52 protein-coding genes and 2 pseudogenes (1 of these 54 running past the window's edge) are annotated in these 56,885 nt (G+C 69.6%); 33 read left to right on the top strand and 21 right to left on the bottom strand.

All coding sequences use genetic code 11. The annotated features are described in order from the left end of the window. The 3 genes and pseudogenes from guaB to C463_RS15555 all read left to right on the top strand — a co-directional run. Positions 1-908, top strand: partial view of an IMP dehydrogenase gene (gene guaB / locus C463_RS15565; protein ID WP_008445652.1) — the 3' portion only. It extends 580 nt beyond the left edge of the window; only the last 908 of its 1,488 coding nucleotides appear in the window; its start codon lies off the left edge, out of view; the stop codon is at positions 906-908. Positions 909-1,078: 170 nt separating this feature from the next. Then, complete coding sequence (locus tag C463_RS15560) at positions 1,079-1,666, top strand: HalX domain-containing protein (protein ID WP_008445650.1); 588 nt, start codon at positions 1,079-1,081, stop codon at positions 1,664-1,666. A 70-nt stretch (positions 1,667-1,736) separates the two neighbouring features. Beyond that, positions 1,737-3,726 (top strand): annotated as a pseudogene (locus C463_RS15555) (DEAD/DEAH box helicase). Between the two features lie 37 nt (positions 3,727-3,763). Here the strand turns inward: C463_RS15555 and C463_RS15550 are convergent. After that, entirely contained in the window at positions 3,764-4,825 is a 1,062-nt protein-coding gene (locus C463_RS15550) for a phytoene/squalene synthase family protein (RefSeq protein ID WP_008445646.1), read from the bottom strand. Between the two features lie 177 nt (positions 4,826-5,002). Here C463_RS15550 and C463_RS15545 point away from each other — a divergent pair, with 177 nt between their 5' ends. Continuing rightward, positions 5,003-6,148 carry an acyl-CoA dehydrogenase gene (locus C463_RS15545; protein WP_008445644.1) on the top strand — a complete coding sequence of 382 codons (1,146 nt, stop codon included), beginning with the start codon at positions 5,003-5,005 and terminating at the stop codon, positions 6,146-6,148. 17 nt (positions 6,149-6,165) lie between these two features. Here the strand turns inward: C463_RS15545 and C463_RS15540 are convergent, their stop codons facing one another. Beyond that, positions 6,166-8,055, bottom strand: coding sequence for a PH domain-containing protein (locus C463_RS15540; RefSeq protein WP_008445641.1), 1,890 nt, complete (start codon positions 8,053-8,055; stop codon positions 6,166-6,168). After that, a complete protein-coding gene (locus C463_RS15535) occupies positions 8,052-8,516 on the bottom strand; it encodes a PH domain-containing protein (RefSeq protein ID WP_008445639.1) in 465 nt (154 codons plus the stop codon). The genes C463_RS15540 and C463_RS15535 overlap by 4 nt, the downstream gene beginning before the upstream one ends. Positions 8,517-8,685: 169 nt before the next feature. On the opposite strand from C463_RS15535, the gene C463_RS15530 reads away from it, so the two are divergent. Continuing rightward, on the top strand, positions 8,686-9,981 hold the full coding sequence (locus tag C463_RS15530; RefSeq protein ID WP_008445637.1) for a Glu/Leu/Phe/Val family dehydrogenase: 1,296 nt from the start codon (positions 8,686-8,688) through the stop codon (positions 9,979-9,981). 66 nt (positions 9,982-10,047) lie between these two features. Here the strand turns inward: C463_RS15530 and C463_RS15525 are convergent, their stop codons facing one another. Next, complete coding sequence (locus C463_RS15525; RefSeq protein ID WP_008445635.1) at positions 10,048-10,800, bottom strand: YqjF family protein; 753 nt, start codon at positions 10,798-10,800, stop codon at positions 10,048-10,050. Positions 10,801-10,869: 69 nt separating this feature from the next. Then, positions 10,870-11,793: a cation diffusion facilitator family transporter gene (locus C463_RS15520; RefSeq protein ID WP_008445632.1), complete on the bottom strand. Its 924-nt coding sequence runs from the start codon at positions 11,791-11,793 to the stop codon at positions 10,870-10,872. 171 nt (positions 11,794-11,964) lie between these two features. Here C463_RS15520 and C463_RS15515 point away from each other — a divergent pair, with 171 nt between their 5' ends. Continuing rightward, positions 11,965-12,666, top strand: a complete 702-nt coding sequence (locus C463_RS15515; RefSeq protein WP_008445630.1) for an HD domain-containing protein — start codon at positions 11,965-11,967, stop codon at positions 12,664-12,666. A 53-nt stretch (positions 12,667-12,719) separates the two neighbouring features. Here C463_RS15515 and C463_RS15510 read toward each other — a convergent pair whose 3' ends face one another. Then, on the bottom strand, positions 12,720-13,436 hold the full coding sequence (locus C463_RS15510; protein ID WP_008445628.1) for a TetR/AcrR family transcriptional regulator: 717 nt from the start codon (positions 13,434-13,436) through the stop codon (positions 12,720-12,722). A gap of 166 nt (positions 13,437-13,602) precedes the next feature. Between C463_RS15510 and C463_RS15505 the strand changes: the two genes are divergently transcribed. Next, positions 13,603-15,306, top strand: coding sequence for a COG1361 S-layer family protein (locus tag C463_RS15505; RefSeq protein WP_008445626.1), 1,704 nt, complete (start codon positions 13,603-13,605; stop codon positions 15,304-15,306). A gap of 123 nt (positions 15,307-15,429) precedes the next feature. After that, positions 15,430-17,928, top strand: coding sequence for an efflux RND transporter permease subunit (locus tag C463_RS15500; RefSeq protein WP_008445624.1), 2,499 nt, complete (start codon positions 15,430-15,432; stop codon positions 17,926-17,928). Positions 17,929-17,977: 49 nt separating this feature from the next. On the opposite strand, the gene C463_RS15495 is transcribed toward C463_RS15500, so the two are convergent. Beyond that, complete coding sequence (locus C463_RS15495) at positions 17,978-18,400, bottom strand: hypothetical protein (RefSeq protein WP_008445622.1); 423 nt, start codon at positions 18,398-18,400, stop codon at positions 17,978-17,980. 298 nt (positions 18,401-18,698) lie between these two features. Between C463_RS15495 and coxB the strand changes: the two genes are divergently transcribed. Together coxB and C463_RS15485 are read left to right on the top strand one after the other, a co-directional pair. Continuing rightward, positions 18,699-19,475 (top strand): cytochrome c oxidase subunit II, encoded by a 777-nt coding sequence (coxB, locus tag C463_RS15490; protein ID WP_008445620.1) that lies wholly within the window; start codon positions 18,699-18,701, stop codon positions 19,473-19,475. Next, positions 19,472-21,970 (top strand): cbb3-type cytochrome c oxidase subunit I, encoded by a 2,499-nt coding sequence (locus tag C463_RS15485; RefSeq protein ID WP_008445618.1) that lies wholly within the window; start codon positions 19,472-19,474, stop codon positions 21,968-21,970. The genes coxB and C463_RS15485 overlap by 4 nt, the downstream gene beginning before the upstream one ends. A 43-nt stretch (positions 21,971-22,013) precedes the next feature. Here the strand turns inward: C463_RS15485 and C463_RS15480 are convergent, their stop codons facing one another. Beyond that, on the bottom strand, positions 22,014-22,469 hold the full coding sequence (locus tag C463_RS15480) for a zinc ribbon domain-containing protein (protein ID WP_008445616.1): 456 nt from the start codon (positions 22,467-22,469) through the stop codon (positions 22,014-22,016). Between the two features lie 77 nt (positions 22,470-22,546). Here C463_RS15480 and C463_RS19315 point away from each other — a divergent pair, with 77 nt between their 5' ends. Together C463_RS19315 and C463_RS15475 are read left to right on the top strand one after the other, a co-directional pair. Continuing rightward, positions 22,547-22,687 carry a hypothetical protein gene (locus C463_RS19315; protein ID WP_167539454.1) on the top strand — a complete coding sequence of 47 codons (141 nt, stop codon included), beginning with the start codon at positions 22,547-22,549 and terminating at the stop codon, positions 22,685-22,687. A gap of 73 nt (positions 22,688-22,760) precedes the next feature. Further along, the gene (locus tag C463_RS15475; RefSeq protein ID WP_008445614.1) at positions 22,761-23,753 is read left to right on the top strand and encodes an NAD-dependent epimerase/dehydratase family protein; all 993 of its coding nucleotides are present in this window, start codon (positions 22,761-22,763) and stop codon (positions 23,751-23,753) included. 36 nt (positions 23,754-23,789) lie between these two features. On the opposite strand, the gene C463_RS15470 is transcribed toward C463_RS15475, so the two are convergent. Beyond that, positions 23,790-24,539, bottom strand: coding sequence for a GNAT family N-acetyltransferase (locus C463_RS15470; RefSeq protein WP_008445613.1), 750 nt, complete (start codon positions 24,537-24,539; stop codon positions 23,790-23,792). A gap of 89 nt (positions 24,540-24,628) precedes the next feature. Next, complete coding sequence (locus tag C463_RS15465) at positions 24,629-25,396, bottom strand: pirin family protein (protein ID WP_008445612.1); 768 nt, start codon at positions 25,394-25,396, stop codon at positions 24,629-24,631. A gap of 201 nt (positions 25,397-25,597) precedes the next feature. Here C463_RS15465 and sod point away from each other — a divergent pair, with 201 nt between their 5' ends. Continuing rightward, complete coding sequence (gene sod, locus C463_RS15460) at positions 25,598-26,197, top strand: superoxide dismutase (protein WP_008445611.1); 600 nt, start codon at positions 25,598-25,600, stop codon at positions 26,195-26,197. A 493-nt stretch (positions 26,198-26,690) separates the two neighbouring features. Here sod and C463_RS15455 read toward each other — a convergent pair whose 3' ends face one another. Further along, on the bottom strand, positions 26,691-27,653 hold the full coding sequence (locus C463_RS15455) for an ArsR/SmtB family transcription factor (RefSeq protein WP_008445610.1): 963 nt from the start codon (positions 27,651-27,653) through the stop codon (positions 26,691-26,693). A 144-nt stretch (positions 27,654-27,797) separates the two neighbouring features. On the opposite strand from C463_RS15455, the gene C463_RS15450 reads away from it, so the two are divergent. Continuing rightward, the gene (locus C463_RS15450) at positions 27,798-29,270 is read left to right on the top strand and encodes an aldehyde dehydrogenase family protein (RefSeq protein WP_008445609.1); all 1,473 of its coding nucleotides are present in this window, start codon (positions 27,798-27,800) and stop codon (positions 29,268-29,270) included. A 42-nt stretch (positions 29,271-29,312) separates the two neighbouring features. Here the strand turns inward: C463_RS15450 and tenA are convergent, their stop codons facing one another. After that, entirely contained in the window at positions 29,313-29,972 is a 660-nt protein-coding gene (gene tenA, locus C463_RS15445) for a thiaminase II (RefSeq protein ID WP_008445607.1), read from the bottom strand. 217 nt (positions 29,973-30,189) lie between these two features. After that, positions 30,190-30,465: a cytochrome C oxidase subunit IV family protein gene (locus C463_RS15440; protein ID WP_006113316.1), complete on the bottom strand. Its 276-nt coding sequence runs from the start codon at positions 30,463-30,465 to the stop codon at positions 30,190-30,192. Between the two features lie 158 nt (positions 30,466-30,623). On the opposite strand from C463_RS15440, the gene C463_RS15435 reads away from it, so the two are divergent. After that, positions 30,624-31,142, top strand: a complete 519-nt coding sequence (locus C463_RS15435; protein WP_008445606.1) for a hypothetical protein — start codon at positions 30,624-30,626, stop codon at positions 31,140-31,142. Positions 31,143-31,196: 54 nt separating this feature from the next. On the opposite strand, the gene C463_RS15430 is transcribed toward C463_RS15435, so the two are convergent. Next, positions 31,197-31,730: a halocyanin domain-containing protein gene (locus tag C463_RS15430; RefSeq protein ID WP_008445603.1), complete on the bottom strand. Its 534-nt coding sequence runs from the start codon at positions 31,728-31,730 to the stop codon at positions 31,197-31,199. 147 nt (positions 31,731-31,877) lie between these two features. Here C463_RS15430 and C463_RS15425 point away from each other — a divergent pair, with 147 nt between their 5' ends. Further along, entirely contained in the window at positions 31,878-32,468 is a 591-nt protein-coding gene (locus tag C463_RS15425) for a hypothetical protein (RefSeq protein ID WP_008445595.1), read from the top strand. Between the two features lie 42 nt (positions 32,469-32,510). Here C463_RS15425 and C463_RS15420 read toward each other — a convergent pair whose 3' ends face one another. Beyond that, positions 32,511-33,659 carry an acyl-CoA dehydrogenase family protein gene (locus C463_RS15420; protein WP_008445593.1) on the bottom strand — a complete coding sequence of 383 codons (1,149 nt, stop codon included), beginning with the start codon at positions 33,657-33,659 and terminating at the stop codon, positions 32,511-32,513. 113 nt (positions 33,660-33,772) lie between these two features. On the opposite strand from C463_RS15420, the gene C463_RS15415 reads away from it, so the two are divergent. After that, positions 33,773-34,570 carry an RIO1 family regulatory kinase/ATPase domain-containing protein gene (locus tag C463_RS15415; protein WP_008445587.1) on the top strand — a complete coding sequence of 266 codons (798 nt, stop codon included), beginning with the start codon at positions 33,773-33,775 and terminating at the stop codon, positions 34,568-34,570. 154 nt (positions 34,571-34,724) lie between these two features. On the opposite strand, the pseudogene C463_RS15410 reads toward C463_RS15415, so the two are convergent. Continuing rightward, positions 34,725-34,949, bottom strand: a pseudogene (locus C463_RS15410) (helix-turn-helix domain-containing protein); the annotation flags it as partial. Between the two features lie 89 nt (positions 34,950-35,038). Between C463_RS15410 and C463_RS15405 the strand changes: the two are divergent. Further along, complete coding sequence (locus tag C463_RS15405; RefSeq protein ID WP_008445583.1) at positions 35,039-36,559, top strand: aldehyde dehydrogenase family protein; 1,521 nt, start codon at positions 35,039-35,041, stop codon at positions 36,557-36,559. 111 nt (positions 36,560-36,670) lie between these two features. Here the strand turns inward: C463_RS15405 and C463_RS15400 are convergent, their stop codons facing one another. After that, a complete protein-coding gene (locus C463_RS15400; protein WP_008445582.1) occupies positions 36,671-37,630 on the bottom strand; it encodes a transcriptional regulator TbsP domain-containing protein in 960 nt (319 codons plus the stop codon). A gap of 120 nt (positions 37,631-37,750) precedes the next feature. On the opposite strand from C463_RS15400, the gene C463_RS15395 reads away from it, so the two are divergent. Then, a complete protein-coding gene (locus C463_RS15395) occupies positions 37,751-38,548 on the top strand; it encodes an aldo/keto reductase (RefSeq protein ID WP_008445580.1) in 798 nt (265 codons plus the stop codon). A 61-nt stretch (positions 38,549-38,609) separates the two neighbouring features. Here the strand turns inward: C463_RS15395 and C463_RS15390 are convergent, their stop codons facing one another. Continuing rightward, the gene (locus C463_RS15390; RefSeq protein ID WP_008445578.1) at positions 38,610-39,686 is read right to left on the bottom strand and encodes a phosphotransferase family protein; all 1,077 of its coding nucleotides are present in this window, start codon (positions 39,684-39,686) and stop codon (positions 38,610-38,612) included. Positions 39,687-39,832: 146 nt separating this feature from the next. Between C463_RS15390 and C463_RS15385 the strand changes: the two genes are divergently transcribed. Next, positions 39,833-42,016 (top strand): hypothetical protein, encoded by a 2,184-nt coding sequence (locus C463_RS15385; protein ID WP_008445575.1) that lies wholly within the window; start codon positions 39,833-39,835, stop codon positions 42,014-42,016. A gap of 66 nt (positions 42,017-42,082) precedes the next feature. After that, entirely contained in the window at positions 42,083-42,232 is a 150-nt protein-coding gene (locus C463_RS19310; protein WP_008445574.1) for a DUF7557 family protein, read from the top strand. Between the two features lie 43 nt (positions 42,233-42,275). Here the strand turns inward: C463_RS19310 and C463_RS15380 are convergent, their stop codons facing one another. After that, positions 42,276-42,728 carry a DUF5799 family protein gene (locus C463_RS15380; protein WP_008445573.1) on the bottom strand — a complete coding sequence of 151 codons (453 nt, stop codon included), beginning with the start codon at positions 42,726-42,728 and terminating at the stop codon, positions 42,276-42,278. A 124-nt stretch (positions 42,729-42,852) separates the two neighbouring features. Here C463_RS15380 and C463_RS15375 point away from each other — a divergent pair, with 124 nt between their 5' ends. Then, the gene (locus C463_RS15375) at positions 42,853-43,281 is read left to right on the top strand and encodes a halocyanin domain-containing protein (RefSeq protein WP_008445572.1); all 429 of its coding nucleotides are present in this window, start codon (positions 42,853-42,855) and stop codon (positions 43,279-43,281) included. An 18-nt stretch (positions 43,282-43,299) separates the two neighbouring features. Here the strand turns inward: C463_RS15375 and C463_RS15370 are convergent, their stop codons facing one another. Both C463_RS15370 and C463_RS15365 read right to left on the bottom strand, forming a co-directional pair. Then, positions 43,300-44,430 carry a mandelate racemase/muconate lactonizing enzyme family protein gene (locus tag C463_RS15370; RefSeq protein WP_008445571.1) on the bottom strand — a complete coding sequence of 377 codons (1,131 nt, stop codon included), beginning with the start codon at positions 44,428-44,430 and terminating at the stop codon, positions 43,300-43,302. Continuing rightward, a complete protein-coding gene (locus C463_RS15365) occupies positions 44,427-45,356 on the bottom strand; it encodes a 1,4-dihydroxy-2-naphthoate polyprenyltransferase (protein ID WP_008445570.1) in 930 nt (309 codons plus the stop codon). The genes C463_RS15370 and C463_RS15365 overlap by 4 nt, the downstream gene beginning before the upstream one ends. A 184-nt stretch (positions 45,357-45,540) precedes the next feature. On the opposite strand from C463_RS15365, the gene C463_RS15360 reads away from it, so the two are divergent. The 11 genes from C463_RS15360 to C463_RS15310 all read left to right on the top strand — a co-directional run. Further along, the gene (locus C463_RS15360) at positions 45,541-46,083 is read left to right on the top strand and encodes a carboxymuconolactone decarboxylase family protein (protein ID WP_008445569.1); all 543 of its coding nucleotides are present in this window, start codon (positions 45,541-45,543) and stop codon (positions 46,081-46,083) included. Positions 46,084-46,199: 116 nt separating this feature from the next. Beyond that, positions 46,200-46,478 (top strand): DUF7111 family protein, encoded by a 279-nt coding sequence (locus C463_RS15355; RefSeq protein WP_008445568.1) that lies wholly within the window; start codon positions 46,200-46,202, stop codon positions 46,476-46,478. 333 nt (positions 46,479-46,811) lie between these two features. Beyond that, positions 46,812-47,789, top strand: coding sequence for an aliphatic sulfonate ABC transporter substrate-binding protein (locus C463_RS15350; RefSeq protein ID WP_008445567.1), 978 nt, complete (start codon positions 46,812-46,814; stop codon positions 47,787-47,789). Between the two features lies 1 nt (position 47,790). Then, a complete protein-coding gene (locus C463_RS15345) occupies positions 47,791-48,660 on the top strand; it encodes an ABC transporter permease (RefSeq protein WP_008445566.1) in 870 nt (289 codons plus the stop codon). Next, a complete protein-coding gene (locus C463_RS15340) occupies positions 48,644-49,396 on the top strand; it encodes an ABC transporter ATP-binding protein (RefSeq protein ID WP_008445563.1) in 753 nt (250 codons plus the stop codon). Before C463_RS15345 ends, C463_RS15340 begins: the two co-directional genes overlap by 17 nt. Before the next feature lie 404 nt (positions 49,397-49,800). Beyond that, positions 49,801-50,982, top strand: a complete 1,182-nt coding sequence (locus C463_RS15335; RefSeq protein ID WP_449271970.1) for a LeuA family protein — start codon at positions 49,801-49,803, stop codon at positions 50,980-50,982. Between the two features lie 382 nt (positions 50,983-51,364). After that, positions 51,365-53,176, top strand: coding sequence for a biosynthetic-type acetolactate synthase large subunit (ilvB, locus tag C463_RS15330; RefSeq protein WP_008445557.1), 1,812 nt, complete (start codon positions 51,365-51,367; stop codon positions 53,174-53,176). Continuing rightward, positions 53,173-53,865, top strand: a complete 693-nt coding sequence (gene ilvN, locus C463_RS15325) for an acetolactate synthase small subunit (RefSeq protein WP_008445555.1) — start codon at positions 53,173-53,175, stop codon at positions 53,863-53,865. Before ilvB ends, ilvN begins: the two co-directional genes overlap by 4 nt. Positions 53,866-53,908: 43 nt before the next feature. After that, a complete protein-coding gene (ilvC, locus tag C463_RS15320) occupies positions 53,909-54,970 on the top strand; it encodes a ketol-acid reductoisomerase (RefSeq protein WP_008445554.1) in 1,062 nt (353 codons plus the stop codon). A gap of 58 nt (positions 54,971-55,028) precedes the next feature. Continuing rightward, positions 55,029-56,489 (top strand): 3-isopropylmalate dehydratase large subunit, encoded by a 1,461-nt coding sequence (gene leuC / locus C463_RS15315; RefSeq protein WP_008445552.1) that lies wholly within the window; start codon positions 55,029-55,031, stop codon positions 56,487-56,489. Further along, positions 56,489-56,885, top strand: a 397-nt coding sequence (locus C463_RS15310) for a 3-isopropylmalate dehydratase small subunit (protein ID WP_008445551.1), incomplete at its 3' end; no start/stop codon positions are given. The genes leuC and C463_RS15310, both read left to right, overlap by 1 nt.

Below are 56,885 nucleotides of genomic sequence, written 5' to 3'. Positions count from 1 at the left end.
TCCCGGTCGTCGACGGCGACGACCGGCTCGTCGGGCTCGTCACGATGCAGGGCATCCTCCAGCGCCGCGAACACGAGGAGGCGGCCCGCGACGGGCGAGGGCGCCTGCTGGCCGGCGTCGCCGTCGGCCCCTTCGAGGAGGAGCGCGCGGTCGCGGCCGACGAGGCCGGCGTCGACATCATTTTCATCGACTGCGCGCACGCGCACAACCTCAACGTGCTCGACTCGGCGGAGGCGATCAAAGGGACCGTCGACGCCGACGTCGTCGTCGGCAACGTCGGCACGCGCGAGGCCGCCGAGGCCGCCGTCGACTTCGCCGACGGGCTGAAGGTCGGTATCGGTCCGGGCTCGATCTGTACCACGCGCGTCGTCAGCGGCGCCGGCATGCCCCAGATGACCGCGGTCGCTGAGGTCGCGGACGTCGCCGCCGAACACGGTGTCCCCGTCATTGCCGACGGCGGCATCCGCTACTCCGGCGACGCGATCAAGGCGCTCGCGGCAGGCGCCGACGCGGTGATGCTCGGCTCCTACTTCGCCGGGACCGACGAGGCCCCCGGCCGCGTCATCACGATGCAGGGCAAGAAGTACAAGCAGTACCGCGGGATGGGCTCGGTCGGCGCGATGAAGTCCGGCGGCGGCGACCGCTACCTCAAGGAGGAGGACGAGGACGAGGAGTTCGTCCCCGAGGGCGTCGAGGCGGCGACCCCGTACAAGGGGAGCCTCGCCTCCGAACTCCACCAGCTCACGGGCGGGATTCGCTCCGGGATGGGGTACGTCGGCGCGGAGACCGTCCCCGACCTCCACGAGCGCGCGGAGTTCGTCCGCGTCTCCACCGCGGGCCAGAGTGAGAGCCACCCGCACGACGTGATGATCACGGACGAGGCGCCCAACTACAGCCCGGACGAGTAACCCGGACGGTCGGCTCGGGCGGACGGGTCCGCGAACGGCCCCTCGGCCGGACACGCTCACGGCCGACCGCCGACCGATCGGCCGCTCGGGCCGCGCGTCGAAGAGGTATTTTAATATAGCCAGCGGCGAGAAGAAACGTGTGAGCGAACACCCCCTCGCTCCCGTCATCCATGAGTGAGCAACCGCCGCTGGTCCTCGTGGTCGAGGACGAACCCGACTTGGCCGACCTGTACGCCGCTTGGCTCGGCGACGAGTATCGCGTCCGAACCGCGTACGGTGGCCGAGAGGCCCTCGATCAGATCGACGAGGCCGACGACGAGGTCGACGCGATCCTGCTCGACCGTCGGATGCCGGGCCTCTCCGGCGACGAGGTCCTCACGGCCGTCCGCGACCGCGGCATCGACTGCCGGGTCGCGATGGTCACCGCCGTCGAGCCCGACTTCGACATCTTGGAGATGGGGTTCGACGACTACCTCGTCAAGCCGGTCACGAGCGAGACGCTCCGCGAGACCGTGGAGGGACTGTTGCGCCGCGGCGAGTACGACTCGGAGGTCCAAGAGCTGTTCTCGCTGACCTCGAAGAAGGCGATGCTGGAGTCCGAAAAGAGCGCCAACGACCTCGCCGACAACGAGGAGTACCAGCGGCTCACCGAGCGCATCGAGGACCTCCGCGACCGTGCCGACGAGTCGCGCGACGCGGTCGCGACCGACGACGAGGACTACGAGAAGCTCTTCCAAGACTTCGACACCGACGGATAGCCGGCGAACGAACGAGACCGAGGGGGCGCCGCGGACTCTTTATCAGCGATCCGGCCGAAGACGTGTTCGTATGCGCGTCCGGGACCTGCCACTGTCTCAGCCCGTCGTCGACCACTTCGCCGAACGCGGCGTGTGCGAGCTGTATCCGCCACAGTGCGCGGCGGTCGACGCGGGCGTCTGCGAGGGCGCCGACGTCGTCGCGGCGGTGCCGACCGCGTCGGGGAAGACGTTCGTCGCCCAGCTCGCGCTGCTGACCGCCGACGGGCCCGGCCTCTACGTCTGCCCGCTCCGTGCGCTCGCCCGCGAGAAGTACGAGACGTTCGCCGCGCTGCCCGGCGTCGACGTCGGCATCTCCACCGGCGACTTCGACGCGACGGGCGAGGCGCTCGCGGGCAACGACGTCGTCGTCGCCACGAGCGAGAAGGTCGACTCGGCGATCCGCAACGGCGCCTCGTGGGTCGACGAGCTGGCCTGCGTCGTCGTCGACGAGGTCCACCTGCTCGGCGCGAAGCGGCGCGGGCCGACCCTCGAAGTGACGCTGGCGACGCTGCGGCGCCGGAACCCCGACCTCCAGACGGTGGCGCTGTCGGCGACCGTCGACAACCCCGACGCGATCGCCGACTGGCTCGACGCCGCGCTCGTCGAGTCCGACTGGCGTCCCGTCGAGCTACGGACCGGCGTCGCCGTCGGCGGCGAGGTCGCGTTCGACGACGGGACGGGCCTATCGGTCGACGTCGACCTTGAAGTGAGTGATGACGACGGAGACGGCGACGAAGACGACGAGGTGGAGGCCGCCGAGGGCGAGGATCTCGACCCGACCGAGGTGACGGCCGCCCTCGTCGCCGACGCGGTCGCGGACGGCGGCCAGTGCCTCGCGTTCGTCCGTTCCCGCCGCGAGGCGGTCGACCTCGCGGAGCGGCTCGCGGACGACGGCCTCGCCGCGGAGCTGGGGGTCGAAGACGCGGCCGCCGCGGCGGCCGAGGAGGCCACCGACGTGGACGGCACGCTCACCGGCCGACAGCTCGCGGACTGCCTGCGTTCGGGCGTCGCGTTCCACCACGCCGGGCTCCGGTCCGGCCACCGCGCGGTCGTCGAGTCCGCGTTCCGCGAGCGCGACGTGGCCTGTATCTGCGCCACCCCCACGCTGGCGGCCGGCGTCAACGTCCCCGCCCGGCGGGTGGTCGTCCGCGACCAGCGCCGGTACGGGGAGGGCGGCATGGCGTGGATCCCGACCCTCGAAGTCCACCAGATGTGCGGCCGCGCCGGCAGACCCGGCCTCGACCCCCACGGGGAGGCGGTGCTCGTCGCCGATGCTGACACCAGAGCCGAGGTTCACGAGCGGTACGTCGAGGGCGAGCCGGAGGCGGTCGAGTCGCAGCTCGCCGACCCGGCCGCGCTCCGCACCCACGTCCTCGCGGCGATAGCGACGGATTTCGCGGCGACCGAGTCTGAGATCCTCGACGTGTTCGAGGGGACCTTCTACGCGCGGGAGACGGGCGCGGGCGGCCTCGCGGACGCGGTCGCCGTCGCGGTCGACGACCTCGTCGCGGCCGGGATGGTCGCGCGGGAGACGGGGGGCGTCGAGGACTACCGGCTCGTCGCGACGGCCGTCGGCGAGACCACCTCGAAGCAGTACGTCCGCCCCGAGACCGGCGAGCGGATCGTCGCGGGCCTGCGAGCGGCGGCCGGCCTCACGGAGGCGACGACGCTCACCGCCTTCGAGGTGATCTGCGACACGCCGGACATGCAGGACACGTACCTCGGCAACGCCGAGCGCGCCGAGATCTACCGGTTCGCACGGAGCAACGCCNCGCCATCAGAGATGTGTATAAGAGACAGACTTCGGGGGGTGGCTGGAGTCGGTGAAGACGGCGCGCATCCTCGACGAGTGGATCGGCGGCGCGACCGTCGAGGAGCTCGTCGAGCGCTACCGGATCGGCCCCGGCGACCTCGACTCGCGCGTCGAGCGCGCGGAGTGGCTGCTGAGCGCGGCCGAGGCGCTCGGAGAGACGATCGGCGTGTCCGTTCCGGCGGTGTCACGGGCGCGGTCGCGGCTGTGAGTAGGAGAGGACAAAATCGGCGGCGGCGCGCGTCGGCTCAGTCCGCCGAGCCGACCGCGCGGTGGAACGGGGTCCGGGCGATCGTCTGTCGCAGCTCCGCGAGCGAGTCGCGGCCCACGTCGCTCGCGGCGGACATCACCGCGAACACCTCTTCTCTGGACACCTTCACCCCGGTCTCGGTGAGCGCGTCCTCCGGACGGGTCCCGAGTTCGCGGAGGGTGCCGACCGCGAGCAGGTACGGGACGGTCCACGCCTCCATCGTGTTGCCGTTCGACAGCGGCATCGTCTCCAGGTACGCCTGCGCGTCGTCGAGGAACGAGCGGGCGTAGTCGGCGGTCCGGTCGACGACGCGCGCGGACGACTCGCGGTTCTCGGGATGGACGACGCGCTCCTGTTCGACCCCCTCGGCCTCCAGCCACTCGGCGGGGAGGTAGACGTTGTTCTCCTCGGTGTAGTCGTCGTACACGTCCTTCGAGACGTTCACGAGCTGGAGGAGGAGCCCGAACTCCTCGGCGGTCTCCCGCAGGCGCTCCGCGCGCTCCTCGCCGACGTCGCCGCGGGTGAGGAGGTTCGTGATGAGGTTGCCGACGGTGCCGGCCGCGTAGTAGCAGTACTGCTCCAGCTCGTCGCGGTCGTCGATGCGGAGCCCGCCCTCCGTGGCGTGGCGGTCGACGAACATCGCCATCCCGTCGACCATCTCCAACACGGGCGGGACGATGGCCTTCTGGGCCTCGGGGTCGAGGTCCTCGAACGTCGCGGCGATGGTGGGCGCCTCGGCGACGACGGTCCAGTCGTCGTCGCGCTCGTCGGGCAGCCACTCGTCGACGGCCTCGCGGAACTCGCCGATGTCGGTCTCGTGGTCCGGGTCGATCGCTCGCCGGTAGGTCCGCAACACGTCGCTCTGGGCGTCCGGCGGGATGTGCCCGGCGTCCTCGACCGTGTCGGCGACGCGACAGAGGAGGTAGCCGACGCAGATCTGCGAGGCCATCGGTTCCTCCAACACGTCGACCGTCAGCGCGAAGGTCCGCGAGACCCCTTGGACCGCCTCGTGGCACCACGCGAGGTCGGCCTCGGCGGGGGCGTGTTTTCGTCCGCTCATTCAGTTAGCAGTGTTTACGGCACAACGCATAAAAAGTCTCGTGGAACGGCGGCCGGCCGGCGTTCGCCATGCGGGGGCGCGAAACCGCACGACACGGGCCCCGCCCGGTCCGACGAACCGCTGACCCGTGTACAACCGTGTGAAAACGGCTAAGTCCGCCCGGCCGAACCCACCGACATGGAATTCACGCTCACCGAAGAGCAGCGTCAGATCCGCGACACGGTCGCGGAGTTCGTCGACGAGGAGGTCGTCCCGCGCGCGGCCGAGATCGACGAGACCGACGAGTTCCCCGCGGACCTCGTCCAGGAGATGGCCGACCTCGGCCTCATGGGCATGCCGTTCCCGGTCGAGTACGAGGGCGCCGGCCTCGACTACCACAGCTACGCGATCGGGCTCGAAGAGATCTCACGCGGCTCCGGCGGACTCGGGACGGTCGTCGCGGCCCACACGTCGCTGGCCGGCAACATGCTCTACGAGTTCGGCGACGAGGCCCAGAAGGAGGAGTACCTCACCGCCCTGAACACCGCCGAGGACATCGGCGCGTTCGCGCTCTCGGAGGCCGAGGCGGGCTCGGACGTGCCCGCGATGTCGACCACCGCGGAGCGCGACGGCGACGGCTACGTCGTCAACGGCGGGAAGCTCTGGATCTCGAACGGCTCCGTCGCGGACACGGTCACGCTGTTCGCCAAGACGGACCCGGACGCGGGCCGGAAGGGCATCTCGTCGTTCGTCGTGCGCCCCGAGGCGGACGACGGGTTCATCGTGGAGGGGACGGAGGACAAGCTCGGCGACAAGGGGTGTCCCACCGCGGAACTCCGGTTCGACGACATGTGGATCCCCGAGGACCGGCGGCTCGGCGAGGAGGGTGACGGGTTCGTCCACGCGCTGAAGACGCTCAACGGCGGGCGCATCACCATCGCCGCCCGCTCGGTCGGGATCGCCCGCGCGGCGCTCGACGAGGCGAAGTCCTACGCTCAACAGCGCGAGCAGTTCGACCGCCCCATTTCCGACTTCCAGGCGATCCAGCACAAGCTCGCTGACATGGACACGAAGGCGCGCGCCGCGGAGCTGCTGATGCACGAGGCGGCCGACCTGAAGATGCGCGACGAGGACTACATCAAGGAGGCCGCGCAGGCGAAGCTGTACGCCTCTGAGATCGCCCGCGAGGTCGCCAACGAGGGGATCCAGATCCACGGCGGCTACGGCTACACCAAGGACTTCCCCGCGGAGCGCTTCTACCGCGACGCCAAGCTCTCGGAGATCTACGAGGGGACCAGCGAAGTGTTGCGCAACACGATCGCCCAGCAGTTACTCGACGAGTAGCGCCGCCCGCCGCGCGCTCAGGTCCGCGGATCGGTGTCGTCGTCGGACGCGTCGCCGCCGTCGCTCTCGGAACCCGCGTCCGCCGCCGTCTCCGCTTCCTCGCTGTCGCCGTCGGAACCCGGACCGTGAGCGATGTCGGCGTCCGACGGGTTCTGGTCGACCGCGTACCCGCCCGTGTCGATCCGCTCCGAGGGCTCGGAGTAGTCGCGGTCGCTCGGCGAGAAGTCCGGACGGACGACGCCGTCGTCGGGGATCTCCGTCTCGTCGTCGGGAGGCACCTCGGTCGTCGCGTCGTCCGCTTCCGCGTCGGCGACCACGTCCTCGGGTTCGTCGCCGCCGTCATCGTTCCCCGTGGTCGCCTCGTCGTCGTCATCTCTGCTCCCTGTTGCCTCGTCGTCGATCCACTCGAAGGAGTCGGAACCGGCGTTCCGCCGCTCCGCAACGGCGGTTGCGAGGCGCTCGGTGAGCGTCTCCTTCAGCGCCTCGGCCTCGTCGACCTCGAAGTCGACGGCCGCGGCGTCGCTGCCGGTCAGCGAACTGGTGCCCGCCGTGTCGGCGACGATCGTCGCGACGCCCCAGCGGCGCTGAAACACGGTCCGGCTGTCGATCACGTTCTGGATCCGATAGTACGGGACGACGGCGACGGTCCGGCTCCAGAACCCGTTGCGCGTGAGCAGGTGGTCCTCCCCGACCCAGTAGCCGCGGTGTTTCCACTTCAGGTGCGCCGCGGGCGGGACGACGGCGAGGAGCGCGGCGACGCCGTACCACGGGAGCGACGGCGAGACGTACCAGTTCACGCCGTACGCGATGCCGGTAAGGACGCCGACGATCAGCGCGTACCGGATGGCGTACCGCCACCGGATCCGCTTCGGCGGCCGACTGAACTCCGGCGTGCCGAACGACTCGATCTCGTGTGCGAGCCGGTAGACGCGTTCGGTCGCGGCGATCGGCACCGCGGACTGGTTGCCTGAATCGGAGTCTTGACCCGGGGCGTACCCCGCGGTCTCGATGGAGAGGCTCGCGTAGCCGAGCGCGCGCTTGGCGGGGTTGTCGGTGATCCGGAGCGTCTGGACCTTCTCGGTCGGGATCGACCCGCTGTATCGGCGGAACAGCCCGCGCTCGTAGCGCAGTTCGTCGCCGGCCCGCGAGAGCCGGAAGCCGTAGTAGTTCGAGAAGGCGACGCCCGCCCCGATGAGCCACGACGCGATGAACAGCGCCGCGACGCCGACGAACGCCGTCGCGGTGAGCGCGGCGGCCGACGTCTCCGGCAAGAAGCTCGACAGCACCGGGAACGACCCGGAGCTCAGGAACGCCAAGAGGCCGATCAGGCGCCCGTCGAACGACAGCGCTCCCACCAGCGCGAGTTCGCCGGGCGAGATGGCGAACAGCTCCTCCTCGGCGGGCGCGAACGCGTCGTCGCGGCCGCCCTCGATCGCGTCGGCGTCGGTCGCCGTCCCCTCGCCGGCGTCGTCCGACCTGGAGGCCCCCGACTTCCGGCGCTGGACCTCGCGCTGGAGCCGCGTCGCCTCCTCGGGCGTGACGTATCGGATCGATCCCTCCGTGCTGGAGCCGCCGGCGGTCTCCAGATCGACCGCCGCGACGCCGATGGCGCGCTGGAGCACGCCGCGGCTCACGTCGACGTTCTGGATCCGCCGGTACGGGATCTCCCGCTCGCGGCGGGAGATGACGCCGGAGGAGATATCGAGCGTGTCCTCCGTGAGGACGTACTCGAACCGACGGTAGTACGCGACCTCGTAGGCGAAGGTGACAAGGAGGATGGCGGCCCCGCCGCCGACCGCGAGCGGGAGGCCGAACCCGCCGCTGTTCACGATCACGAACAGCGCGACGGCGGTCCCGGCCGCCTTCTGGAGCGCGCGGTACGGGACCGACTGCGGCGCGAGTTTCACACCGCGTCCTCCCCGTCGGCGCGGATCGCCAGCCGCTTCAGTTCCTCGCGGAGGTCGCTCGCGCCGCCCGGCGTCAGCCCCGGGATCCGCACGTCGGCGCCGCGCGACCCGGCGGTGTACACCACGCAGGAGGCGAGCCCGACGGTCCGCTCGATCGGGCCGCGGCGGGAGTCGACGTGTTGGATCCGCACCAGCGGCACCGTCGTCCGCACCTGCGTGATCACGCCGCGGTCGAGGTAAATCGCGTCCTCGCGGATCTCGTAGCTCCAGCGGCGATAGCGGAGCAGCGCGTGTGCGACCGTGAGCGTCAGGGCGACGGTCCCGACGGCGACCGGCGCCCACCGCGGGAGGTACTCGAGGTACGCGGCGCCGGCGAACGGGGCGGTGACGAGCGCCGAGAGCAGCACTGCGCGGAGGACCCACACGATCTGGACTCGGGGGTGAAGCGTCTGTGCCGTCATCGACGGACCCCCGCAGCGTGTCCGTGTGTCATGGCCGGCGATTGACGGCCCCGACGTATAAGTCCGGTCGGAAACGGACGAGAAAAAGTAAAAAGATCGTGATACACATTCTCTCTCGAAGGAGATACTTGCCGAAACCGATATGACGGGTGATCGAGTCGTGCCACCCATGGCCGACGACCCGTTCGAGAACATGCTCGCCCAGATGGACCGCGCCGAAGAGTACGCAGACGTGGACCACGGGGTATTCGAGCGGCTGAAACATCCGGAGCGCACGCTGAAGGTGACGCTCCCCGTCGAACTGGAGTCCGGCGAGGTCGAGGTGTTCGAAGGGTACCGCTGTCAGTTCGACAGCGCCCGCGGCCCGTTCAAGGGCGGCGTCCGCTTCCACCCCTCGGTCACCCAGCGCGAGGTCGAGGCCCTCGCCGGGTGGATGACCTGGAAGACCGCGTTGGTCGACCTCCCCTACGGCGGCGCGAAGGGCGGCGTGATCTGCGAGCCGAAGGACCTCACCGATCGTGACCTCGAACGGCTCACTCGCCGGTACACCGAAGGGATCCGCCGGATGATCGGCCCGGAGATCGACGTCCCCGCGCCCGACATGAACACGAACCCGCAGACGATGGCGTGGATGATGGATACCTACTCGATGTACGAGGGGTACTCCGTCCCGCAGGTCGTCACGGGCAAGCCGCTGGAGATCGGCGGGACGCCCGGGCGCGTCGAGGCGACGGGCCGCGGCGTCTCGCTCGTCACCGAGCGGCTGTTCGAGTACTTGGACCGCGACCTCTCCGACGCCTCCGTCGCGATTCAGGGGTTCGGGAACGTCGGGTCGAACGCGGCCCGGCTCCTCGACGAGTCCGGGGCCAACGTCGTCGCCACCTCCGACGTGACGGGCGCGGCGTACGACCCGGACGGCCTCGACGTGGCGGCGCTCGGCGCCCACGTCGACGCCGGCGGACTGATCGAGGAGTACGTCGCGGGGGAGATCCGCGGCGGCGCGAGCACGGCCGACTCCCGCTGGGACGACCCGGACCAGATCACCAACGCGGAGCTGCTTACTCTCGACGTCGACGTGCTCATCCCCGCCGCCGTCGAGGGCGTGATCACCGCCGACAACGTCGACGACCTCCGCGCGTCGGCGGTCGTCGAGGCCGCGAACGGTCCGACGACGGTCGCCGCCGACGAGGCGCTCACCGAACGGGACATCCAGGTCGTGCCCGACATTCTCGCGAACGCGGGCGGCGTCATCGTCTCCTACTTGGAGTGGGTCCAGAACGCGCAAGAGTTCTCGTGGCCGCTGGAGACGGTCAACGCCGAACTGGAGCGCCGCATCGGGAGCGCGTTCGACAAGACCATCGAGCAGTACGACACCAAGGAACTGCCCGACCTGCGGACCGCCGCGTACACGCTCGCCTTGGAACGCACCGCGAAGGCCCACGAGTATCGCGGCCTGTTCCCGTAGCGCGTCGCTCGCGGGCGTACTCCTCGCCGGCATTCCCCTCGCCGACGCTTTTCAGAACGGTGGGGCTCAGGCCCGGCGGATCCGGTCCGCGGTGACCGCGATCGGCTCGGCGTAGTGGAGTATCGGCTCGCCGTCGGGCGCCTCGAACCCGTTCGCCGCGAACAGCGTGTTCGCCCGGATCTCCGCCTCGGCCGGGCGCAGCGTCCACGGCTCGTGGTCTATCTCGCCGACGTACAGCCGCCCGCCCGAGCCGGCGGTGTAGAAGCGGTAGTTCTCCAGCAGGAAGGCCGGCAGCGACCCCGACTCGGGCGTGAACGCCTCGCCGGTCGGCGCGTAGGTCGCGTCGAACCGAGCGTGCGGGGCGCCCCTGTGGACGCGACGGCTCGCGAATCGGACCGCGTCGCTCGCGTCCGCGTCGCCGCTCTTCTCTCCCGCCTCGACGCCGCCATCGGGGTCGCCGCTCGCCGCGGTGCCCCGAACGTCGGTCTCGGCGCGGTAGTAGGGGAGCCGGAACAGCCCGCGGGCGACCGCGACGCCGATCCGATCGTCGGCGTCGAGGCTGTGGAAGTAGACGCCGGGGCCGTTCGGCCCCTCGACGTAGGTCCGGAGGTTGAGTTCGGGGAACGACAGCCCCGTCGGCACCCCGCGCGGCCGGATGTCGTCCATCACGAACGGGACGACGCCGAGGTACGCGTCGCCGTCGTAGGTGGCGACCGAGAGGCCGTCGGGCAGCGCCGCGGCGACGGTCGCCGGGTCGACTGGCCAGTGGGCGAACAGTCCGTCCCGCCACGTCATCTCCAGCCAGCGGCGACCGAGCATGACGAACGCTAGGGGACGGACGGACAAAACCCGCACGCCGCCGGCGGTTTCGGACCGGTGTGTGCGGTCTCACCTCGCAGTGTCCGATCCCTCGGGCGCGTCCTTCCACTCCCCGAGTCCGGAGGGGTCGAGGTGGACGTGGACGTCGCCCACGTCCTCCAGCGCGCGGAGGGATGTGACGAGGTGCGTCTCCACGCTGTGCGCCTGACGGAGCGTCATCTCGCCGTCGACCTCGACGTGGACCTCGACCTCCAGATCAGTCCCGTCGTAGAACACGGTGAGGTCGTGGACCCCCTCGACGGCGGGGTGATCGCGGAGCGCGGCGACCACGCGCTCGCGGTCGCCCGGTGGCGGGGCGCCCCCGACGAGGTACGTGACGTTCTCGCGGCCGATCTCGACTCCCTGGTAGACGACGAGGACACTGACGAGCGCGCCGGCGACCGGGTCGAGGATCGGGACGTCGAGGAACACGCCGATCACGCCGATCATAGCGGCGACCGTGGTGTAGATGTCGTTGAGGCAGTCGACCGCGAGCGCGGTGAGCGCGGTCGATCCGAGGTCGGCGTTCACCGCCTCAGTGTACCGGTACAGCAGGTACATGTCCACCATCGCGAACAGCAGCGCGCCGACGAGGAAGGGGCTCGCCCGCACCTCGACCGGACCGACGAACCCGAGCACCGACTCGCGCAACAGGAGCAGGCCGAGGACCGCCACCGTCGCGCCGACGAAGAGCGCCGTCAGGGGCTCGATCCGCTGGTGGCCGTGCGGGTGCGTCTCGTCGGCGCTCTCGTACCGCGATCCTCCCCAGACGAACACGACCGCGCTGGCGACGAGATCGGCGACGGAGTGGGCGGCGTCGGCCAGCAGCGCGACGCTGTTGAACGCGAGCCCCGTCGCCCCCACGACTGCGATCTTCACGGCGTTGCCGGCGACGTTGACCGCCGCGGCCCGCTGGAACCGAGCGCGGTCGTCGTCCCCGAAGGGGCTCAGCATGGATACCGGTGCGCCCGCGACCCTGTTAAGCGTCCCGCGTCGCGTCGCCGCTGCCGCGTCGCGGGAAGGCGACCGCTACCCCGGTCGTCTCGCGCCCGAAGGCTCCGTCGTAACGCCTAAGACCGAAACGCTCCTCGGTGACGGTAATGAATCACGATCTTTTCGCCCGAGGTGGTCCCGGTGGGCGTCGAAATTAAGGAAACGGAGGTGAGCGACGAGGATTTCGAGGAGATGAAGGGGTTCGTGCGCGACTACCTCGCGGCCAGCGTCGAGAGCGAGGACGACGGCGGACGGATGCGCTGGTACCCCTGGCACTCGGCGTCGTACCGGTTCAACCACATCCTCAACGTCGTCGACCTCGCGACGGACATCGCCGAGGCCGAGGGGGCCGACGTGGACGTCGTCCGCGTCGCGGCCGCCTTCCACGACGTCGCAAAGCTGGAGGCCGAACAGGACGTCCACGCGGAGGCCGGCGCGCGCGTCACCCGCGAGTACCTCCAGAGCCGCGGCAACTACCCCGAGTCGTTCATCGAGGAGGTGTGCGGGGCGGTCGTCGACCACTCCTACACCGGCGACCTCGACGACGTGCCCCTGGAGAGCCGGTGTCTGATCGAGGCCGACGTGCTCGACAAGGTCGGCGCCAACGGCGCCGTCCTCATGCTGTTGCGGATGGGGTACGAGTCGCGCACGCACATGGACGCCGCGAAGATGGTCGACCGCGTGCTCCAGCGCGCCCACGACCACACCGAACGCGTCGTCTCTGACACCGCCGAGAGCATCGCCCACCAGCGCATCAAACGCGTGAAGTGGATCCGCGAGTGGCTCGAAGAGGAGGTCTCCCGGATGGACGCCGAAGGCGTCACCGACCGCTGAGGGCGCCTCCGTTCTCTGCGGGCGTCTCCGTTCTCTGAGGGCGCCTCCGACCCCTACTCCTCCGAATCGGTCGTCTCGACGAGCGGCAGCATCGCCTCCAAGTAGCGGTCGATCCCGGCCCGGGACTCCTCAACCCACGCCCCGTCGTTCGTCGTCGCCCAGCGGAACATCCCGCCGGTCGCGAACGTCTGGAGCGTCGCGGCCACCGCCGACGCGGCGACGGTCCGCTCGTCGCCCGCCGGGTCGGCGCCGTCGCCGGAGACGTCGGCCGCCGCCTCGCGGACGAGCCGTTCGAGGTACTCGCCGAAGACGCGGTCGCTGCGGTCGAAGTGGTCGCGGTAGGCTTCCTCGCTCGCGGCCTGCGAGCGCAGCTCGGTCATCACCGTGACGAACCGCGCGTCGGGCGCGTACTCGTCGTCCAGCGACGCGGGAGCGACGGCGGCCGTGAGGTAGCCGTCGAGCTGCTCCCGCGCCGAGCGGTCGAAGGCCTCCTCCGGCGCCACCTCCGGCACGTCGTCTCCGGCCGGCGGCCCCGTGACGGGGCCGTCGGCGATGGACGCCTCGAACTCGTCGAGCAGGAACCCGAGGAGGTCGATCAGCAGGTCGTCTTTCCCGTCGTAGTGGTGGTACACCAGCGACGGGCTCTTGTCGAACTCGTCACCGATCCGCTGGATCGTGACGTTCGCGTACCCGTGTTCACAGAGCGCGCGGAACGCCGCGCCGAGGATCGCCTGTCGGGTGTCCGACGGCTCCGCGAACGGGTCGTTCATACGCCGCGTAGACGAGTGCGGTACTTATCGCCCCTGATTGAACGTTCATTCAACACGCTTATGTTACGGGCCCCTGACAGGAACGTATGACTCGACCCGACGCGTCACGGTACGGCCGGTCGCCGCGCGCGACCAGACCCTCCCACCGGCCCGACGGAGGGGATCGATGAGTCGGTCGGCGCGGCTCGCGACCGCCGCGCTCGCCACCGTCGCGGTGACCGCGCTCCTCGTCGGCGTCTCGCTCGCCGGCGCCGCGGCCCCGAGCGCGGGAACGGCGGACGGCGGTGGCGCTCAGGCGCTGTCCGGGATCGGCGGTCCGATCGCCGACGGCGCCGTCGCGCAGTCGGACGACCCGACGCCCCGTCAGGTTCGCGGGTCGCCGGTTCTGGAACTCTTCGCAACCCAGCGGACGGTGCCGAGCGGCGCCGAGTCGACCGTCACGATCGACATCGTCAACACCGGCGAGATGGAGATCGGCAACCAGCTCGACTCCCGGGTCACGACCGCGCGCGGGCTCACGCTCGAAATCGACGACGGCGACGTCCCGATCGACGTCGAGGACGGCGAGATCCCGGTCGGCGACGTCCCGACGGCCGCGAGCCCGGTTGCCGTGCCGCTGGACGTGACCGTGCCCGACGACGTGCCCGACGGCAGGTACGAGGTGGAGGCGACCGCCCGCTACCGCTACACCTTCGAGATCATCCCCGAGTTCAACGAGCACAAGGACCGGCGCGGCATCGACGACTTCGACCTGACCATCGTGGTCGACGACGGCGCGCGGTTCGCGGTGGTGGAGACGGACACTGACGCCCAGGTCGGCGGGGGCGGCGACGTGACGGTCACGCTGTCGAACGTCGGCGACGAGACCGCCCGCGACGCGGTCGTCTCCGGGAGCACGACCGCGCCCGGCGTCCGCCTCGGCGAGGGTGGCGGGCAGTCGTTCGTCGGCGACTGGGCCCCCGGCGAGAACCGGACCGTCACCTTCGACTCGACGGTCGGCGAGGCGTTCGCCGGCGGCGCGTACGCGCTCTCCTCGACCGTCGACTACCGCGACCCGAACGGCGTCAACCAGACCGCGGCGCCCGCCCGCGCCGGCGTCGTCCCGATCCGCGAGCAGTCGTTCTCGCTGGAGGACGTCTCCGGCACGCTCGAAGTCGGCTACTCCGGGACGGTGTCCGGCACGCTGACGAACGAGGGGCCGCTCCCCGTCGAGGACGCGGTCCTCGTCGCCGACTCCGGGAGCAACCGCGTGAGCCTCGGCGAGAGCCGGTACGCGCTCCCGTCGATCCCAGCGGGTGAGTCGGCGGAGTTCAGCTTCGACGCCGACGTGAGCGGGAGCGCCGACCCCGGCCCGCGGCAGTTCCGCTTCACGACCGAGTACGAGAGCGGCGACGCGACGCTCGCGGTCGAGGAGACCCGCCGCGTCGAGGTGGCCCCCCGGCAGTCCGAGTTCGAACTCGACGTCGAGAACGCCACCGTCTCGGCTGGCGAGACCCGGCGGATCAACGCGACGATCACCAACCGGCGTCCAGAGACCCTCTCCTCTATCAACGCCGGGCTCTACGCCGACAGCCCGCTGACGGCGGTGAACGACGAGGCGTTCGTCGACGAGCTCGAACCCGGCGAGTCCGCGAGGATCTGGTTCGAGGTGGCTGCCGCCTCGAGCGCGAGCGTCGAGGAGCACCCGATCGAGTTCGACTTCCGGTACGACGACGAGCGGGGCAACGACCGCATCTCGGACGTCACGCAGGTGCCGGTCACCGTGACCGCACCCGTCGACGACGACGGCACGCCGACCGGGCTGATCGCCGTCGTCGTCCTCCTCGTCGCCGCCGCGGTCGGCGGCGCCGTCTGGTACCGACGGCGGTGATCGGATGAGGGGACGCTTCACCGCTCCGAGCCGGCCGTCAGGCGGCCCCCCGGCGACGGGACGCCGGACGGCGGGCTTCCGGACGGCACGACAGACGGCGGACCGCCGGACAGCGGGGCGCCGGTGACCGCGGCTGACCGGCTGATCGAGGAGATCGACCGCGTCGTCACGGAGCGACCGCTGGCGGTCATCGCGGTCTTCCTCCTCGTCACCGTCGTGTTCGCGGGCGGGCTGACCGGCATCGAGACGAGCGCGGGCGCGGACCAGTTCACGCAGGACATCCCCGCCCAGCAGGCGCTCGACAACATCGACGAGGAGTTCGAGACGTCGATCGGCGGCTCCCCGACCTCGGCGCAGGTGATCGTCTCCGACGACAACGTCCTCTCCCGCGACGCCTTGGTCCGGACCTTGGAGACCCAACACCGACTGGAGTCGCGCTCGACGCTCCGGGTCGCGTCGACGTCGAGTCACGCGGACGCGATCGCGCGTCAGTTGGACCCGGACGCGGCGAACGCGGCGGAGCGGCGCGACGCCGTGGCCGAGGCGACGCCCGCGGAACTGCGGACCGCCATCGCCGACGCCGACGCGACGGGCGCGATCGCGGCGCAGGTGTCCGTCGACTACAACCCCACCGCGCAGGCTGCCGACACCGCGATCGTGGGGATCACCTACGACCTGCCGGACGCGGCGACGACGACGCGGGTGACGGAGCTTCAGACCCGCAGCGTCGACGTCGTCGACTCCGTCCCGGGCAACGTCGCCGGCGAGAACGCGATCCTCTTCGGCGACGGCGTCCTCCAGTCGGAGATCACCGCGCTGCTGACGGACACCGCGATCATCGTCTTCCCGGCGGCGCTCATCCTGATCGTCGGGTTCCTGATCTTCTCGTACCGGGACCCGTTCGACATGGCGATCGGGATCGGCGCCCTCCTCTTGTCGCTCCTGTGGACCTTCGGCTTCATGGGCTACGCCGGCATCCCGTTCTCGGACTCGCTCGTGACGGTGTTCCCGCTCCTGCTCGCGGTCGGGATCGACTTCGGGATCCACATCGTCAACCGCTACCGCGAGGAACGGGCGACCGGGACCGGAATCGAGGAGTCGATGCGAACCACGACGGACCAGCTGCTCATCGCGTTCCTGCTCGTGACGATCACCACGGTGTTCAGCCTCGTCTCCAACGTGGTGAGCCCGTTCGACCCGAACCGCGACTTCGGGATTGTCGCGGCCGTCGGGATCACGTTCACGCTGGTCATCTTCGGCGTCTTCCTCCCGGCCGCGAAGGTGCTCTCGGATCGGTGGCGCAAGCGCCTCCCAATCCCGGAATTCGGCACGAGCGCGCTCGGCGCCGGCGGGTCGCGGATCGCACGCGTCCTCCACGTCGGCGTCGACCTCTCGCGGATCGCCCCCGTCGCGGTCGTCGCCCTCCTCCTCGTCGGCGGCGCCGTCGGCGGCGCCTACGGCACCGGCGTGAACACGGAGTTCTCGGAGGAGGCGTTCTTCCCGGACCAGGACCGGCTGGAGACGTACGCCAACCTCCCGGAGCCGTTCGCGCCGACGGAGTACACGTTCCTCGACGTGTTGAACATCTTCGAGGACGAGTTCGAACAGAGCTTCGTGGGGTCGGTGACGCTGTACGTCGACCAGTCGGTCAGAGACGACGACGCCTTGGAGCTGATCGACCGGACCACGCGGAACCCGCCCGCCACATTCGCGACGACCGACAAGCGTCGCGCGCAGGCGACGAGCGTCGTCACCGTGATCGAGGACCGCGCGGAGCGGGACCCCGAGTTCGCGGCGCTCGTCGAACGCAACGACCGCCTCGGCAACGGCGTGCCCGACCGGAACGTCGACGAGGTGTACGACGCGCTCTTGGACTCCTCCGCGGAGGGGCAGGCGCGCGGCTACGTGGCCGCCGACCGCGGCAGCGCGCGGATCGACTACACGATCCGACCGGGCGTCGACAACTCCGAGGCGGTCGCGGACGTGCGCGACCTCGCCGAACGCACCCCGCTCGAAGCCGTGCCGACCGGCTCGCTCGTCGTCAACGAGGCCGTGATCGACTTACTGACCGAGTCGGCGATCCGGAGCCTGTTCGCCGCGTTCGGGCTCACGGCGCTGTTCTTGGCGCTGTCGTACGCGTACCTCGAAGGGAAGGCCGTCTACGGCCTCCTCAACCTCGTCCCCGTCCTCGTGACTGTCGGCCTGCTCGTCGGCTCCATGCGACTGTTCGAGATTCCGCTGACGCCGATCAACGCGCCGATCCTCTCCGTGTCGATCGGGCTCGGGGTCGATTACACCGTCCACTTCGTCCACCGGTTCGTCGACGAGTACCAAGAGGGGCTCCCGATCGACGAGGCGCTCGACGTCACCATCGCCGGGACGGGCGGCGCGCTCACCGGCAGCATGCTCACCACGGTCTCCGGGCTCGGTGTCCTGTGGCTCGCGGTGATCCCCCTGCTCCGCGACTTCGGCGTCCTGCTCGCGCTTGGCGTGTTCTACGCGTACCTCTGTTCGATCCTGCTCGTCCCGTCGCTCGTCGTCGTGTGGGACCGATACGCCGGGCTGGTCGGTCTCGGTCTCGACGACGGGCTCCGCGAGTCCGGCGCCGAGAGCGGGCGCTGACCAGCGGGGCGCTCGTTTTACTGTCCGCGGAAAGAGAGAGAGGGTCGAGTCAGCCGATGACGCCGACGACCAGCTGGACGGTGACGAGGACGAGGAACGCGGCGCCGGTCGCCAGCGTTCCGGCGGCGACGCCGTGGGCGTTGCCGAGTCCGCGGCTTCGCGTCGCGAAGTAGGCGCCCAGGAAGACGAAGCCGACGAGGAGCAGCCCGACGGCGAGGTACGCGACGGTCACCAGCGTCCCGGCGAGCCCCTCGGGGATCCCGAAGCTCCCGACGCCGAGGAGGATGCTCCCGCCGACGAGGACGGTGATGCCGACGAACGAGATCGCCCACACGGCCGGCGTCCGGGCGATGTCGCCGAGCGTCCCGACGACCGCTTCGTAGCGTCCGCCCGACTCGTCGCTGCCGGGAGCGACTCGCTTCGCCCCGATTTCGGCGACCGCGACGAACGTGGCGACGACGAGGAGGCCCATCAGCCCCGTACTCAAGAGGGTGAGTGATGTCATGGATATCCGTTGTTAGGGGCTCCGTTCGCGCGTACAAATACCCTTCGACGCGCGGTCTTCGCCCCGTTCGACGCGAGGACTCCGCCCTGTTCGACGCGAGGACTCCGCACCGAACGGCGGTCCCGCGCTCGACGCCTCGATCGACCGGTCGTTGGGGTCGCGTCCGGCGCGGGAGATCCGCGCTTCGACCCCCCGATCGCGCGCCCCGCTACACAAGAGATAAGTGTACCATCGCTAAGGGTGATACAAGAGCAGACAGACGAACATGATAGATCCAGTTATCCTACAACAAGGGAGCGACTGGCGCGCACAGGCGGAGGTCTTCGACGAGATCTTCTTCGTCTTCCTCGCGCTCGGCACCCTCGTCGGCACCATCGTCGTGGCGTACACGCTGTGGAACGTGTACAAGTACCGCGACGACGGAAACCGGTCGGACGAGGAGTTCGACGCACCGGTCGTCGGCGAGCTCCCCACGGGACAGGGCGGTCCGAAAGCCAAGAAGCTCTTCCTCTCGTTCGGGTTGAGCGCGATCGTCGTCATCAGCCTCGTCGTGTACGCGTACGGACTCCTCCTCTACGTCGAGCAGGGGCCCGACACTGGCGCCGAGGGAGACATCGAAATCATGGTCGAAGGCTACCAGTACGGCTGGGCCTACGAGTACCCGAACGGTCACACCGAACGGGGTGAACTGATCGTGCCGGCCGACCAGCGGGTCGACCTCAACATCACGTCGAGGGACGTGTGGCACAACTTCGGCTCGTCGGACTTACGGATAAAGTCCGACGCCATCCCCGGAGACTACAGCGAGACGTGGTTCGCTGTGAGCTCCGAGGACGTCGAGGCACAAGGCGGGGAGGCGACCTACCGCGTCGAGTGCTTCGAGCTGTGCGGTCCGGGTCACTCACAAATGAAGGGACAGATCACGGTCCTCCCGCAAGACGAGTGGGAACAGTGGTACAATAGCACCGGCAACAGCTCCGAGAGCGCCAGTATTCAGGCCCCCGGCGCCGGACTCGCCGCGCCCAGCGGGGTGAGCGCATGAGCGGACTCCCGCCGACGACCTCCGTCAAGCGATGGTTCGTGACGACCAACCACAAGGACATCGGGATCTTATACACGATCACCGCGCTGTTCTTCCTGCTGTTCGGCGGCGTGATGGCGCTGCTCATCCGCCTCCAGCTGTGGGACCCGACGAGCCAGATCCTCTCCGGGCTGGCGTACAACGAGGCCGTCACCGCCCACGGGCTGATAATGGTGTTCTGGTTCCTCTCGCCGTTCGCGTTCGGCTTCGCGAACTACTTCGTGCCGCTTCAGATCGGCGCGGACGACCTGGCGTTCCCGCGGCTCAACGCCCTGTCCTACTGGCTGTACCTGGGTTCGGGCCTCCTGCTCGCGGTGAGCTTCTTCCAGGGCGGCACGCTGTCTGCGGGGTGGACGATATACGCCCCGCTCAACGTGCCGATGTACACGCCGAGCATCGGCTCGACCGGTGCGGTGCTCGCGCTCGCGATGTTCGTCACCGGCACCACGGCGTCGACGGTGAACTTCCTCACGTCCATCCATCACTCCCGCGCTGAGGGAATGGGTATCATGGATATGCCGATGTTCACCTGGTCGATGCTCGCGACCGTGTGGATGATGCTGTTCGCGTTCGCCGCGCTGCTCGCGGTCGGCCTCATCCTCGCCGCCGACCGCGTCCTCGGCAGCGTCTACTTCTCGGCGACCGAAGGCGGCTCCCTGCTTTGGGGCCACCTGTTCTGGTTCTTCGGTCACCCGGAGGTGTACATCGTCTTCTTCCCGGCGCTCGGCGTGATGTTGGAACTGTTCCAGACGTTCTCCGGGCGTCGCCTCGTCGGTCGGAAGTGGGTGATCATCTCCATCTGTCTGATCTCCGTCCAGTCGTTCCTCGTGTGGATGCACCACATGTTCCTGACGACGATCAACCTAGAGATAAAGACGCTGATGATGGCGACGACCATCGGGATCTCACTCCCGTTCGACCTGGTCGTCTTCGCGCTGATCTACACGCTGATCAAGGGGCGGATCCAGTTCACGACGCCGTTCCTGTTCGCGTTCGGCGCGCTCCTGCTGTTCATCCTCGGCGGCATCACGGGGGTGTTCCTCGGCGCCATCGTGCTCGACTACGAGTTCCGCGGCACCTACTGGGTGGTCGCGCACTTCCACTACGTGATGTTCGGCGGGGCGACGGCGCTGTTCGGCGGGGCCTACTACTGGTTCCCGAAGATCACGGGGAAGATGTACGACGAGTTCCTCGGGAAGCTCCACTTCGTGATCTTCTTCATCGGCTTCAACGCCGTCTACTTCTCGATGTTCCTCGGCTGGGAGACCCCCCGTCGGGTGTTCGAGTATAACCCCGAGTTCCAGATCTACCACCAGTTCGGGACGATCGGAGCCTTCGTGCTCGGGTTCTCCTTCTTCATCATGTTCTACAACTTCGCGAAGTCCTACGTCTCCGGCGACCCCGCCGGCGACAACCCGTGGGACTACTCGCGGACCGCGGAGTGGGCGGTCTCCTCGCCCCCGCCGCTTGAGAACTGGCCCGACCGGCCGTCGTACGCCTCCGGCAAACTGGAGTTCGTGAAAGACTACGTGCCGGACGGCGGCCCCGCGATGAAGACCGACGACAACGGCGACGTCGCCACCGACGGCGGCGACAGCCACTCGGCGCACATCTCCGAGTACCCGTACTGGGACAAACCCCCGAGCCACGCCAGCATCTGGCCGTTCGCGCTCTCCCTCGCGCTCGGCGTCACGCTGTTCGGCTTCTCCGGCTTCGCGGACGCGGTCACCGTCGAGCTGGGCGAGACGGCCATGCAGAGCAACGTCGTCGTCTCCAACGCGATGTACCCGATCGCGATCGTGGCCGGGCTCGTCGGGCTTCTCTACACCGGCGTGAAGTGGGGACTTGAGGACTTCTACGCGCCACCGTCCGAGTTCGCCGAACGCTGGCCGTTCAACGGCGTCGAGAAGGTGAAGCTGGGGATGTGGTTCTTCCTGGCCTCCGACGTGATCGTCTTCGGCGCGTTCCTCTCGGCGGCCATCTTCGTCCGCTACAACGCGGGCTGGATGACGTGGTCGCCGCTGACGGAGTCGCTGCCGGGGCTGATCAACACTTTCGTGCTGATCACCTCCTCGTTCACCGTCATCCTCGCGCTGGTCGCGGCCCGCCGGAAGAGCCGGCAGGGCCTCCTGGCGACGCTCGGGACGACTATCCTGCTCGGGTTCACCTTCATGGCGATCAAGCTGTGGGAGTGGAACCACGAGATATTCGACCGCGGCGTGACCATCTCCGCGAACGCCCACGGCGACCCGATCCAGGCGTCGATCTACTACGTCACGACCGGGCTCCACGGGATCCACGTGCTGCTCGGGCTCGTGATCGCCATCTTCCTGTTCGTCCGGGCGTACCAGGGTCACTACCTGGACGACGAGCGGCCGATCGAGTACTTCGGCCTCTACTGGCACTTCGTCGACATCGTCTGGGTGTTCATCTTCCCGCTGTTCTACCTCTTCTGAGGTAGTTCGCGGCTCGGTTTTTCTTTCTCACGCGCGTTCGTCCTCACGCGCCGTCTTCGCTCACCGGCTCCGCGCACCACTGACAGAAGTCGAACGTCGGATCCGTCTCCTTCCCGCACGCCGGACAGCGGACGGTCTCCGCCGACGGGTCCGCGCCCGCCCCGTCGGCATCGCCTCCCGGGCCCTCCGAGGCGGTCGCGCGCGCCGCCTCACGCTCCCGCTCGTACGCCCGGTTGTTGCGACGTGCCACGACGTACGCGTCGATCACGCTGGCGCCGACGACCGCGGCGGCGGGCGCGACCTCGCCGATCGCCGGCGGGTTCCCGGCGAACGCGCCCGAAATCGCCGACTCGGGGACGAACACGAACACCGCCGCGGCGACCGCGACGTACCAGCCGAGCGCGCGGGCCCACCGGCGGAGGTATGCGTGGCCGAGCCCGGAGACGACGAGCGCGAGCAGGGCGGCGAGCCAGGGTCGCCGACGAGTGTGGTCTGTCATGAGCGCCCGTACGGGTTCCCGCCCCGAGAAGCTACCTCTCTCGGAGCGTTTATGTGCCGGACGCGCCGAACTCGGGTATGTTCGGCGTTCCGCTCGGCGAGTTCCTCTACGGCGTCGCGTTCGCGGTGTTCGGCGTCGGAACGTGGTTCATCGGCCTCGGCGTCGCGTATCTCCTCTACCGGCGGTGGCGCGGCGACGGCCCGCGCGGTGACGACTGAGTCGACCGCCCGCGCCGGTCGACGCTGCTTCCGATTCGGCCACGCTTTTTACCTCGCTCGTCCGATCCCCGGTATGACAGACACGGCGCTCGTCGTCGGCGGGACCCGCTTCATCGGCCGACACACGGTCGAGGAACTGCTGGCGCACGACTACGAGGTCGCGATGTTCAACCGCGGGAACCACGAGAACCCCTTCGCGGGCGACGACCGCGTGACGCACGTCGAGGGCGACCGGAAGGACGAGACGGCGTTACGCGCCGCGAAGCTGTCGGTCGAGCCCGATATCGTCATCGACTGCGTCGCCTATCAGCCGGCCGACGTTGAGACCGCGACCGAGATATTCGCCGACGTCGACGGCTACGTGTACATCTCGTCGGGCTCCAGCTACGCGGCCGAGGAGATCCCCAAGCGAGAGGGCGAGACGCCGCTTGAGCCGTGTACCGACGCGCAGGCGACCGACGACACCCACGAGACGTACGGCAACCGGAAGGCCGAGGGCGACCGCGCGGTGTTCGCGGCCGCCGAGGCGGGCGTCTCTGCGATGGCCGTCCGCCCGTGTATCGTCTACGGCCCCTACGACTACACGGAGCGGCTCGACTACTGGATCGACCGCGTGCTCACGCAGGACCGCGTGGTCGTCCCCGGCGACGGGCAGAACCTCTGGCACCGGGCGTACGTCGAGGACGTCGCGAGCGCGCTGCGGGCCGTCGCCGAGCGCGGCGAACCGGGCGCGGCGTACAACGTCGGCGACCGGCGCGCGCTCACCCTGCGGGAGACGCTGGAGACGATCGCCGACGTCGCGGACGTCGACTGCGAGGTCGTCCCGGCGAGCGAGGACGCGCTCGCGGCCGGCGGGCTCGACCCCGACGATTTCGTCCTCTACCGCGAGTACCCGCACCTGCTCGACACCTGCGCGCTCGCCGACCTCGGCTGGGAGTCGACGCCGGTCGCCGAGGCGATGGCGCGGACCGTCGAGGAACACCGCGAGTCGGACCGCGACGGGAGCGAGTGGGACCCCGGCCGCGAGGCCGAGGAGCGCGTCATCGGCGTGAAGGAGACGCTCTGAGGACGGCGGTCGCGACGAGAACGCCGGCGACCCGCGTCAGTAGGCCGCGTCCCACCGCGTCGGCTTCCGGCGGTTCCCGCAGTCGCGACATTCCATCCGGTCCATCGTGTCGATTGCGACGTCGGTCCCCTCGCAGTTGCCACAGAGGTAGCCGTACCGGCGCTCGTGGTCCGGGTCGGCGTACGCGACGTAGAACGGGGCCTGCGAGCCGCGGTCGCTCTCGTCGAAGGCGACGTGAACGGTCTCGCCCTCCTCGGTCTCGTAGGTCGCCTCGGAGATGCCCGTGAGCCGGCCGACCTGCTTCCGGTACTCCCGCTCCGCGAACGTCTGGCCGCCGATGTCGACGTCGCGCTCGCCGGCGAGCTCGTACCCCTCGCGCTCGTAGAACGCCGTGCCGGCCTCGTTGTCGACGAGGACGCGCGCCTCGATCCGGTCGACGTCGGCCGAGCGGAGCGCGGACTCGACCCGTTCGAGGAGGGCGGAGCCGATCCCCGACTCCCGGTGGTCCGGGTGGACGTGGAGCCAGTCGATCTCGCCGACGCGCTCGCGGCGCCCGACGACGTAGCTCTCCGCGAACCCGACGACGACCCCGTCTACGGCGGCGACCGGGAACACCGCGTCGTCGTTCTCGACGTCGTCGCCGAGGTCGCCGGCGTCGTACCACTCCTCGACGGCCTCGTCCAACAGCTCCTCGTCGACCGCGTGTCCGTACGACGCCACGAGCGACTCGCGGGCGACCGACCGGACCGCGTCGACGTCGGCGGCGGTTGCTTCGCGTAGGTCCATGCGGATAGGTACCACTCCGTCTACAAAAAACTCGGTCGGAATTCCCGTCGCGCCCGGCCGGGTCGTCCCGCACCGCGGTGTGGCGGCACTCAGAGAACGAACGGACCCTGCTGGCGGATCGGCTCCCCGTGCGGGCGCCCCGAGACCGCCACCGAGCGGAGCGATTCGTCGGTGGTGACATCGACCGTCCCCGCGTCCGTCACCGGGAGGACCTCGCCCTCGGCGAACGCGTCGGAGCTCTCCGCCCCGTCGACGGTCACCGTCCCCGCACCGTCCACGGCGTAGAGGAAGCCCGTCCGCTCCTCCGGGAGCTCCCACCGCCAGGAGTCGGTGACCTCGGCGTTGAGGTACTCCAGCGGCGTGTGCGTCGACAGGGGCGAGCCGTCGCCGACGACCGTGGTGACCGTCGCCCCGTCGAGTTCCTCGGTCGGGAGTTCCTCGGCTTCGGCGTCCGAGTAGTCCGGCTCCATCTCCTTGTCCTCGCGCGGGAGGTTCACCCAGAGCTGGAGCCCGTTACAGTCGGCGCCGTCGGCGGGGAACTCGGAGTGTCGGATCCCGCCGCCGGTGGTGATGTGCATCGCCTCGTTCTCGCGGGCGGTGTTCGCCACCCCGAGGCTGTCCTCGTGGTCCATGCCGCCCTCGATCATGTAGGAGACGATCTCGAACCCGCGGTGCGGGTGCATCGGGAATCCCTGATCCGGCTCGATGTAGAACCGCTCGAAGAGGGCGAACGGATCGAGATGCTGCGGGTGCGCCTCGGTCGGGAAGGCCCGGTTCGAGTTCACCCCGGTGCCGTGGCGGACGGTCTGGCCCGAGAGGGGCTTCGTCCGGGTCGCGCTCGACTCGTTTTCAGTCACGTTCGAAGGGTGCCGCCCACAGCCGATAAGCATCCCGATTACGGAACCGTGAAATAGACAGTTTACGTATCTAATTTGTTCAAAGTTGTTTTAGAAGGCCTAATAGCCTTATTCGAACGGATACAGGAATAACGGATATTTTACTGGAACGCGCTACAGGGAATCTTCTTACCCGTGGCGCGAGTAGGCAGGGACGCAACAATGAGCTACGAACTCGATCCGCTGCCGTACGAGTACGACGCGCTTGAGCCGCATATCTCCGAGCAGGTGCTCGAATGGCACCACGACACCCACCACCAAGGGTACGTCAACGGCTGGAACGCCGCCGAAGAGACGCTCGAAGCGAACCGCGACGCGGGCGACTTCTCCTCGTCCGGCGGCGCAATCCGCAACGTGACCCACAACTCTTCGGGCCACATCCTCCACGACCTGTTCTGGCAGAACATGTCCCCCGAGGGCGGCGACGAGCCGGAAGGAGCCCTCGCGGACCGCATCGAGGAGGACTTCGGCTCGTACGACGCCTGGAAGGGCGAGTTCGAGGCCGCGGCCTCCGCGGCCAGCGGGTGGGCGCTCCTGGTGTACGACACGTTCTCGAACCAGCTTCGCAACGTCGTGGTCGACAAGCACGACCAGGGCGCGGTCTGGGGCGGTCACCCGATTCTGGCGCTCGACGTTTGGGAGCACTCCTACTACCACGACTACGGCCCGGCTCGCGGCGAGTTCGTCGACAACTTCTTCGAGGTCGTCGACTGGGACGAGCCGTCCGACCGCTACGAGCAGGCCGTCGAACTGTTCGAGTAAGCGCCGCGTCGTCGACTGAACGTCCGGTCCGACCTCCGCGCGCCCGCCGCCGGCGACGGAGCGATGCTGTGGGCAGTCTCGGCGGCTTCTTTCTCTCTTCGGCTCCGGAAGGTGGCTTCTTTGGCGATTCTCTCGCCCGAAAACAGCGTTTGCTTTTGAATCGTAGACTGGAGATCGGCGGCGAACACCTCCAAAGCCCCAGTCGCGAGGCGGGCGCACGCTCGCTGCGCGCTTCAGTCGCTCACTCCGTTCGCTCCTTCCAGTGCTTGCGTCGCCTGCGCCCGCCTCGCGACTGCCCCTTTGTGTCCCGCCCCGCACAGCACCTCACACCTCCCCAGCCTCGTCAGTCGCCGTCGCTTCGCTCCGGCGACTGACTCCCTCGCGCGTGCTACTCGCGCCCTTCGGGCGCTCGCAGGCACGCGCCACCGCGTCTGTTTATAAATAATCCTCGCGACCCCCGTTCGTCGAGCGGCGATCGTTCAGGGTTGGGTGGTTACCGAGCGTCGAGTTCGGGCGCGTCGGTCTCGACGACCGTTCCGGTCTCGTCGACGCCCACGCGCATCTCGTCGCCGGCGCAGGCAATCGTCAGCCGAACGCGGAGCGGGTCCTCGGAGACGACCGTCGTCGCGGCGTCGCTCACGCACCAGTCGAACGTCCAGAACGGCACCGAACTCAGGTCGACGCCGCGGTCCGCGTGGAACCGGATGACGTCCGCGTCGTCGAGCAGCAGGAGGCCGACTGTCGAGCGTAGGTCGTAGCGACAGCGCCGACAGGCGTGTTCGACCGCGACCTCCTGATCGGGTTCGTCGGGGGTGCGCACGAGGCTGGTTTCGACGGTCCCGGTACACTCGGGACAGACGCCGTCCGCGGCCAGACAGTAGTGGTGGCGGACGTAGTGGCCGAACGCGTCCAGCAGGTCGTCGGTCGAGCGGCCGTCGAGCGCGCCCGCCGGGAACGGGTAGCTCACTTGGATCGCCCCGCAGTCGGCGCAGCCGACGGAGAGCGTGTCGTCGACGTACCAGGCGTGGAGGTCGCCGTCGCAGGCGTGACACGATCCCTCCGCGGGGAAGAAGCCCAGCTGCGCCCGCTCCGTCAGCGTGCCGGTGAAGATGGAGCTGACCACCTTCCGCCCCGGCGGGCGGAACTCGTAGCCGTCGTCGCCCCGGCGGACGAAGTGGCCGGCGAGCCGGTCGAGGTGGTAGCTGAAGTTCGCGCTGTCCGTCGCGTCGACCCGCTCGAACAGGTCGGTGAAGCTCACGGGCGACTCGTCGCCGCCGAGGTCGAGCAGCGCGCGGAGCGCCTCGACCCGCGTCTCGTTGCCGAGGACCGAGAACACCTCGGCGGGCGGGATCCGCGATTCGGTCCGCGGGGTCGCGGCAGACGCGTCGGCGCCGTCGACGCGGTCCGTCCGCTCCCCGTCGGAGGCGACGCCGCCGGTCCGATCGAACTGGCTCATACGTCATCCGTTGTTGACCACTCGGTAAAGTCTGTTGGAGCGGGCGCCGCGCCGGCGCTTTTCGAGAGCGCCCGTCGCTCCCGATCCGGTGGGCATCTCCGCTATCTAACGCCTTTCCCTGTTTCTACCATTTGGCAAAACGCAATGAGTGACCTATCGATCGACGCGGCGTGGGACGAACTCTACGTCGACGGCGAGTGGCGCGCGAGCGAGAGCGGCGAGACCATCGCCGTCGAGGACCCCTCGACCCGCGAGACGGTGACCGAGGTGGCGGCCGCGACGGAGGGCGACGTGGACGCGGCCTACGAGGCCGCCGCCGAGGCGCAGGAGGCGTGGGGCGAACAGCCCCCCGCACACCGGCAGGAGGTCGTCCGGCAGTTCCTCGGCGCGCTCGACGCGCACAGCGAGGAGATAATCGAGCTGCTGGAGTACGAGGTCGGCGGCTCCGCCATCATGGGCGAGACGTCGATCCAGATCGCGGCCGACCACGCGAGCGAGGCCGCGACCCTCCCGCGCCGGATGAAGGGCAAACACGCCGCCTCCAACATCCCTGGCAAGGAGAACCAGCTTCAGGTCGGCCTGAAGGGCGTCGTCACGGTGATCTCGCCGTGGAACTTCCCGCTGAACCTCTCGATACGGGCGGTCGCGCCCGCCATCGCGGCGGGGAACGCCGTCGTGCTCAAGCCCGCGACGAACTCCCCGATCACCGGCGGGCTGCTGTTCGCGACGCTGTTCGAGGAGACCGACCTCCCCGAGGGCGTCCTGAACGTCGTCACCGGTCGCGGCTCGGCGATCGGCGACCGCGTCGCGAGCCACCCCGAGAGCGACGTCGTCGCGTTCACCGGCTCGACGAGCGTCGGCAAGCGGGTCGCGGGCCTCGCCGGCGAGAACCTCGCCGTCCCGGCGATGGAGCTCGGCGGCAACAACGCGCACGTCGTCACCGCGGACGCCGACCTCGACCGCGCGCTCGACGCGGCCGCTTTCGGCTCCTTCGTCCACCAGGGACAGGTGTGTATCTCGATCAACTGCCACGTCGTCCACGAGGGCGTGTACGACGAGTACGTTGCCGGCCTCGTCGAGCGCGCCGAGTCGCTGCCGACCGGCGGCGTCCACGACCCCGAGACGATCGTCGGCCCGATCATCGACGAGTCGCAGCGCGACGAGATGCTCGGCTACGTCGAGGAGACGGTCGACGCGGGCGCGACGCTGGAGACCGGCGGCCACACCGTCGACGACTCGCTCGTCGTCGCCCCGACGGTCCTCTCGGGCGTCACCAACGACATGCCCGCCGCGGCGAACGAACACTTCGGACCGATCGCGCCGGTGATCTCGTTCTCCGACGTGGACGAGGCGGTCGCGATCGCCAACGACACCGAGTACGGCCTCTCCGGAGCGGTCCACTTCGGCGACCTCGCCACCGCGAAGGAGATAGCCGAGCGCATGGAGACCGGCAACGTCCACATCACCGACCAGCCGATCAACGACGAGGCGCACGTCCCGTTCAGCGGCATCGGCGCGTCCGGCGTCGGCCGCTACAACAGCGACGCGTTCCTCGACGAGATCACCGAGACGAAGTGGATCTCGATCCAGCACGAGCCGCGCGAGTACCCGTTCTGAACGCGGGGGACCACACGGTCTCGGCGGGCGCTCTCACCCCCTCTAAACCTCCCACGTCTCTCGGGCGTAACACATCTCCCAGAACGCGTGTTCGAGCCGGGCGCTCCGCAGGAACGCCGCCCGCATCGCGTCGCGCTCGCCCGGGTACGCCTCGCCGTACCGGTCGACGAGGTCGCGCATCCACCCGACCGTCTCGCGGAACGCGTCACTCGTGTACTTCTCGATGAACGGGGTGTACCGGTGGTCCTCGGCCGCGAGGGCGGCCATGTGGTCCGCCACGTCGAGGTACCCCTGTCCGCACGGGTAGACGGCCGCGGCGATCTCCGCGATCGACCCCTCGTGTGCCGTGCGGACGAGGAAGTCGGTGTAGGCGGCGCAGGTCGGCGCCTTCTCGACGGCTTCGAGGTCCTCGGGTGAGATCCCGTAGTCGGCGGCGAACGAGCGGTGGAGGTCCATCTCGTCGTCGAGTGTCGCGTGTGCGGTCGCCGTCAGCCGCCGGGTCGTCTCCTCGTCGTCCGCCTTCGTTCCCGCGAGCGCGAAGACCCTCGCGTAGTCGAGCAGGTACCGGTAGTCCTGTTTCACCCAGTGACGGAACGCGCCCTCGTCGAGGCTGCCCTCCGCGAGTTCGACGACGAACGGGGGTTCCTTCTGTGCGTCCCAGATCTCCGATCCGGCGTCGAGGAGGGTATCGCTGAAGCCCATCTCGTCGGTCCGTCGTCCCGCACCCAAATATAACTAACTAATATCACTTAGTAATTACTTCGACTGGCTCCGGTCGAGGTCGCGGAACCCGAACGAGACACTGGCGTCTCATCGCGAAGATGGCGGCGGAGACGCTTCGGAGACGGGGACGGAAGCGCCTCGGAGGCGGCGGAAGGTTCGGCGAGAAGAGCGGTCGGAAAGCGGTAGCGCAGTCGGCTTACGAGATGGAGTACGTCGCGGCCGCCATCAGCAGCATGGTCAGCGCGAGCGCGAGGCCCATCAGGTAGGTCAGCGAGCGGTTCTCCCACTTGAGGTGCTGGAAGTACGCGACGATGAGCAGCGTCTTGACCGTCGCGATCACCAGAGTGCCGCCGAGCGCCTGCGCGTACGTGAACTCGACGAACGACGTCTCGAAGAGCGCGAAGTTCAGCGTCGCCGCGACGAGGAGGGCGACGTATATCGCCGAATACAGTTTCACGGAGTCGTGCGCCATCTTACACTCTACTTCGTCCCTGCGCTTAAAGAATTAACCATCCGGGGGTACTCCGCGTCGGGGGAGAGACGAGAAGTGATCGGCCGCTCGAATCCCGAAACGCCTATACGCCAGACGACCGGACTCATCTCCAGTCGCAGCACGCGACCGATACTTCCGTGACTCCGCTCGAACCGACGGACGACCTGCTCGAATCGCTGTACGTCGTCAACAAGGTCGCGAAGCAGTTCGCCGACGAGGCCACCGCGGCCTACGAGCGCGGCGACGTCACCGAGAGCAACGTCCGCTCGGCGCGGAAGGACGCCCTCTACCGGCTCAAGACCGCGGTCCTCTCCCGCGTCGTCGCGTACGACGCCGACCGGGTCACCGGCGAGTACCACGCCATCAACGGCGACGTGTGGCTGTTCCTCACCGTCGGCGACTGGCACTTCCACCAGCCGCCGCATGCGATCGGCGGCGACCTCACCGACGAGATCGCGATCGCGAACTCCCGAGAGAACCCGATCGACGCCCCCTACGAGCGCGATTCCGCCGTCGAGCGCTCGGACCGCACCCTCGAAGCGGCGCTCTCGCACCTCGCCGACGTCGGGGCCAACGCCAACGACCACCTCGCGCGGCCGACGGTCACCAGCGAACACGACCGGATCGTCGACGTCCGCTGGTCGTACCTCTCCTAACGCCGTCACGCCGAAAAAGCACGCATCGCGTCCGAACGGCCCGCAGCGGCCCGCTTACGCCTCGACGACTTCGATCGCGCCGAGCATCCCGTTCGCCTGGTGGGGCGTACACTGGTACAGCTGGATGCCCGTGTTGTCGAACGACTGCTCGAAGGTGTACCCCTCCTCGGCGACGGTCTCTCCGTTGTCGAAGTCGGACTCCGACCCCTCGACCGAGGCCACGTTGTGCCCGCCGCCGGTCCCAGTCCACTCCCAGACGACGGTCGTGCTGGAGTCGATGCGGATCGCCGCCGGCGAGAAGGCGAACCCGACGTCGCCGGCGCCTACCTGAACGGTCACCTCGTCCTGCCCGGTGAAGTCCATGATGGTACCCTCGTACATGCGGGCGTCCGAGAGGTACTCGTCGATCTCGCTGGGCACGTCCTCGACGGCGCTCCCGCCGCCGGAGCCGCCGTCGGAGCCGTCAGAGCCCTCGGATCCGTCGCCGCCGTCACCACCGTCGCCGCCGGAACAGCCGGCGAGCGTTCCGATGGTCAGCGCGGCGCCGGTTCCGGCGAGATACCGCCGTCTGGACAGGTTATCAGACATCACCTATAGTAGGGGTTGGAGCCTTACAAACCCCCGGACTGCTCTCGGTTTGCGGGAAAGAATTACTCCCGAACGATCCTGAAGAAAGCCGGTCACGCCGCGGCGCGAGGGGCGGGTTTATCGCGCTCCGGACCCTCCCGGCGAGCAATGCGCGAAGACGCGCTGGCGACCCGACTCGTCGAACACTACGAGGCGACGGTCGACGGCCCGGCGATCCGGCTCGAAGAGCCGTACGACGCCGACGGGCGGGAGGGGGTCGTCGACTTGCTCGTCCGGACGCGGACGCCCGAGCCGGTCGATCGCGTGATCGAGCTCAAAGCGGACGCCGCGGTGCGCCGCGCCACCGGCGCGAACGAGGTCCTCCGGCAGTACCGTCGGATGGAGCGGTACTTCCACGCCGACGAGCGCCACGCGCTCCGCCCCAAACTCGGCCGAGCCGAGCCGGGCGCCCGCTACCTGCTCTGTTTCGCGCCGACGCCGACCTGCGTCTACCACGTCGCGACCAACCGCACGCTGTACGGCTCCGTCGACCCGGACGCGAGGGCGGGGGACGTGCCCGCGGTCCGCACCGTGGCGTTCCTGACCGGCCTCGACGGCGACCCGGCCGACCTCGGACTCGTCTCCGTCAACGGCGAGGTGACGTTCGGATCAGATCCGTTCAAAAGAGCGGTCCCGGGGGACTCGCGGCTCGCCGAGAGCCTGCGCGCGGTCGACGACGACCTCGTGGAGTTCCCCTGAGTCGGCGGGGAAACCGGAGGCCGCAGCGGGCGGCGAGACCGCCTACAGGCCCAGTTCCCGCCCGATGACGACGTGTTGGATCTCGCTGGTCCCCTCGCCGATCTCCATCAGCTTCGCGTCGCGGTAGAAGCGCTGCGGCGCGAAGTCGGTGGTGTACCCGTAGCCGCCGAGCGTCTGGACCGCCTCCTCGGCCACCTCGCGGGCCGCCTCGCTGGCGTCGAGCTTGGCGAGCGCCGACTCTTGGGTGACCGACTCGCCGGCGTCGTACCTCGTCGCCGCCTTGTGCGTGAGGAGGCGCGCGCGCTCGGTCTGGCGGTGCATGTGGACCACCTTGTCGCGGATCGCGTCGAACTTCGCGATCGGTTTGCCGAACTGCTCGCGCTCGCCCGCGTACTCCTTCGCGGCCTCGTAGGCGCCCTGCGCGAGCCCCACGGAGAGCGCGGCGATGGAGATCCGGCCGCCGTCGAGCGTCTTCATCGTCTGTGTCCACCCCTCGCCCTCCTCGCCGAGCAGTCGGTCCTCCGGGATCCGCACGTTATCGAAAGCGATCTCGCAGGTCGGCGAGCTGTTGAGCCCCATCTTGTCCCAGACGGTCGTCACCTCGAACCCGTCGTCGTTCTCGGGGTCGACGATGAACGTCGAGATGCCGTCGTATCCCGCGCCCGGGTCGGTGACGGCCTTCACGAGAATCGAGTTCGCGACGTTCGCGTTCGTGATGAACTGCTTCGTGCCGTTCAGGACGTACTCGCCCGCGTCGGCGTCGTACTCGGCCGTCGTGTCCATGTCGGAGGCGTCCGAGCCGCTGCCCGGCTCCGTGAGCGCCCACGCGCCGATCCCCTCGCCCTCCGCGAGCGGGCGGAGCCACTCTTCCTTCTGTTCGTCGGTGCCGAACAGGTCGATCGGCTTCGCGCCGAGCGAGGTGTGCGCGGCGTACGAGAGGCCGATCCCACCGGAAACGCGCCCGAGTTCCTCCGTGACTAGGGCGTACATCAGCTGGTCGCCGCCGAGCCCGCCGTACTCCTCGGCGACGGGGATCCCCATCATGTCGAGCTCCGCGAGGGAGTCGAACACCTCGTCGGGGAACCGGTGTTCGTCCTCGATATCCTGCGCGATGGGCGCTATCTCCTCCTCGCAGAACTCCCGAACGGTGTCGCGTATCATCCGGTGTTCCGCGGGTACCTCGAAGTCCATGGGCAAGAATTGCGACCCGCCGGCATAAACGATGCGAACGTCCGTGACAGACCGCGGCACGGGGCGCGGTCCGCGAGCCGACGACTTATGAGGCGTCGCCGCGTGCCGCCGGTATGGAGTTCCGGCAGCTCGTTCGCGGGCGCGTCGACTGGCCCGACATCGAGCGGGTCGCGCGCGAGCTGGCGGACCGGTACGACCGCGACGAGATGCGCGTGCGGTTCCTCGACGCCGACAACTGGCTCTCGACGCCGATGGTCGTCGACGACGACCTCTTCGTGAAGGTGATCACCCGACAGAACACGCTCGTCCACGCGCTGTTCACGACGGGGCGGAACCTCGGGGCGTTCTCGGCCGGCACGGGGGGGTTCTTCGAGCGCCACGAGACCCCCTACGAGATGGCGCGCCACGAGCTGGAGGCGACCCGGCGCGTCCGCGAACTCGGCGTCAACGCGCCCGAGCCGATCGAGGCGTTCGAGGTCGGCGACCTCGGCGTGCTCGTGTTGGAGTACCTCCCGGAGTTCCGCACCCTCGGCGAGCTGGACCCCGAGGCGGTCGCCCGGCTCGCGCCCGACCTGTTCGCGACGCTGCGGACGGTCCACGACGCGGGGCTCGCGCACGGCGACCTCCGCGCCGAGAACGTCCTCGTCGCCGACGGGGAGCTGTACGTCATCGACGCGACCCGCGTGAGCGAGGACGGCCGCGAGGCGGCCCGGGCGTACGACCTCGCGAGCGCGCTCGCCGCGCTGGAGCCGCTCGTCGGCGCGTCGGACACGATCGACGCCGCGCTGTCGAGCTACTCGGCCGACGAGCTCCTCGCGGCGCGTCGGTTCCTCGACTTCGTCGCGATCCGACCCGACCACGACTTCGGGGGGGCGGAGCTGAAAGGGGAGCTGGAGAAACGGACCGCATAGGACGCGCTCTCCCCGGTCGGGTCGGCCGACCCGTCGGGCGCCTCCGCGCGCTCGCTGACGTGAGCGGAGCGAAGGGGAAGGCGTCGCGTTCGATACCGGCGGTCATGTGATTCGGACGGCGAAAAGGGACGGCGGCGACTCAGCCGCCGAGGTACAGCTGCGAGACCTCCTCGTTCGTGTCTCCGAACGCTGTGAACAGGCCGTTCACCATGTTGGGCGCCTCGCTCTCGGCCACCGGTGAGTTGTAGATCGCGTGTGCGAGCACGCCGCCGTCGGTCCTGCTCGTCGCCTCGATCGCCCAGCAGTTCGGATGCCACAGATCGAGCGTGAGCCTGGTTCCGGCCCACTCGCCCGCCACTTCCGCGTCGGTTGTCGCCATTGGCCCGTTATGTTTGGCACCGCATGAGAAAGACCTTGCCGACCATGGTAGGGTGGGTTATTTGGACGTGCCGACCAGAAGCCTCGAACATGGCGCAGCCCTACCAGCATTACATCGACGGCGAGTGGGTCGACGGCGACGGGTCCGAGACGTTCGAGAGCGAGAACCCCGCGACGGGGGAGACGCTCGGGGAGTTCCGACAGGGGACCCCCGACGACGTCGACCGCGCGGTCGACGCCGCGGACGCGGCGTTCGAGGAGTGGCGCGAGCTCTCGCGGATCCAGCGCGCGGAGTATCTCTGGGACGTGTACCACGAGCTCCGCGACCGCACCGACGAACTCGGAGCGATCGTCACCAAGGAGTGCGGCAAGGAGATAAGCGAGGGGAAAGCGGACGTGGTCGAGGCCGCGCACATGGTCGAGTGGGCCGCGGGCGACGCCCGACACCCGAAGGGCGACATCGTCCCCTCGGAGATCCCCTCGAAGGACGCGTACATGCGCCGGAAGCCGCGCGGCGTCACCGGCTGTATCACGCCGTGGAACTTCCCGGTCGCCATCCCCTACTGGCACATGGCCATCGCGCTGGTCGAGGGGAACACCGTCGTGTTCAAGCCGGCCGAGCAGACGCCGTGGTGCGCGCAGATCATCGCGGAGATGTTCGACGACGCCGGGATCCCCGACGGCGTGTTCAACATGGTCCAAGGGTTCGGCGACGCCGGCAACGCGATCGTCGAGAACGAGGACGTCGAGACCGTCATCTTCACCGGGTCGGCCGAGGTCGGCCACCACATCCAGGACAAGCTCGGCGGCGTCGCCGGCAAGCGCGCGGCCTGCGAGATGGGCGGGAAGAACGCCATCGTGGTCACCGAGGAGGCGGACCTCGACGTCGCGGTCCACTCGGCGGTGATGTCCTCGTTCAAGACCACCGGCCAGCGCTGCGTCTCCTCCGAGCGCCTGATCGTCCACACGGACGTGTACGACGAGTTCAAAGAGCGGTTCGTCGAGGTGGCGGAGTCGGTCGCGGTCGGCGACCCGCTCGACGAGGACACCTTCATGGGGCCGCTCATCGAGGCGGAACACCGCGAGAAGGTCACCCGGAACAACGAGGCGGCCCGCGAGGAGGGCGTCAACGTCCTCGTTGACCGGACAGAGCTCGACGACGAGGAGATCCCCGACGGCCACGAGGACGGCTACTGGGTCGGGCCGTTCGTCTACGAGGCCGATCCCCACGCCGACCTCACCTGTACTCGCGAGGAGGTGTTCGGCCCCCACGTCGCGCTCATGGAGTACGACGGCGACATCGAGGAGGCCGTAGAGATCCAGAACGACACCGACTACGGCCTCGCCGGCGCGATCATCTCCGAGAACTACCGGCAGATCAACTACTACCGCGACCACGCCGAGCTTGGGTTGGCGTACGGGAACCTCCCGTGCATCGGCGCCGAGGTCCAGCTCCCCTTCGGCGGCGTGAAGAAGTCCGGCAACGGCTACCCCTCCGCCCGCGAGGCCATCGAGGCCGTCACCGACCGCACCGCGTGGACCCTGAACAACTCGAAGGAGATCGAGATGGCGCAGGGGCTCTCGGCGGACATCAAGACGAAGGACGAGTAAACTACCCCGGCCTACTCGCTCGCTGCGCTCGCTCCTTGAGGTCGGAGGCACCACCTTGTATCATGCTGAAACGGCCGGGCTGACGCTCGAAGACGGCCGTTCGAGCCCTTCTCACTCCGTCACGTTCCGAACCGCCGTGACGACCGCTTCGGGAGCCTCCGCCGCAGCGAGTTCGGTGTGAGCCGCGAGCCGCTCCCGCGGACGCCCGACCGGCTGCGATTCTGACACCGTCTCGATCAGGTCGGCCTCCCGCAGGAGCCGCTTTATGCGCGTGAACGTCGACGGGCTCCCGAGCCCCGCGTCCTCGCAGGCCCGCCGGAGGGTCCGGTCGAGGACGCCCTCGCGGGCGCCGACCGCGTAGGCGCGGAGGCGGGTCTCCTCCGAGTCCGGACCGATTGATTTCGAGGTCTCCGAGTCGACCTCGGCGTCGAGCGTCCGAAGCACCGCGGCCGCGACCGACTCGTCGCACCGCGCCGCGAACCCCTCGTACACGCGTCGCCGGCTCGGCGTCCGGAGCCCGTACGGCTCGGCGTCAGCGAACCGTGACGCGTACCGCCCGCGCAGCGAGGCGTCGTCGCCGATAGGGTGCCACTCTACCTCTCCGATCGTCTCCCTGCTTGTTTCTCCGCTCGTCTCTCCGCCCGCCCCGTCGCGCTCGGTTCCGATCAGCGCGAACCCCGTCTCCGCCCCCGCCAGCACCGGATTCGGCTGCGGCGCGTCGAGGACGCGCAGGTCGACCGCGTCGGCGTCGAGCAGCGCCGCGAGTCGGCTCGCCGGACGGAACCCGGCGGTCGCGGCGTCGACCGCGGCCTCGCCCGCGAACACGCGCAGCGACGGGAGCTCGGACGGAGCGAGGTCGTCGTCTCCGCGCGCCTCGTCGGTCTCGTCCCCTTCGTCCGCCTCGCTCGCGAGGTCCGCGACGCTCGGGGCGACGAGCGCCGGGGCGGCCTCGCGGTACGCCTCGAGGACCGCGCGGAGCAGCCGCGGGCCAGGGTCGACGAGGATCGGGTCCGAGAGCGCGCCCAGCGGGAGCGGCTCCGGGGTCGAGGGGAGTGCTGGACCGGTCGCCATCGACCCCCGATAGCGCGCGCGACGGATTAACTGTGTAGGCCGCCGAGGGGTCCACGGACGCTCGGGCCGCGGCGTGCCGGCTCGCGCGCCTTTTTTATCTCGCGGGCGGAACGGGGACGCGTGCCACCGCTCGACCTGTCGATCGGGCTCGGAACGTCCGGGCTCGACGACCCCGAGACCTGTACCGACACCGTCGCCGCGGCGCTGGAGGCCGGCTACCGCCACGTCGACACCGCGCAGATGTACGACAACGAGGCCGCGGTCGGCGCGGGGATCGCCGAGAGCGACGTCGACCGCGACGACGTGGTCGTCGCCACGAAGGTCCACCCCGAGAACCTCGCGCCCGAGGACGTCCGCGAGACGGCGCGCGAGAGCCTCGATCGGCTCGGCCTCGACCGCGTCGACCTCCTGTACGTCCACTGGCCGATCCGGGCGTACGACGCGGCGGCGACGCTGCCGGCGTTCGACGACCTCCGCGACGCGGGCGTGACGGATCACGTCGGCGTCTCGAACTTCACCCCCGCCCTGCTGCGCGAGGCCCGAGAGGTCCTCGACGCGCCGATCGCGGCCCATCAGGTCGAGTGTCACCCTCGGTTCCGACAGTCGGAACTGCGCGCCCTCGCCGCGGAGTTCGACCACCGCCTCGTCGGCTACTCGCCGCTCGGCCGCGGGGAGATCCTCGACGACCCGGCGATCGCCGACATCGCCGAACGCAACGACTGCTCTCCGGCGGTCGCCGCGCTCGCGTGGGCGCTCGACCGCGGGATCGTCCCGATCCCGAAGGCCCGTGGCGACCACGTGCGAGAGAACCTCCGCGCGGTCGACGTCGACCTGCCCGACGCCGATCTCGACGAGATCGACGCGCTCGACCCCGGCGAGCGGCAGATCGACCCCGACGACGCGGCGTGGAACCGCTGACGAGAGGGGCCCCGTTCCACCGCCGTCCCGGCCTCGTTCCGCCGTCGACCCGTTCTCCCGGTCAGACCGCGTCGAGCCGCGCCCGCAGCTCGGCGTCCGCGCGCTCGACCAAAGCGTCGAGCGGCTCGTCGAGGTACGTCGTCCACTGGTCGACGAAGCCGGAGCGCCCGAGCATCCTGACGACCTCGTAGACGGGGCGCCGACGCTCGAATCCCGCCGGGAGGCCGCCGGCGCGCTCGCGGTACCCCTCCCGGAGGGCCGCGGCGAACCGCTCCGGCCCTGTCGAGTCGAAGCCGTTGAGCAGTTGGTCCTCGGCGCGCACTAAGTCGCGGACGGGGTCGCCGACGTGGGACAGCTCCCAATCTATCGCGGCCACGCTCGGGCTGGACGCGTCCCGGTCATCGCCCGCGCCCGCGACGAAGAGGTTCGGTTTGGTGACGTCGCCGTGGAGCAGCGCGGCCGGCGCGTCGTCGAGCGTTTCCCGGTTCTCGCGGACGCAGTCGATCACCGCATCGTAGTGGTCCGACAACCGGTCTGAGGTGCCGATCTCGCGGGTCCGTTCGATCGTCGTGAGGAGCACGTCCGTCCACGACGCGAACTCGATCGAGAGGCCGCTCGGGGCGTCCCCATCGTCGCCCCGCGCGGCCTCGCTCGCCTCCGCCGCGCCTCCGGCCGCCTCTGCCGCGCTCCCAGTCTCCGTCCCCGGGCCGACGATCTCCCCGTGACGCGCGAACCGGTCGGCGTGGAGCGCCGCGAGCGCGGCGCCGACGCGCCGGAGCAGGCGCTCGCGTTCCGCGTCGCCCGCGGTCGCATAGCGGTCAAGGAGCCCGCGACCCGGAGCCGGCGCGGTCGCGAGGTACGCCGGGTCGCCGCCCGGGTCCGCTGCTAGCACCTCGGGCACCGGAAAGAGGTCGTGGGTCAGCAGGTATTGGAGAACTGTGCGCTCGCGAGCGAGCCGGTGGCTCTCGTCGGCGAGCGAGACCTTGAGGAACGCCCGCGTTCCGTCGGCGAAGACCACGCCGACGGTCTCGTTGGCGCCGTTCCACGAGGGACCGACGCCGGTCAGCCGCTCGACGGGGCGATCCGGAAACGCCGCCGCGAGCGCGCGATCGATCTGGCCGGACTCGACGCCGTTCATGGGTTTCATTCCGAGTCCGATCGATGTTAACATTGTTGTCAAAGATGTACTATCGTGGCTCGTGACGGCAGCCAACACGGCGTCAATTACCAGAATCGGGGATATCACCGACAACGTCATACGTGTCGGTGAATCAGGAAGGTTCAGTGACGGATGGGTTGTCTGACGGGCGCGTCGGGTTCGAGGTCGACGGGACGGCGCTGACGGTGCGCGACGCCATCGAGGGCGACGAGCTTCGACTCCGCGTCGACCGCGAGCCCGAACTCTCGCCGGCGCTCCCGGAGCTGTTCCCGGCCCCGATCGACCGGGCGGTCAGCTTCGAGGCGGGGTCGCTCGAGATCCCCGAGTACGCGTCGATCGCCGTCCGCGATGCCGACGGCGATCACGTCGCTCGCCTCGACGAGCCGATGGACCTCCCGCGCGGTTCGTACTGTATCGAGGTCAACGGCGCGACGAAAGTCTTGGTACGGGTGACGGACGCCGAGATATCCGCGGGCGGCGCGGCCGGACCCGGCCCGGTCACGCTTTCGTTCGACCGCCCCAGAACCGTCTCGGTCGGCGGGCGGTCGCTCCACACGCGCCCCGAGGCGACGATCACGGTCCCGGACGACCCGACCGCGCTGACGGAAGCGGTGTCCGTCCTCGGGTCGTCGATCAAGGAGTTCACGCCCGAGCGCTCGTGGCCGACCCTCCGCGGCTACCCGCCGCGCATCGAGCGCGGCGACTCGCTCGAGGTCCCCAGCCCGCTCACCGTTCCCGACACCGGCGTCGAGGTCGTCGTCCGACCGACGTACGCGGACGTGTTCCGGCTCTCGACGCTGTCGTACTACCTCGGCGCCCGGATGACGACCGGCGACGCCCCGGCGATCCGGCTGGACACCGGGTACGAGGAGCGGCTTCCGACCGATGGTCGGGCCCTCGAAGAGCGCGTCACGGAGCTGTTCAAGACGTGCTTCTTCCTCGACACGCTCGCGCGGACGGAGGGGTACATCCCGTCCGACCGGTACGCGTACGAGGAACTCGGTCCGGTGCTCCCCTTTTATCCGCCGAAGCTCACCGACCGGTCGATGAGCGAGCGGCTGATGGAGTACTTGGAGGTCGCCCCCGAGACGGTCGCCCCGTACTTGCCCGCGTGGCCGACGGAGGCGGTTCTGCGGCCTGCGCCCGCGGCCGCGGAACTGCTCCCGCACCTCGCTCACGTCCTCGCGCCGATCTGCGTCCGCGGCGATTCGGACTCTCCGCGACCGGGCGCGCCGATGGCCGCTGCGACATCACCTCAGACTCTGGCAGAACTGCCGGGCTCCGACAGGTCGGGCGGAGCGATCGCCGACCAGGAGCGGCGGTCAGTAGCAACCCCTGGTGGACCGACGACGAGCGACGTTCCAAGCCCGGACACGGAGCCGCTACAGACCGGCGTATCGGCACTCACACCGGCGGCGTACGAGAATCGCATCCAAAGACAAATCCCGGAGCGCGGGGCTGTCGCGGTCGCGCTCCTGTTCGGTGACTCCGAACGGGCCCGTACCGTCCGAGCATCGCTCTCCGAACCAACTGACCTCGACGGGATCGGATCCCTGACCGTTCTCGCTTCACCGTCTCCCGACGAGGTAGCGGAGACGCTATCCGATCCTGAACTCGACATCGCTTACTGCGGGGCCACAGTTCAAAACGACGTAATCGACTCGGTTGACGGTATTGACGACGTGTCACGCTCGGAGAAAGCGACCCGGAACGATAGCCCCGTGTTTACGCTGTTCGAGGATTCGGTCGACATCGCCGTCGGCGTCGACGCGGTCAACCGGGGCGGGGTAAGCGCCCTCCTCGTCGACGGTCGTGTCTCCGCGGATCGGATTCGGTCCCTGATCGGACTTCTCAGCGCCAGCTTTCCGGTCGGCGTCGCAACCAAACTGGCACTTCCCGATGAGGGCGTGGACCTCCGATACGCTGGCGATCCGGCCACTGCTGTTGCCAACGACCGGGGACGTGCAACGCAACTGTACGCGTGTCGGCCGCTCTCGGACGATACGTTCCGCGTGTCGGTCCAGTCGCTGCTTTCGACTGGCGTACTGATCGGCGGGGAATTCCGAGTCGTCCACGTCTTCAACGACTTGAAATCGACGCTGGTGGGGACAAAAGTCGACCTCGGAAATGCGGATATCTCGGACATACTTCAGATCCACGCAGAGAAGTCTCCGGTCGTTTTGTTCCCGAACGACATTGTCCTCTGGAGCGACGATCTTTCAGATGAAGACGTAACCGAGGTCGCAAGAGAGGGACAGTCAAACGCCGAGTTGGCCGGCTGTCGGAACGAACAGTATCGAGGCGAATAAGCGCCTGTTCCTCCGAACCGTCTCACTCCCCACCGATTTTTATGAATTGGTCACGGATCCACACCCATGCCCCAGATCCACCTCGACGAAGAGACGGTCGAGCGGCTCGACGCGCTCCGGATCGACGACGAGGAGTACGACGAGATCGTCAGCGAACTCATCAGCATCTACGAGGCGGAAGAGCTCACGCTGTTCCGCGGCAGCGACGTGGAGTGACGGCGGTCGGCCGACCGCTCGCGGCCGCCGCCGGTAGTCGGTCCTACTCCTGATACGCGACGCGGACCTGTTCCCACTTGCCGACTTCCTCCAAGTGCGCTTGTAGCTCGTCGGCGTACTCCTGAACCAGCCGCTCCGCGGCCTCCAACTCCTCGTCGGATGGGCCGCTCGACCCGCCGCCGCCGAGCCCGAGCGCGCCCTTGATCGAGTCGACGACCCCGCCGTCCGACCCCCCGGCGTCGCCGCCGGGAGCGCCGCCCATCCCCGCCATCTGCGACCGGAGGTTCTCCAGTTCGGGCATGATCGCGGGGAGGCTCGACGTGTTCGCGACGACCCGAGCGGCCTCGGGGTCGTCGGCGTTCTCGATCTCGAACTCCGTGGCCGTCATGATCAGTCCCCACTCCTGACTGGAGAAGCGCGACGCCGCGACGCGCTCGTTGAACTGGTTGTCGACGGTCATGCGCTCGCCGACGATGGCGTCGGTCCACTCGCTCATACGCCTCGTTCGCCGGTCGCGGTGAAAAGTCCGTCCCCCTCCGGTCGGCGCGACGGGACGCGGGAGACGCGGAGGACGCAGGGGACGCGGAGGAGTTTATACCGCGGACCGCCTCCGTCGGGGTATGACTGACAGGAGTCGCCGCGACCTCCTCGCCGCCGTGGGAACCGCGACCGCCGCCGTCGCGGGCTGTGTCGACGCCGCTCTCCCCGGGTCGGGGACGGACGGCCGAGCGACACCGAGCGACGAGCGGGTCGACCGGACGGGCGAGCCGACCGTCGAGGTCGCCGTCGGAGCGAACGGCGGGTTCTCGTACGCGCCGGCGCACATCCGGGTCGACGACGGGACGACGGTCGTCTGGGAGTGGACCGGGAGCGGCGGCGGCCACGACGTGTACGCCGTCGACGGCTCGTTCGCGTCCGACATCCTCGCCGGAGCGGGCAGCACCTTCCAGCGTGCGTTCGAGGTGCCCGGGACTCACCAGTACCTCTGTACGCCACACCAGACTCGGGGGATGCGCGGCAGCGTCGAGGTCGTCTCCGACGGGGCCTGAGCCGGAGTCGCGGCCGACTCACTCGCGCCGGAGATCGTCGAACGCGCCGCCAGCGAGCCCCGGACCTGACGGGACTTCGATCCGCCCGTCGTCGATCGGACAGGGATCGGGCGCGAGGTCCTCGTCGAGCATCTCCCCCGTGGCGAGCCCGCACGGCGCCGCGTCGGGGATCGCGGCCGCGACGTGGACGGCCGCCGTCCGCGCGACGACCGCGTCGACCGTGGTCGTGACGACGGGATCGATGCCGGCCGACCGCGCCCGCAGCGCGGCCGCGAGCGCGCGGTCGGGCCCGCCGAGCGCCATCGGCTTGAGGACGACCGCGTCGGCCGCGTCAGCCTCCAAGACGGCGTCGATCCCGCGAGCCGCGACCGACTCGTCGGCCGCGATCGGGACGCCGTCGTCCGGTTGCCCGGAGCGGTCGCCCTCGCGAAGCGCTGCCAGCCCGTTAAGATCGTCCGCTGGGAGCGGCTGCTCGACGTACGCGAGGTCGAACGCGGCCAGCGCGTCGAGCGCGCGGCGCGCCACTTGCCGGTCCCACGCGCCGTTCGCGTCGGCGCGGAGCGCGACCCCGTCGCCGACCGCGTCGCGGACCGCGCGGACGCGCTCGACGTCGGCGTCGACGTCGCGGGCGCCGACCTTCAGCTTGAGGCAATCGAACCCCGCCTCCACCGCCCCCCTCGCTTCGGCGGCGGTCTCGTTCGGCTCGCCGTCCCCGATGGTCGCGTTGACCGGCACGGCGTCCGCGGGCGTCGCGGTCACGCCGGCCTCGTCAGAGAGGTGTTCCGCGAGCGACGCGCCGGCGTCGCGGGCAGCGACGTCGACGAGCGCGAGGGAGACGCCGTGTCGCGCGGCCGGCGTCGCCCCCGTGTCGAGCGACTCCGGCGCGGCTCCGGCTCCGGCCCGCTCGTCAAGACCGTCGAGCGCCGCCGCGCACTCCTCGCGCGACTCCGTCCACCCCGGAAGCGGGGTCGCCTCGCCGAGGCCGACCGCGCCGTCGGTGTCGCTCCCGCGCTCGACCGCGATCAGGAACCCCTCTCGGCGACGGATCTCTCCGTGGGCGGTGCCGAGCGGTCGGGTTAGGTCGAGCGCGAACGGCCGGCGTCGCAGCGTCTCGAACGGCTCCTCGCCGCGGGGATCGTCGGCGGTCACACCGCGAGACCGACGGCGAACGCGACGGCGTACGCCGCGAGCAGTTTCCCGGTCGATTCGAGCGCGGGGTTGAGCGCCTCGCCGGACGTCTCGGTCAGCACCGTCCGCGCGACGGCCGCCGCGAGGGGGAGCGTGACGAGCGGGAGCAGCGTCGCGAGGCCGTCGCCGCGCGCGACGAACCACAGCGGGACGAGGTAGGCGACGGCGAGCATCGCGAGGTACTCGCCGCGGGCGAAGCGGTAGCCGAACCGGACCGCGAGCGTGCGCTTGCCGGTCGAGGCGTCCTCCTGGCGGTCACGGAGGTTGTTGACGACGAGGATGTTCGTCGACAGCCCGGCGATCGGGAGGCTCGCGACGACCGCCGCGAGCGTGATGGTCTCCGCCGGGGCGCCCATCGGGAACCACCCGGAGAGGAGCGCCGCAGCCTGGACGTAGTAGGTCCCCGTCACCGCGATCACGCCGAAGAAGACGAACACGAAGAGGTCGCCGAGCCCGTGGTAGCCGAGCGGGTACGGACCGCCGGTGTAGGCGATCCCGGCCGCGACGGAGGCGAGCCCGATCACGAGGATGGGGACGCCGCCGACGGCGACGAGGTAGGTCCCGACGCCGATCGCGGCCGCGAAGGTGAGCCACATCGCCCGCTTCACCTCGTGCGGCTCGATGAGGCCGCTCGCAACGACGCGGGTGAACCCCTCGCGGTCGTCGGTGTCGGCGCCCTGGATCGCGTCGTAGTAGTCGTTGGCGAAGTTCGTGCCGACCTGGATCAGCGCCGCGCCGACGAGCGCCGCGAGCGCGGGCAGCGGGGCGAACACCCCGTCGGCGAGCGCCAGCCCGACGCCGACGACCACCGGCGCGGCCGCGGCCGGGAGCGTCTGTGGCCGGGCGGCCATCACCCACGCGCGCCGCCGAGTCACCTCGATACTCATTGCCGATAGTTGGTGCGTGGCGTCCCTTAACCTTGCCATCGCGGATCGCCGCGAGGTCGCGCAGACGGCGCCCCGGCCTCCGTCTGACCGGTCGGCTCCGGTACCCGTCGCGGTGAACGATAGCGATCGCGGCGAACGGTACCGAGTCGCGTACACATATCCCCCGACGGCGCGACGGCCCGCTATGGCCCGCGTTCCCTACGCCGAGAAGTCGGACGTGCCGGACGAGTACGAGGACCTCTTGGAGTCGTCGCTTCAGGGCAAACCGCTCCACGTGTACCAGTCGATCGGAAACAACCCCGAGGTGTTGGCGGGGCTCCGGTCGTTCCTCGGGTCGCTGTGGACCGACAGCGGCCTCACCGACCGGGAGCGCGAACTCGTCATCCTCGCGGTCACGAGCGATATCGGGAACCGCTACGAGTGGCACCAGCACGTCAACGTCGCCCGCGGCGTCGGGATCAGCGACGACGAGATAGCGGCGCTCGGGCGCGGCGACCCCGCGCCCCTCGGCGACGCGGAGACGACGCTGGTCGAGTACGCGCTCGCGGTCGCCCGCGGCGAGGTCGACGCGATCGCACACGAGGAGATCGCGGCGCTGTACGACGACGAGACGGTCGTCGGCATCGCCGCGGCCGCGCGGGGGTACGACGCGCTCGGCGGAATGATCGACGCGTTCGACCTCGAACTGGAGTCGGGGACCGAGCTCCACGGCTGGGACCCGCGGTAGCCGGGCGTCGACCGCGACCCGACGCGGTCCGACTCCTCCCTCGCCGAACGGACGCGCCCCGAATCCCCCCCCTCGGCGACCGACAGGTTCGACAGGGATCGGCCCATACGGCACGTATGACCGACACGGAGACCGCGACGGCGAACGGCGTCGCGGCACGCTACGAGGAGACGGACGGCGAACGCCTGCTCACCTTTTCGCGGGACGGCAGCGAGGCGACGGTCGCGCAGAACGCCGAGGGGTACGCCATGCTGAAGGTCCGGGCCGGCCCCGACGGCGACGAACTGGAGCGGTACTACGGGTTCGACATGGCGCTCGACCACGCCGCCGAACTGCTCGGCGTCGATGTCCCCGACCTCCCGGTACCGGACGCCGCGGCCGACATGGGAATGTAGCCGCGGCGGCGAACCGCCCGCCCGGCGAAATCGGTGATCCCTTGCGGCTTACGGCGCCGGCGCAGCCGATGTGTTCTCGCGATCAGCGGCGCCGTCGGCGCGAACAACCAGCAACATGATCCGGCACCCGGAACGCGAGCCGAACTGCTTCGTCGATGGTCCGAAGCAGCTCCGAGAAGGACGACGGGCCAGCAGGAACGGTAACACGACGATCGACGCCCGTGTGAACGACTCCCACTATTGAAAATAAATAACCATGGAACATCATAGCCGGAGTTGAATATTCTCCATAGCCATATGGCCTTATGCGTGGCACCGGTAGCAGGAGTCAGGATGGACCGAAGGAAATTCCTGCGCGGTACCGGCGCGGCGATCGGCGGCTCGCTCGTCGCCGGCTGCGTCGGTGGCGGGAGCGAATCGGGGACGGTGACGGTCGACTACGCGTACTACAACCCGGTCAGCCTCGTGTTGCGCGAGAAGGGCTGGCTCGAGGCGGCGTTCGCGGACACCGGCACCGACGTCGAGTGGGTGTTGAGCCTCGGGAGCAATCAGGCGAACGAGTACGCGCAGAGCGGCGAGGCCGACGTCTCCTCGACAGCGGGGATCGCGGCGCTGATGGCCCGCACGAACGGCGTGCCGATCACGACGCCGTACATCTACTCGGAGCCGGAGTGGACCGCCTTAGTCACCTTCCAAGAGACCGGCATCGAGTCGGTGGCAGACCTCGAGGGGAGCCGCGTCGCCGCGACCCGGGGAACCGACCCGTACTTCTTTCTGCTTCAGGCGCTCGACGACGCCGGGCTGAGCGAGGCGGACGTCGAGGTCGTCAACCTCCAGCACCCGGAGGGACAGTCTGCCTTGGTCCGCGGCGAAGTCGACGCGTGGGCCGGGCTCGACCCCCACATGGCGGAGCTGGAGCTCGAACACGACGGCGCGGAGCTGTTCTTCCGCGAGCCCCGGTACAACACCTACGGCTTCCTGAACTTCCTCGACGGGTTCCTCGCGGACCGCACCGAGGACGCGACGCGCGTCCTCGACGCCTACGAGCGCGGTCGTCAGTGGGCCGTCGAGAACCCCGAGGCGACCGCGGGGATCCTCGCCGACGCCTCCGAGATGTCGGCGCCGGTCGCGGAGCGCGTGTTCACTCAGCGGAACGACCTCTCCGAGCCGATTCCGGGCGAGCCGCACCGCGAGCTCCTCTCCGACCTCTCGCCGATCCTCGAACGCGAGGGCCTCGTGACCGACGACGCCGACCCCGCGGGCAACGTCGACGACCTGATCGACTCCGAGTTCGCGAGCGAGGTCGTCTGAGATGGCCGCCGACACCCGCCGGGAGTCGGACGTCTCCCGCGAGTCCGACTCCGGCCGCGGGTCGACGGCGGGCGGGTCGGCCGGCAACGCCGAGTCGCACAGCCTCGGCCCGGTGCCCCTCCCCGCCGCGAGTCGGTTCCGCCCCCTGCTCGGGCTGCTCGTCCCTGCCGCGGTCGTCGTCGTCTGGCACCTCATCGTTGCGACCGGCACCATCCCGGCGTACCAGCTGCCGACCCCGCTGCGGGTGGCGGAGACGCTGTACGGGATGGGCGCCTCCGGCGAGCTGTGGGGCCACGTCGCGATCACGGTCCAGCGCGTCGTTCTCGGCGCCGGCCTCGGGATCGCCGTCGGGACCGTCTTCGGGACGGCTACGGGGCTCTCGCGGACGGCGAGCGACCTGCTCGACCCCCTGCTCCAGAGCCTGAAGAACATCCCGTCGCTGGCGTGGGTGCCGCTGTTCCTCCTCTGGTTCGGCATCGGCGAGAGCGCGAAGGTGCTGCTCATCGCCGTCGGCTCGTTCTTCCCGGTGTACCTCAACCTCTCGACCGGCATCGCGGCGGTCGACGAGGAACTGCTGGAGGTCGCCGAGGTGTACGACCTCGGGCGCGTCGAGTCGCTGCGCCGGGTCGTGTTCCCGGCCGCGCTCCCCGATCTGCTCGTCGGGATCCGCGGCGGCGTCGGGCTGGCGTGGATGTTCGTCGTCGCCGCCGAGCTGATCGCGGCGAGTCAGGGGATCGGGTTCCTGCTCAGCGACGGGCGGACCCTCGCGCGGCCCGACATCATCGTGGGATCGATCCTGCTGTTCGCCTTCCTCGGCAACTGCTCGGACGTCGCGGTGAAGGAGGTGAGAGACCGTGTCGTCGGGCGCTGACCCCGTCCTCGCGGTCGACGACCTCCGGAAGCGGTACGACGACACGGTCGCGCTCGACGGCGTCGACCTCGCGGTCGCGGACGGCGAATTCGTCGCGGTCGTCGGCCCGTCGGGCTGCGGCAAGTCGACGCTGCTGCGCGTGCTCTCGGGGCTCGAAGCGGAGTTCGGCGGGCGCGTCGCGGTCGACGGGACCGACGTCTGCGACGGCGGCAGCGACGCCGTCGGGATGGTGTTCCAGGAGCCGCGGCTGCTCGACTGGGCGGACGTGCGCGAGAACATTGCGGTCGGGCTTCCGGCCGACGTCGATCCGGACGCCCCGGCGGCCCGCGAGCGCGTCGACGACCTGATCGAAACCGTCGGGCTCGGCGGGTTCGCCGACAGCCATCCGGACGAGCTCTCCGGCGGGATGGCCCAGCGCGTGTCGCTCGCGCGCGGGCTGGCGTATAACCCCTCGGTGCTGCTACTCGACGAGCCGTTCTCGGCGCTCGACCGGCTGACGAAGGCGGACCAGCAGGACCACCTGCTCGACGTGTGGGAGGCGCGCGGCACCACCGTCGTCCTCGTCACCCACGACGTCGAGGAGGCCGTCTACCTGGCGGACCGCGTCGTCGTCCTCGGCGGCCAGCCCGGCACGGTGGAGTCGGTCGTCGACGTCGACATCGACCGCCCCCGCGAGCGGGCGGACACCGAACTGGTTGCGCTCCGACGCGAAGTGACGGCGGTGCTCGGGCGGTAGCGCGGTCCGTGCCCGGGCGGTAGCGCGGTCTGTGCCCGAGCGGTAGCGCGGTCTGTGCCAGAGCGGTAGCGCGGTCTGCGTTCCGGTGGTAGTGTGGTCCGCGCTCCGACGATGCGGATAGCTGCCACGCACCGCGCGCTGGCCGGCGTCCGAACGAAACGAACGTCGATTCGACTTATTAACCGTGTTCCGGATCGGAATACGCGTCCGATCCCCGGTGTGTGTATAATCTCCTTAAGGTGTATAGATCCCGGTGCTGTCGGGCGTTTTTCCGTTCACGCCACGCGACGCGCGGAACTGCCGGTCCGCTCCGATTTTGCGATCGTCCAAACCGTTAAGTACCCGACCGCCTTGTCGTGAATCGATGACAGACATCACGGAGGCTTCGTCGGACACCCCGGCGGATCGAGTTCTTCCAGGGCACAATAGCTTCTAACGTCGAAATTGGTCCTGTCAGGATCTTCGACACGACCCTGCGAGACGGAGAACAGTCACCACGTACCTCGTTTAGCTACGACGAGAAACGCCGCATAGCGGCGACGCTGGACGACATGAACACCCACGTCATCGAGGCGGGGTTCCCGGTCAACTCGGACGCGGAGTTCGAGGCCGTCAGCGACATCGCCGCCGCGACGGACACCACCGTCTGCGGGCTGGCGCGGGTCGTCGAGGGCGACATCGACGCCGCCATCGACTCCGGCGTCGAGATGGTCCACGTGTTCGTCTCCACCAGCGACGTTCAGCTGGAGGACTCGATGCACGCGACCCGCGAGGAGGCCAAACAGCGAGCCGTCGACGCCGTCGAGCAGGTGAAGGACGCCGGCGTCGAGTGCATGTTCTCGCCGATGGACGCCACCCGGACGGACCCGGACTACTTGGTGGACATCGTCGAGGCCGTCTCGGACGCCGGCACCGACTGGATCAACATCCCCGACACCTGCGGCGTCGGGATGCCGACCAGCTTCGGTGAGACGGTGAAGGCCGTCGTCGAGGCGACCGACGCCCGCGTCGACGTCCACACCCACGACGACTTCGGCATGGCCGCGGCGAACGCGGTCATGGGCTTCGAGAACGGTGCGGAGCAGGCGCAGGTGTCGGTCAACGGCATCGGCGAGCGCGCCGGCAACGCCGCCTACGAGGAGGTCGTCATGGCGGTCGAGTCGGTGTACGGCGTCGACACCGGCATCGACACGACCCAGATCACCAAGCTGGCCCGGATCGTCGAGGAGGCCTCGGACATCCCGGTGCCCGCGAACAAGCCGATCACGGGGCGGAACGCGTTCGCCCACGAGTCGGGCATCCACGCCGCCGGCGTCATCGAGAACGCCGACACGTTCGAGACGGGCGTGATGACCCCGGAGATGGTGGGCGCCGAGCGCGAGTTCGTGTTGGGCAAACACACCGGTACCCACAGCGTGCGCAAGCACCTCGTGGAGGCCGGCTTCGACCCGACGGACAGCGAGGTCCGGACGATCACGAAGCGGGTCAAGGAGTACGGCGCCGGCAAGCGGCAGGTGACCGCCGGCGACGTCGAGCGGTTCGCCGAGGAGGCGGACGTCACGCGCGAGGAGGAGGTCCGGGTCTGATGACCCCCTCCCCGACCGGAGCGCCCCCCGAGCGACCGCGAGGGCGGTCGCGGGAGAACGCCGACCGGGGAGCGCGTCGACCCCGCGGCGTGCGTCGCCGCGCGGCGCGGCGCGCGGCCCGACAGGAATTTATACCCCGGCCGCGTTGCTCCGGGCGAGATGCGACGGCACACCACGGCCGCGGCGCGCGCGAGCGTCCCGGGAGCCGTCGCGCCGATCATTGTAGGGGTATAACCCCCTACACTACCCTTTCCTCACCGACTCGACGCACCGCCGAACGCCGGCGTCCGGGCTGTTTCCCACGCACGGAGGGTTCTCCCGTTCGTCCCGCGTTTGCAGCGACCGACACGACAATCCGCCAGATGCCACACCCACCACGACAATGAGCGACACAGCAGCACAGCCGCGATCCGACGGCGACGAGTCCGACGACCCGTCGACCGAGGCCGCGACCGACGAGCCGACCGACCCGGACGAGGAACGGGGCGCCGGAGCCGTTTCCACCGGCGCCGAGTCCGTCGTCGCCGCCCTCGAAGCCGCGGGCGCGAAGACCGCCTTCGGCGTTCAGGGCGGCGCGATCATGCCCGTCTACGACGCCTTGTACGACTCCTCGATCCGGCACGTGACGATGGCCCACGAGCAGGGCGCGGCGCACGCCGCCGACGCGTACGGCGTCGTCGCCGGCGAACCCGGGCTCTGTATGGCCACCTCCGGGCCGGGCGCGACCAACCTCGTCACGGGCATCGCCGACGCCGACATGGACTCGGACGCGATGCTGGCGCTGACCGGACAGGTCCCCACGGAGTTCGTCGGCAACGACGCGTTCCAGGAGACCGACACGGTCGGCGTCACCCGTCCCGTCACGAAGCACAACTACTTCGCGGGCGGGGCCGACACCGTCGGTGACACCGTCGGCGAGGCGTTCGAACTGTCGCGGGCCGGGCGACCCGGGCCGACGCTGGTCGACCTCCCGAAAGACGTGACGCAGGACGAGACGGACCGGACGCCCGGCCCGGCGACGCCGCCGGCGGGGACCGACCCCGACCCGAACGCGGACCAAGACGCGGTCGAGGAGGCGGCGCGCGCCATCGAGTCTGCCGAGCGGCCCGTCTGCCTGTTCGGGGGCGGCGTGATCAAGGCCGACGCGAGCGCCGAGGCGCGGACGTTCGCTCGGAGCTACGGGATCCCGGTGACGACGACGATGCCGGGCATCGGCTCGTTCCCCGAGGACGACGACCTCTGCCTCTCGTGGGCGGGGATGCACGGCACCGGCTACGCGAACCTCGCGATCACCCACACCGACTGCCTGATCGCGGTCGGCACGCGGTTCGACGACCGGCTCACCGGCGGGATCGACACGTTCGCGCCCGAGGCCGAGGTGATCCACGTCGACATCGACCCCGCGGAGATCAGCAAGAACGTCCACGCCGACTACCCGCTCATCGGCGACGCCGGGCGCGTGTTGGACCAGCTGACCGCGGCGGTCCGCGAGGGGCCCGACACCGAGGCGTGGCGCGAACGGTGCGCCGAGTGGAAGGAGACGTACCCGCTCACGTACGCGACGCCGGACGACGAGCCGCTGAAGCCGCAGTTCGTCGTCGAGGCGTTCGACGAGGCGACCGACGACGACACCATCGTCACCACGGGCGTCGGGCAACACCAGATGTGGGCCTCCCAGTTCTGGTCGTACTCGGAGCCCCGGACGTGGGTCTCCTCGCACGGCCTCGGCACGATGGGGTACGGCGTGCCAGCCGCGGTCGGCGCGCGCGTCGCGGCCGACACGATGGGCGAGGCGGACCGCGACGTGGTGTGCTTCGACGGCGACGGCTCCTTCCTGATGACGATGCAGGAGCTGTCGGTCGCGGTTCGCGAGGAGCTGGACATCACCATCGCGGTGCTCAACAACGAGTACATCGGGATGGTCCGCCAGTGGCAGGACGCCTTCTACGAGGGCCGACACATGGCCTCCGACTACACGTGGATGCCCGAGTTCGACAAGCTCGCCGAGGCGTTCGGCGCCCTCGGCCTGCGCGTCGACGACTACGACGAGGTCGCGCCCGCCGTCGAGGAGGCGCTCGACTACGAGGGGCCGGCCGTGATCGACTTCCACGTCGACCCCGAGGAGAACGTCCTGCCGATGGTGCCGAGCGGCGGCGCGAACGGGAATTTCGCGGCCGCGGAGGACCAGCTATGAGCGGTGACGCCGCCGACGGCGACGAGCGAACGACCCCCGACGCCGACTCCCGGCCGCTCCCCGGCGAGCAGCCCGGGCCGGCCGAGCGCGACCACCCGGAGGGGCGCCGGAATCTCGAAGGGATCCGAATCGATCCCGTCGTCGAGGCCGAACACGAGTCGCGGCGCGCGGTCATCTCGGCGCTCGTCGAGGACGAGCCCGGCGTGCTCGCGCGCGTCTCCGGGCTCGTCTCCCGCCGCCAGTTCAACATCGAGAGCCTCACGGTCGGGCCGACGACCGTCGACGACCACTCGCGGATCACGATGGTCGTCGAGGAGACGGACCCCGGCATCGACCAGATCGAGAAGCAGATGGCGAAGCTGAAGCCGGTCATCTCGGTGGGCGAGGTCGCCGGCGACGCCGTCACCTCGGAGCTCGTCCTGCTGAAGGTCGAGGCCGACGACCCCGCCGCGGTCCACGCCGTCTCCGAGATGTACGACGGCCGGACGGTCGACGCGGGACCGGAGACGATCACGGTCGAACTCACCGGCGACAAGGCGAGCATCGACAACGCGATCGGCGCCTTCGAGCGGTTCGGCATCGTCGAGATAGCGCGGACCGGACCGACGGCCCTCGCGCGCGGCGACACCCCGACGGCGCCCGGAGAGAAGCCCGGAACGGCCGGCGAACCGACCACGCACGACGACTGACGCGCGGAGACACGCACGCGGACACACACCCAACACGATACACATGACCGAAGACGACACACAGACGTTCGATTCGACAGTATACTACGACGACGACGCGGACGAGGAGGCCATCGCCCACAAGACGGTGGCCGTCCTCGGCTACGGCTCGCAGGGGCACGCGCACGCGCAGAACCTCTCCGAGAGCGGGGTCGACGTGATCGTCGGCCTCCGCGAGAGCAGTTCCTCCCGGAGCGCCGCCGAGAGCGACGGGCTCCGCGTGGAGACTCCCGCAGACGCGGTCAGCGAGGCCGACGTGGTGAGCGTCCTCGTCCCCGACACCGTCCAGCCGGACGTGTACGAGAACGCGATCGAGCCGAACCTCGACGCGGGCGACACGCTCCAGTTCGCGCACGGGTTCAACATCCACTACAACCAGATCCAGCCGCCCGAGGACGTCGACGTGACGATGGTCGCGCCGAAGTCGCCGGGCCACCTCGTGCGCCGCAACTACGAGAACGATCAGGGGACCCCCGGCCTCCTCGCGGTGTATCAGGACGCGACCGGCGACGCCCACGACGAGGGGCTCGCGTACGCGGCCGCGATCGGCTGTACGCGCGCCGGCGTCGTCGAGACCTCGTTCCGGGAGGAGACCGAGACCGACCTGTTCGGCGAGCAGGCCGTCCTCTGTGGCGGCGTCACCTCGCTCGTGAAGCAGGGGTACGAGACGCTCGTCGACGCGGGCTACTCCCCCGAGATGGCGTACTTCGAGTGCCTCAACGAGCTCAAGCTCATCGTCGACCTGATGTACGAGGGCGGGCTCGGCGAGATGTGGGACTCCGTCTCGGACACCGCCGAGTACGGCGGGCTCACGCAGGGCGACGTCGTCGTCGACGAGCACGCCCGTGAGAACATGGAGGAGGTGCTGGAGAAGGTCCAGAACGGCCAGTTCGCCCGCGAGTGGATCGCGGAGAACCAGGCGGGACGCCCCTCCTACACCCAGCTCCGGAACGCGGAGAAGAACCACGAGATCGAGGCCGTCGGCGACGAGCTCCGCGGCCTCTTCGCGTGGGAGGAGTCGGCCGAGGGCGACGAGGAAGAGGAGAGCGCCGAGGTGACCGCCTGATGGGCGTAGCGGTGAGCGGTCGGTCCTCCGACGGCGCGATGGTCCGGGGTGACGTCCGATGAGCGAGGGGACGCTGTACGACAAGGTGTGGGAGCGACACAAGGTGACGGAGCTCCCGAACGGACAGGACCAGCTGTTCATCGGGCTCCACCTCGTCCACGAGGTGACGAGCCCGCAGGCGTTCGGGATGCTCCGCGAGCGCGACCTCGACGTCGCGTACCCGGATCAGACGTTCGCGACCACCGACCACATCGCGCCGACGGAGGCCGACAAGCGCGAGCGCCCGCTGGCCGACGACCAGGCCGAGGAGATGCTGTCGGCGCTCGAACGCAACACGAGCGAGAGCGGGATCACCTTCTTCGGCTTCGACTCCGGGAAACAGGGGATCACCCACGTCGTCGCGCCCGAACTGGGGCTCTCGCAGCCCGGGATGACGGTCGCGTGCGGCGACAGCCACACGGCGACCCACGGCGCGTTCGGCTCCATCGGCGTCGGCATCGGCACGAGCCAGATCCGCGACGTGCTCGCGACCGGCTGCATCGCGGCCGACAAGCAGAAAGTGCGTCGGATCGAGGTCGAGGGCGAACTCGGCGAGGGCGTCTACGCGAAGGACGTGATCATGAAAGTGATCAAGGACCTCGGCGTCGACGGCGGCGTCGGCCACGTGTACGAGTACGGCGGCCCCGCCATCGAGGCGCTCGACATGGAGGGACGGCTCGCCGTCTGTAACATGTCGATCGAGGGCGGCGCCCGCGCCGGGTACGTCAACCCCGACGAGACGACCTACGAGTACCTGCGGGGCCGCGAGTACGTCCCCGATGGCGAGGCGTTCGAGGAGCGGAAGGCGTACTGGGAGACGGTCGCCTCCGACGACGACGCCGAGTACGACGACGTGGTCACGGTCGACGCGGACGGGCTCGACCCGCTGGTCACGTGGGGGATCAACCCCGGCCAGGTCGTCGAGATCGACGAGCCGGTGCCGCACCCGGACGACTTCGACGAGCGGACCGACCGGGAGGCCGCCGAGAAGGCGATCGACCACATGGAAGTCGAGCCCGGCCAGTCGATGCTCGGATACGACGTCGACGTGGCCTTCCTCGGCACCTGTACGAACGGTCGGCTCTCCGACTTCCAAGAGGCGGCGCGGATCTTGGAGAACCACAGCGTCGACGAAGACGTGCGCGCGCTCGCGGTGCCCGGCTCGGAGACGGTCCGCGCGCAGTGCGAGGCGCGCGGCATCGACCAGACGTTCATCGAGGCCGGCTTCCAGTGGCGGCGCGCCGGCTGCTCGATGTGCCTCGCGATGAACGACGACCGGCTCGACGCCGGCGAGGTGTGCGCCTCCTCGTCGAACCGCAACTTCGTCGGGCGACAGGGCTCGAAGGAGGGGCGGACGGTGCTGATGAGCCCCGCGATGGTCGCGGCCGCGGCCGTCGAGGGCGAGGTCGTCGACGCGCGCGACTACCTGGAAGACGGGCCGACCGGCGGCGCGGGCGGCGTCGAGGAGGTGGCCGACTGATGGCCCCCGACGCCAACGCGGGCACGGATCAACACATCACCGAGGTCTCCGGCACGGGCGTCCCGATCCCGGGCGACGACGTCGACACCGACCAGATCCTGCCGGCGCAGTTCATGAAGGAGGTCACGTTCGACAACATGGCGGACTACCTCTTCTACGACGCCCGGCGCGACGAGGACGGGGAGTTCAACGACCACCCCCTCAACCGCTTCGAGGGCGCGTCGATCGCGGTCGTCAACTCCAACTTCGGCTGCGGCTCCTCCCGGGAGCACGCGCCGCAGGCGATGATGCGATGGGGCGTCGACGGCGTCGTCGGCGAGTCCTACGCCGAAATCTTCCGCGACAACTGCAAGTCGCTCGGCATCCCCGCGGTCACCGCGGACCACGAGACCGTGG

The sequence above is a fragment of the Halorubrum californiense DSM 19288 genome, from assembly GCF_000336875.1.
GTDB lineage: Archaea > Halobacteriota > Halobacteria > Halobacteriales > Haloferacaceae > Halorubrum > Halorubrum californiense.
The sequence above is the reverse complement of the archived record's forward strand: the minus strand, read 5'-3'. Positions and strand labels throughout refer to the sequence as shown.

What these genes read in the sequence shown, in the direction of transcription:
- ilvC (WP_008445554.1), top strand. Translation starts at nt 53,909, where the DNA reads ATGACCGAAGACGACACACAGACGTTCGATTCGACAGTATACTACGAC.
- C463_RS15455 (WP_008445610.1), bottom strand. Translation starts at nt 27,653, where the DNA reads ATGAGCCAGTTCGATCGGACCGGCGGCGTCGCCTCCGACGGGGAGCGG.
- C463_RS15485 (WP_008445618.1), top strand. Translation starts at nt 19,472, where the DNA reads ATGAGCGGACTCCCGCCGACGACCTCCGTCAAGCGATGGTTCGTGACG.
- C463_RS15365 (WP_008445570.1), bottom strand. Translation starts at nt 45,356, where the DNA reads ATGAGTATCGAGGTGACTCGGCGGCGCGCGTGGGTGATGGCCGCCCGG.
- C463_RS15380 (WP_008445573.1), bottom strand. Translation starts at nt 42,728, where the DNA reads ATGAGCGAGTGGACCGACGCCATCGTCGGCGAGCGCATGACCGTCGAC.
- C463_RS15560 (WP_008445650.1), top strand. Translation starts at nt 1,079, where the DNA reads ATGAGTGAGCAACCGCCGCTGGTCCTCGTGGTCGAGGACGAACCCGAC.
- coxB (WP_008445620.1), top strand. Translation starts at nt 18,699, where the DNA reads ATGATAGATCCAGTTATCCTACAACAAGGGAGCGACTGGCGCGCACAG.
- sod (WP_008445611.1), top strand. Translation starts at nt 25,598, where the DNA reads ATGAGCTACGAACTCGATCCGCTGCCGTACGAGTACGACGCGCTTGAG.
- ilvB (WP_008445557.1), top strand. Translation starts at nt 51,365, where the DNA reads ATGAGCGACACAGCAGCACAGCCGCGATCCGACGGCGACGAGTCCGAC.
- C463_RS15355 (WP_008445568.1), top strand. Translation starts at nt 46,200, where the DNA reads ATGACCGACACGGAGACCGCGACGGCGAACGGCGTCGCGGCACGCTAC.
- C463_RS15480 (WP_008445616.1), bottom strand. Translation starts at nt 22,469, where the DNA reads ATGACAGACCACACTCGTCGGCGACCCTGGCTCGCCGCCCTGCTCGCG.
- C463_RS15375 (WP_008445572.1), top strand. Translation starts at nt 42,853, where the DNA reads ATGACTGACAGGAGTCGCCGCGACCTCCTCGCCGCCGTGGGAACCGCG.
- C463_RS15400 (WP_008445582.1), bottom strand. Translation starts at nt 37,630, where the DNA reads ATGGCGACCGGTCCAGCACTCCCCTCGACCCCGGAGCCGCTCCCGCTG.
- tenA (WP_008445607.1), bottom strand. Translation starts at nt 29,972, where the DNA reads ATGGGCTTCAGCGATACCCTCCTCGACGCCGGATCGGAGATCTGGGAC.
- C463_RS15525 (WP_008445635.1), bottom strand. Translation starts at nt 10,800, where the DNA reads ATGCTCGGTCGCCGCTGGCTGGAGATGACGTGGCGGGACGGACTGTTC.
- C463_RS15430 (WP_008445603.1), bottom strand. Translation starts at nt 31,730, where the DNA reads ATGTCTGATAACCTGTCCAGACGGCGGTATCTCGCCGGAACCGGCGCC.
- C463_RS15520 (WP_008445632.1), bottom strand. Translation starts at nt 11,793, where the DNA reads ATGCTGAGCCCCTTCGGGGACGACGACCGCGCTCGGTTCCAGCGGGCC.
- C463_RS15360 (WP_008445569.1), top strand. Translation starts at nt 45,541, where the DNA reads ATGGCCCGCGTTCCCTACGCCGAGAAGTCGGACGTGCCGGACGAGTAC.
- C463_RS15390 (WP_008445578.1), bottom strand. Translation starts at nt 39,686, where the DNA reads ATGAACGGCGTCGAGTCCGGCCAGATCGATCGCGCGCTCGCGGCGGCG.
- C463_RS19310 (WP_008445574.1), top strand. Translation starts at nt 42,083, where the DNA reads ATGCCCCAGATCCACCTCGACGAAGAGACGGTCGAGCGGCTCGACGCG.
- C463_RS15425 (WP_008445595.1), top strand. Translation starts at nt 31,878, where the DNA reads ATGCGCGAAGACGCGCTGGCGACCCGACTCGTCGAACACTACGAGGCG.
- C463_RS15470 (WP_008445613.1), bottom strand. Translation starts at nt 24,539, where the DNA reads ATGGACCTACGCGAAGCAACCGCCGCCGACGTCGACGCGGTCCGGTCG.
- C463_RS15420 (WP_008445593.1), bottom strand. Translation starts at nt 33,659, where the DNA reads ATGGACTTCGAGGTACCCGCGGAACACCGGATGATACGCGACACCGTT.
- C463_RS15530 (WP_008445637.1), top strand. Translation starts at nt 8,686, where the DNA reads ATGGCCGACGACCCGTTCGAGAACATGCTCGCCCAGATGGACCGCGCC.
- C463_RS15345 (WP_008445566.1), top strand. Translation starts at nt 47,791, where the DNA reads ATGGCCGCCGACACCCGCCGGGAGTCGGACGTCTCCCGCGAGTCCGAC.
- C463_RS19315 (WP_167539454.1), top strand. Translation starts at nt 22,547, where the DNA reads ATGTTCGGCGTTCCGCTCGGCGAGTTCCTCTACGGCGTCGCGTTCGCG.
- leuC (WP_008445552.1), top strand. Translation starts at nt 55,029, where the DNA reads ATGAGCGAGGGGACGCTGTACGACAAGGTGTGGGAGCGACACAAGGTG.
- C463_RS15475 (WP_008445614.1), top strand. Translation starts at nt 22,761, where the DNA reads ATGACAGACACGGCGCTCGTCGTCGGCGGGACCCGCTTCATCGGCCGA.
- C463_RS15450 (WP_008445609.1), top strand. Translation starts at nt 27,798, where the DNA reads ATGAGTGACCTATCGATCGACGCGGCGTGGGACGAACTCTACGTCGAC.
- C463_RS15440 (WP_006113316.1), bottom strand. Translation starts at nt 30,465, where the DNA reads ATGGCGCACGACTCCGTGAAACTGTATTCGGCGATATACGTCGCCCTC.
- ilvN (WP_008445555.1), top strand. Translation starts at nt 53,173, where the DNA reads ATGAGCGGTGACGCCGCCGACGGCGACGAGCGAACGACCCCCGACGCC.
- C463_RS15535 (WP_008445639.1), bottom strand. Translation starts at nt 8,516, where the DNA reads ATGACGGCACAGACGCTTCACCCCCGAGTCCAGATCGTGTGGGTCCTC.
- C463_RS15415 (WP_008445587.1), top strand. Translation starts at nt 33,773, where the DNA reads ATGGAGTTCCGGCAGCTCGTTCGCGGGCGCGTCGACTGGCCCGACATC.
- C463_RS15495 (WP_008445622.1), bottom strand. Translation starts at nt 18,400, where the DNA reads ATGGGCCTCCTCGTCGTCGCCACGTTCGTCGCGGTCGCCGAAATCGGG.
- C463_RS15350 (WP_008445567.1), top strand. Translation starts at nt 46,812, where the DNA reads ATGGACCGAAGGAAATTCCTGCGCGGTACCGGCGCGGCGATCGGCGGC.
- C463_RS15550 (WP_008445646.1), bottom strand. Translation starts at nt 4,825, where the DNA reads ATGAGCGGACGAAAACACGCCCCCGCCGAGGCCGACCTCGCGTGGTGC.
- C463_RS15545 (WP_008445644.1), top strand. Translation starts at nt 5,003, where the DNA reads ATGGAATTCACGCTCACCGAAGAGCAGCGTCAGATCCGCGACACGGTC.
- C463_RS15405 (WP_008445583.1), top strand. Translation starts at nt 35,039, where the DNA reads ATGGCGCAGCCCTACCAGCATTACATCGACGGCGAGTGGGTCGACGGC.
- C463_RS15505 (WP_008445626.1), top strand. Translation starts at nt 13,603, where the DNA reads ATGAGTCGGTCGGCGCGGCTCGCGACCGCCGCGCTCGCCACCGTCGCG.
- C463_RS15510 (WP_008445628.1), bottom strand. Translation starts at nt 13,436, where the DNA reads ATGAACGACCCGTTCGCGGAGCCGTCGGACACCCGACAGGCGATCCTC.